Annotated in this window: 59 protein-coding genes, 2 pseudogenes and 1 riboswitch (2 of these 62 running past the window's edge); of the genes and pseudogenes, 13 read left to right on the forward strand and 48 right to left on the reverse strand. The window is 44.1% G+C overall.

The window, feature by feature from the left end; genetic code table 11:
• Window positions 1-104 carry the 5' end (the start) of a low molecular weight protein-tyrosine-phosphatase gene (locus SFC25_RS07430; RefSeq protein ID WP_411214658.1) on the reverse strand. It extends 376 nt beyond the left edge of the window, so only the first 104 of its 480 coding nucleotides appear in the window; it begins with the start codon at window positions 102-104; its stop codon lies off the left edge, out of view.
• Window positions 105-229: 125 nt separating this feature from the next.
• On the opposite strand from SFC25_RS07430, the gene SFC25_RS07435 reads away from it, so the two are divergent.
• Window positions 230-1,255, forward strand: coding sequence for a S66 family peptidase (locus SFC25_RS07435; protein WP_411214659.1), 1,026 nt, complete (start codon window positions 230-232; stop codon window positions 1,253-1,255).
• Between the two features lie 18 nt (window positions 1,256-1,273).
• On the opposite strand, the gene SFC25_RS07440 is transcribed toward SFC25_RS07435, so the two are convergent.
• The 3 genes from SFC25_RS07440 to SFC25_RS07450 form a co-directional block, all read right to left on the reverse strand.
• A complete protein-coding gene (locus tag SFC25_RS07440; protein ID WP_411214660.1) occupies window positions 1,274-2,638 on the reverse strand; it encodes an LLM class flavin-dependent oxidoreductase in 1,365 nt (454 codons plus the stop codon).
• Between the two features lie 79 nt (window positions 2,639-2,717).
• Window positions 2,718-2,819, reverse strand: a riboswitch (SAM riboswitch).
• A 12-nt stretch (window positions 2,820-2,831) separates the two neighbouring features.
• A complete protein-coding gene (locus SFC25_RS07445; RefSeq protein ID WP_411214661.1) occupies window positions 2,832-3,203 on the reverse strand; it encodes a DnaJ family domain-containing protein in 372 nt (123 codons plus the stop codon).
• A 73-nt stretch (window positions 3,204-3,276) separates the two neighbouring features.
• On the reverse strand, window positions 3,277-4,134 hold the full coding sequence (locus tag SFC25_RS07450) for a CAP domain-containing protein (RefSeq protein ID WP_411214662.1): 858 nt from the start codon (window positions 4,132-4,134) through the stop codon (window positions 3,277-3,279).
• Window positions 4,135-4,634: 500 nt separating this feature from the next.
• On the opposite strand from SFC25_RS07450, the gene mreBH reads away from it, so the two are divergent.
• Window positions 4,635-5,642, forward strand: coding sequence for a rod-share determining protein MreBH (gene mreBH, locus SFC25_RS07455; RefSeq protein WP_411214663.1), 1,008 nt, complete (start codon window positions 4,635-4,637; stop codon window positions 5,640-5,642).
• A 102-nt stretch (window positions 5,643-5,744) separates the two neighbouring features.
• On the opposite strand, the gene SFC25_RS07460 is transcribed toward mreBH, so the two are convergent.
• The 3 genes from SFC25_RS07460 to SFC25_RS07470 are packed head-to-tail and all read right to left on the reverse strand — an operon-like array spanning window position 5,745 to window position 6,962.
• Window positions 5,745-6,098, reverse strand: coding sequence for a VOC family protein (locus tag SFC25_RS07460; protein WP_411214664.1), 354 nt, complete (start codon window positions 6,096-6,098; stop codon window positions 5,745-5,747).
• 11 nt (window positions 6,099-6,109) lie between these two features.
• Window positions 6,110-6,742 carry a uracil-DNA glycosylase gene (locus SFC25_RS07465; protein WP_411214665.1) on the reverse strand — a complete coding sequence of 211 codons (633 nt, stop codon included), beginning with the start codon at window positions 6,740-6,742 and terminating at the stop codon, window positions 6,110-6,112.
• A gap of 1 nt (window position 6,743) precedes the next feature.
• On the reverse strand, window positions 6,744-6,962 hold the full coding sequence (locus SFC25_RS07470) for a YdbC family protein (protein ID WP_411214666.1): 219 nt from the start codon (window positions 6,960-6,962) through the stop codon (window positions 6,744-6,746).
• Between the two features lie 88 nt (window positions 6,963-7,050).
• Between SFC25_RS07470 and SFC25_RS07475 the strand changes: the two genes are divergently transcribed.
• Entirely contained in the window at window positions 7,051-7,287 is a 237-nt protein-coding gene (locus tag SFC25_RS07475; RefSeq protein ID WP_411214667.1) for a DUF2164 family protein, read from the forward strand.
• Between the two features lie 13 nt (window positions 7,288-7,300).
• Here the strand turns inward: SFC25_RS07475 and chbG are convergent, their stop codons facing one another.
• The 4 genes from chbG to SFC25_RS07495 form a co-directional block, all read right to left on the reverse strand.
• Window positions 7,301-8,029 carry a chitin disaccharide deacetylase gene (gene chbG / locus SFC25_RS07480; RefSeq protein ID WP_411214668.1) on the reverse strand — a complete coding sequence of 243 codons (729 nt, stop codon included), beginning with the start codon at window positions 8,027-8,029 and terminating at the stop codon, window positions 7,301-7,303.
• A gap of 67 nt (window positions 8,030-8,096) precedes the next feature.
• Window positions 8,097-8,708, reverse strand: a complete 612-nt coding sequence (locus SFC25_RS07485) for a TetR/AcrR family transcriptional regulator (RefSeq protein WP_411214977.1) — start codon at window positions 8,706-8,708, stop codon at window positions 8,097-8,099.
• Window positions 8,674-9,927 carry an MFS transporter gene (locus SFC25_RS07490; RefSeq protein ID WP_411214669.1) on the reverse strand — a complete coding sequence of 418 codons (1,254 nt, stop codon included), beginning with the start codon at window positions 9,925-9,927 and terminating at the stop codon, window positions 8,674-8,676. The genes SFC25_RS07485 and SFC25_RS07490 overlap by 35 nt, the downstream gene beginning before the upstream one ends.
• Window positions 9,928-10,032: 105 nt before the next feature.
• The gene (locus SFC25_RS07495; protein ID WP_411214670.1) at window positions 10,033-10,383 is read right to left on the reverse strand and encodes an IDEAL domain-containing protein; all 351 of its coding nucleotides are present in this window, start codon (window positions 10,381-10,383) and stop codon (window positions 10,033-10,035) included.
• 280 nt (window positions 10,384-10,663) lie between these two features.
• On the opposite strand from SFC25_RS07495, the gene corA reads away from it, so the two are divergent.
• A complete protein-coding gene (corA, locus tag SFC25_RS07500; protein ID WP_411214671.1) occupies window positions 10,664-11,620 on the forward strand; it encodes a magnesium/cobalt transporter CorA in 957 nt (318 codons plus the stop codon).
• 32 nt (window positions 11,621-11,652) lie between these two features.
• Here the strand turns inward: corA and SFC25_RS07505 are convergent, their stop codons facing one another.
• The 6 genes from SFC25_RS07505 to SFC25_RS07530 all read right to left on the reverse strand — a co-directional run bounded on the left by SFC25_RS07505 (window position 11,653) and on the right by SFC25_RS07530 (window position 18,617).
• Entirely contained in the window at window positions 11,653-11,964 is a 312-nt protein-coding gene (locus SFC25_RS07505; RefSeq protein ID WP_411214672.1) for a carboxymuconolactone decarboxylase family protein, read from the reverse strand.
• A 137-nt stretch (window positions 11,965-12,101) separates the two neighbouring features.
• The gene (locus tag SFC25_RS07510) at window positions 12,102-12,638 is read right to left on the reverse strand and encodes a Rossmann-fold NAD(P)-binding domain-containing protein (protein WP_411214673.1); all 537 of its coding nucleotides are present in this window, start codon (window positions 12,636-12,638) and stop codon (window positions 12,102-12,104) included.
• Window positions 12,639-12,687: 49 nt separating this feature from the next.
• The gene (locus SFC25_RS07515; protein WP_411214674.1) at window positions 12,688-14,343 is read right to left on the reverse strand and encodes an SLC13 family permease; all 1,656 of its coding nucleotides are present in this window, start codon (window positions 14,341-14,343) and stop codon (window positions 12,688-12,690) included.
• Window positions 14,344-14,486: 143 nt separating this feature from the next.
• Window positions 14,487-15,740 carry a metal-dependent hydrolase family protein gene (locus SFC25_RS07520; protein ID WP_411214675.1) on the reverse strand — a complete coding sequence of 418 codons (1,254 nt, stop codon included), beginning with the start codon at window positions 15,738-15,740 and terminating at the stop codon, window positions 14,487-14,489.
• A 282-nt stretch (window positions 15,741-16,022) separates the two neighbouring features.
• On the reverse strand, window positions 16,023-17,204 hold the full coding sequence (locus tag SFC25_RS07525) for a M20 metallopeptidase family protein (RefSeq protein WP_411214676.1): 1,182 nt from the start codon (window positions 17,202-17,204) through the stop codon (window positions 16,023-16,025).
• Between the two features lie 219 nt (window positions 17,205-17,423).
• Complete coding sequence (locus SFC25_RS07530) at window positions 17,424-18,617, reverse strand: M20 metallopeptidase family protein (protein ID WP_411214677.1); 1,194 nt, start codon at window positions 18,615-18,617, stop codon at window positions 17,424-17,426.
• Window positions 18,618-18,933: 316 nt separating this feature from the next.
• Between SFC25_RS07530 and SFC25_RS07535 the strand changes: the two genes are divergently transcribed.
• On the forward strand, window positions 18,934-22,434 hold the full coding sequence (locus SFC25_RS07535; RefSeq protein WP_411214678.1) for an alpha-L-rhamnosidase: 3,501 nt from the start codon (window positions 18,934-18,936) through the stop codon (window positions 22,432-22,434).
• A 78-nt stretch (window positions 22,435-22,512) separates the two neighbouring features.
• On the opposite strand, the gene SFC25_RS07540 is transcribed toward SFC25_RS07535, so the two are convergent.
• From SFC25_RS07540 to SFC25_RS07550, 3 genes are all read right to left on the reverse strand, one after another.
• Window positions 22,513-23,043, reverse strand: a complete 531-nt coding sequence (locus tag SFC25_RS07540) for a DUF2812 domain-containing protein (protein ID WP_411214679.1) — start codon at window positions 23,041-23,043, stop codon at window positions 22,513-22,515.
• The gene (locus SFC25_RS07545) at window positions 23,040-23,375 is read right to left on the reverse strand and encodes a PadR family transcriptional regulator (RefSeq protein ID WP_411214680.1); all 336 of its coding nucleotides are present in this window, start codon (window positions 23,373-23,375) and stop codon (window positions 23,040-23,042) included. The genes SFC25_RS07540 and SFC25_RS07545 overlap by 4 nt, the downstream gene beginning before the upstream one ends.
• Before the next feature lie 130 nt (window positions 23,376-23,505).
• A complete protein-coding gene (locus tag SFC25_RS07550; protein WP_411214681.1) occupies window positions 23,506-24,408 on the reverse strand; it encodes an RluA family pseudouridine synthase in 903 nt (300 codons plus the stop codon).
• Between the two features lie 179 nt (window positions 24,409-24,587).
• On the opposite strand from SFC25_RS07550, the gene SFC25_RS07555 reads away from it, so the two are divergent.
• On the forward strand, window positions 24,588-25,538 hold the full coding sequence (locus SFC25_RS07555) for a LysR family transcriptional regulator (protein WP_411214682.1): 951 nt from the start codon (window positions 24,588-24,590) through the stop codon (window positions 25,536-25,538).
• Here SFC25_RS07555 and SFC25_RS07560 read toward each other — a convergent pair.
• Window positions 25,527-26,714, reverse strand: a complete 1,188-nt coding sequence (locus SFC25_RS07560; RefSeq protein WP_411214683.1) for a GGDEF domain-containing protein — start codon at window positions 26,712-26,714, stop codon at window positions 25,527-25,529. The genes SFC25_RS07555 and SFC25_RS07560 overlap by 12 nt on opposite strands.
• A 157-nt stretch (window positions 26,715-26,871) precedes the next feature.
• Between SFC25_RS07560 and SFC25_RS07565 the strand changes: the two genes are divergently transcribed.
• From SFC25_RS07565 to SFC25_RS07580, 4 genes are all read left to right on the forward strand, one after another.
• The gene (locus SFC25_RS07565; protein WP_411214684.1) at window positions 26,872-28,086 is read left to right on the forward strand and encodes a hypothetical protein; all 1,215 of its coding nucleotides are present in this window, start codon (window positions 26,872-26,874) and stop codon (window positions 28,084-28,086) included.
• A gap of 18 nt (window positions 28,087-28,104) precedes the next feature.
• Window positions 28,105-29,457: a M20/M25/M40 family metallo-hydrolase gene (locus SFC25_RS07570; RefSeq protein ID WP_411214685.1), complete on the forward strand. Its 1,353-nt coding sequence runs from the start codon at window positions 28,105-28,107 to the stop codon at window positions 29,455-29,457.
• A 142-nt stretch (window positions 29,458-29,599) separates the two neighbouring features.
• Window positions 29,600-31,492 carry a rhamnogalacturonan lyase gene (locus SFC25_RS07575; RefSeq protein ID WP_486389261.1) on the forward strand — a complete coding sequence of 631 codons (1,893 nt, stop codon included), beginning with the start codon at window positions 29,600-29,602 and terminating at the stop codon, window positions 31,490-31,492.
• 115 nt (window positions 31,493-31,607) lie between these two features.
• A complete protein-coding gene (locus tag SFC25_RS07580; protein ID WP_411214686.1) occupies window positions 31,608-32,087 on the forward strand; it encodes a cupin domain-containing protein in 480 nt (159 codons plus the stop codon).
• Between the two features lie 38 nt (window positions 32,088-32,125).
• On the opposite strand, the gene SFC25_RS07585 is transcribed toward SFC25_RS07580, so the two are convergent.
• The 8 genes and pseudogenes from SFC25_RS07585 to SFC25_RS07620 form a co-directional block, all read right to left on the reverse strand.
• A complete protein-coding gene (locus SFC25_RS07585) occupies window positions 32,126-33,586 on the reverse strand; it encodes an aldehyde dehydrogenase family protein (protein WP_411214687.1) in 1,461 nt (486 codons plus the stop codon).
• Between the two features lie 14 nt (window positions 33,587-33,600).
• A complete protein-coding gene (locus SFC25_RS07590) occupies window positions 33,601-34,458 on the reverse strand; it encodes a methyl-accepting chemotaxis protein (protein WP_411214688.1) in 858 nt (285 codons plus the stop codon).
• 434 nt (window positions 34,459-34,892) lie between these two features.
• Entirely contained in the window at window positions 34,893-35,084 is a 192-nt protein-coding gene (locus SFC25_RS07595; protein ID WP_411214689.1) for a hypothetical protein, read from the reverse strand.
• 34 nt (window positions 35,085-35,118) lie between these two features.
• Window positions 35,119-35,625, reverse strand: a pseudogene (locus tag SFC25_RS07600) (GNAT family N-acetyltransferase); the annotation flags it as partial.
• Window positions 35,618-36,112, reverse strand: coding sequence for a GNAT family N-acetyltransferase (locus SFC25_RS07605; RefSeq protein WP_411214690.1), 495 nt, complete (start codon window positions 36,110-36,112; stop codon window positions 35,618-35,620). The pseudogene SFC25_RS07600 and the gene SFC25_RS07605, both read right to left, overlap by 8 nt.
• 19 nt (window positions 36,113-36,131) lie before the next feature.
• Window positions 36,132-36,602: a GNAT family N-acetyltransferase gene (locus tag SFC25_RS07610; protein WP_411214691.1), complete on the reverse strand. Its 471-nt coding sequence runs from the start codon at window positions 36,600-36,602 to the stop codon at window positions 36,132-36,134.
• A 51-nt stretch (window positions 36,603-36,653) separates the two neighbouring features.
• Window positions 36,654-36,830: a hypothetical protein gene (locus SFC25_RS07615; protein WP_411214692.1), complete on the reverse strand. Its 177-nt coding sequence runs from the start codon at window positions 36,828-36,830 to the stop codon at window positions 36,654-36,656.
• Window positions 36,827-37,018: a hypothetical protein gene (locus SFC25_RS07620; protein WP_411214693.1), complete on the reverse strand. Its 192-nt coding sequence runs from the start codon at window positions 37,016-37,018 to the stop codon at window positions 36,827-36,829. Before SFC25_RS07620 ends, SFC25_RS07615 begins: the two co-directional genes overlap by 4 nt.
• 138 nt (window positions 37,019-37,156) lie before the next feature.
• On the opposite strand from SFC25_RS07620, the gene pabB reads away from it, so the two are divergent.
• The gene (gene pabB / locus SFC25_RS07625; protein ID WP_411214694.1) at window positions 37,157-38,890 is read left to right on the forward strand and encodes an aminodeoxychorismate synthase component I; all 1,734 of its coding nucleotides are present in this window, start codon (window positions 37,157-37,159) and stop codon (window positions 38,888-38,890) included.
• Here pabB and SFC25_RS07630 read toward each other — a convergent pair.
• The 12 genes from SFC25_RS07630 to SFC25_RS07685 all read right to left on the reverse strand — a co-directional run bounded on the left by SFC25_RS07630 (window position 38,887) and on the right by SFC25_RS07685 (window position 50,224).
• On the reverse strand, window positions 38,887-39,633 hold the full coding sequence (locus SFC25_RS07630; RefSeq protein WP_411214695.1) for a class I SAM-dependent methyltransferase: 747 nt from the start codon (window positions 39,631-39,633) through the stop codon (window positions 38,887-38,889). The two genes, pabB and SFC25_RS07630, sit on opposite strands and share 4 nt — an antisense overlap.
• A gap of 146 nt (window positions 39,634-39,779) precedes the next feature.
• Window positions 39,780-40,193: a helix-turn-helix domain-containing protein gene (locus SFC25_RS07635; protein WP_411214696.1), complete on the reverse strand. Its 414-nt coding sequence runs from the start codon at window positions 40,191-40,193 to the stop codon at window positions 39,780-39,782.
• 96 nt (window positions 40,194-40,289) lie between these two features.
• Window positions 40,290-40,730 carry an NUDIX domain-containing protein gene (locus tag SFC25_RS07640; protein ID WP_411214697.1) on the reverse strand — a complete coding sequence of 147 codons (441 nt, stop codon included), beginning with the start codon at window positions 40,728-40,730 and terminating at the stop codon, window positions 40,290-40,292.
• A gap of 68 nt (window positions 40,731-40,798) precedes the next feature.
• Window positions 40,799-43,930, reverse strand: a complete 3,132-nt coding sequence (locus SFC25_RS07645; RefSeq protein WP_411214698.1) for an alpha-mannosidase — start codon at window positions 43,928-43,930, stop codon at window positions 40,799-40,801.
• Between the two features lie 12 nt (window positions 43,931-43,942).
• Window positions 43,943-44,767, reverse strand: a complete 825-nt coding sequence (locus SFC25_RS07650) for a carbohydrate ABC transporter permease (protein ID WP_367542699.1) — start codon at window positions 44,765-44,767, stop codon at window positions 43,943-43,945.
• A gap of 16 nt (window positions 44,768-44,783) precedes the next feature.
• Window positions 44,784-45,641, reverse strand: coding sequence for a carbohydrate ABC transporter permease (locus SFC25_RS07655; RefSeq protein ID WP_411214699.1), 858 nt, complete (start codon window positions 45,639-45,641; stop codon window positions 44,784-44,786).
• A 72-nt stretch (window positions 45,642-45,713) separates the two neighbouring features.
• Entirely contained in the window at window positions 45,714-47,078 is a 1,365-nt protein-coding gene (locus tag SFC25_RS07660; protein ID WP_411214700.1) for an extracellular solute-binding protein, read from the reverse strand.
• Window positions 47,079-47,290: 212 nt separating this feature from the next.
• Window positions 47,291-47,530, reverse strand: coding sequence for a hypothetical protein (locus SFC25_RS07665; RefSeq protein ID WP_411214701.1), 240 nt, complete (start codon window positions 47,528-47,530; stop codon window positions 47,291-47,293).
• A 104-nt stretch (window positions 47,531-47,634) separates the two neighbouring features.
• The gene (locus SFC25_RS07670; RefSeq protein ID WP_411214702.1) at window positions 47,635-48,300 is read right to left on the reverse strand and encodes a type 1 glutamine amidotransferase; all 666 of its coding nucleotides are present in this window, start codon (window positions 48,298-48,300) and stop codon (window positions 47,635-47,637) included.
• A gap of 14 nt (window positions 48,301-48,314) precedes the next feature.
• Window positions 48,315-48,755 carry a GNAT family N-acetyltransferase gene (locus SFC25_RS07675; protein WP_411214703.1) on the reverse strand — a complete coding sequence of 147 codons (441 nt, stop codon included), beginning with the start codon at window positions 48,753-48,755 and terminating at the stop codon, window positions 48,315-48,317.
• 38 nt (window positions 48,756-48,793) lie between these two features.
• Window positions 48,794-49,390 (reverse strand): YdeI/OmpD-associated family protein, encoded by a 597-nt coding sequence (locus tag SFC25_RS07680; RefSeq protein ID WP_411214704.1) that lies wholly within the window; start codon window positions 49,388-49,390, stop codon window positions 48,794-48,796.
• Window positions 49,391-49,468: 78 nt separating this feature from the next.
• Window positions 49,469-50,224 carry an AAA family ATPase gene (locus SFC25_RS07685; RefSeq protein WP_411214705.1) on the reverse strand — a complete coding sequence of 252 codons (756 nt, stop codon included), beginning with the start codon at window positions 50,222-50,224 and terminating at the stop codon, window positions 49,469-49,471.
• Between the two features lie 52 nt (window positions 50,225-50,276).
• Here SFC25_RS07685 and SFC25_RS07690 point away from each other — a divergent pair, with 52 nt between their 5' ends.
• Window positions 50,277-50,675 (forward strand): hypothetical protein, encoded by a 399-nt coding sequence (locus SFC25_RS07690; RefSeq protein WP_411214706.1) that lies wholly within the window; start codon window positions 50,277-50,279, stop codon window positions 50,673-50,675.
• Here the strand turns inward: SFC25_RS07690 and SFC25_RS07695 are convergent.
• Window positions 50,666-51,186, reverse strand: a pseudogene (locus SFC25_RS07695) (GNAT family N-acetyltransferase). The gene SFC25_RS07690 and the pseudogene SFC25_RS07695 sit on opposite strands and share 10 nt — an antisense overlap.
• Window positions 51,161-51,718, reverse strand: coding sequence for a GNAT family N-acetyltransferase (locus SFC25_RS07700; RefSeq protein ID WP_411214707.1), 558 nt, complete (start codon window positions 51,716-51,718; stop codon window positions 51,161-51,163). The pseudogene SFC25_RS07695 and the gene SFC25_RS07700 overlap by 26 nt, the downstream one beginning before the upstream one ends.
• An 88-nt stretch (window positions 51,719-51,806) precedes the next feature.
• Between SFC25_RS07700 and SFC25_RS07705 the strand changes: the two genes are divergently transcribed.
• Window positions 51,807-52,577, forward strand: coding sequence for a class I SAM-dependent methyltransferase (locus SFC25_RS07705; protein ID WP_411214708.1), 771 nt, complete (start codon window positions 51,807-51,809; stop codon window positions 52,575-52,577).
• Between the two features lie 35 nt (window positions 52,578-52,612).
• On the opposite strand, the gene SFC25_RS07710 is transcribed toward SFC25_RS07705, so the two are convergent.
• The 5 genes in view from SFC25_RS07710 to SFC25_RS07730 are tightly spaced (at most 1 nt apart) and all read right to left on the reverse strand, a layout consistent with a single transcriptional unit that may run on beyond the window.
• On the reverse strand, window positions 52,613-53,410 hold the full coding sequence (locus SFC25_RS07710; RefSeq protein WP_411214709.1) for an ABC transporter permease: 798 nt from the start codon (window positions 53,408-53,410) through the stop codon (window positions 52,613-52,615).
• Window positions 53,403-54,266: an ABC transporter permease gene (locus SFC25_RS07715; protein WP_411214710.1), complete on the reverse strand. Its 864-nt coding sequence runs from the start codon at window positions 54,264-54,266 to the stop codon at window positions 53,403-53,405. The genes SFC25_RS07710 and SFC25_RS07715 overlap by 8 nt, the downstream gene beginning before the upstream one ends.
• Complete coding sequence (locus tag SFC25_RS07720) at window positions 54,253-55,335, reverse strand: ABC transporter ATP-binding protein (RefSeq protein WP_411214711.1); 1,083 nt, start codon at window positions 55,333-55,335, stop codon at window positions 54,253-54,255. The genes SFC25_RS07715 and SFC25_RS07720 overlap by 14 nt, the downstream gene beginning before the upstream one ends.
• Before the next feature lies 1 nt (window position 55,336).
• The gene (locus tag SFC25_RS07725; RefSeq protein ID WP_411214712.1) at window positions 55,337-56,404 is read right to left on the reverse strand and encodes an ABC transporter substrate-binding protein; all 1,068 of its coding nucleotides are present in this window, start codon (window positions 56,402-56,404) and stop codon (window positions 55,337-55,339) included.
• Window positions 56,388-57,399, reverse strand: the 3' portion of a protein-coding gene (locus tag SFC25_RS07730; RefSeq protein WP_411214713.1) for a hydantoinase B/oxoprolinase family protein. 962 nt of this gene lie beyond the right edge of the window; the window shows 1,012 of its 1,974 coding nt (coding positions 963-1,974); its start codon lies off the right edge, out of view — the gene reads right to left on this strand; the stop codon is at window positions 56,388-56,390. The genes SFC25_RS07725 and SFC25_RS07730 overlap by 17 nt, the downstream gene beginning before the upstream one ends.

The raw sequence follows: 57,399 nt of genomic DNA on the forward strand, positions 1-57,399 counted from the left end.
ATAAACTCGGATATTCCTGCTTCCGCTATATGCTTGCGGAAAATCGCCTCAGCCATCGGCGAGCGGCAGATGTTGCCTAAAGAAATAAACAACACATTTATCATTCACTCAACTCCTTCGTTTTATAAATGTGAAAATGTGCGAATGTCTGGTATTCCATTCCCCTTGGAACAACGATTCAAACGGCATAGTACGCATGCTATAATATGGAAAAGAAAGGGTGAAACCATTGACGACAACCTATCCAAGCGCTTTGACCCCCAATTCCACCTTTGCAATTACTGCTCCTTCCAGCGGGGTTCCTGCTCCTCTGCATCCAAAAATACATAAAGCTAAAAGTCAACTGGAAAAACTTGGTGCATATGTTGTAATTGGCGAAACAGTCTGGACACAGCAAGCTGCTAGAAGCAGCTCCGCTGAAACTCGAGCAAACGAGTTAATGACTTATTTTACTGATCCTGAAGTTGATGCCATCATGCCTCCATGGGGCGGAGAACTGCTTGTTCAGGTATTGCCTAAGCTGGATTGGGACAAGCTAATCAACAGTCAGCCTACATGGCTTATTGGTTATTCCGACACAAGCACACTTCTTTGCAGCTATACACTCCAGACACATTTTGCCTCTGCGCATGCAACGAATTTCTTTGATTTGAATATGGAATCACTCGATGAAACGACAAAGCAATGGCATAAGATACTATCTGCACCGTCCCGCAAGCACCTTGTTCAGTACTCCTCGCCTATGTATCAATCTTCATGGGATGCGCTATTTGATCAAGATAATCCTGAAGGTTTTGATTTGGACACGAAAACAGAATGGAGATCCACGGCAGGTAAAGCTGTCTCCTTTACTGGCCGCTTAATCGGCAGCTGTCTGAATACATTGACCGTTATCGCTGGTACAAAATATGCACCCATCGAGGAATGGCGGGAATCTTTCGAAGAACACACAATCGTCTACCTGGAATGGTTGGATTGGGGTACAGCAGAAACCTACCGGAATCTTTGGCATCTGAAGGAGCACGGCTGGTTCGATGGAGCCAGTGGTTTGCTATTCGACAGGCCTGCTAGAAGTACTTCTACTGAGGATTTTGATGCCGAACAGATGATTCATGAATTTGCAGATGAAATTGGATTGCCGATTATTTACGATGCTGATATCGGGCACATGCCGCCGCAGTTCACACTCATCAATGGCGGATTGGCAACTGTAACCTATGCAGATGGCAAAGGGACATTAACTTATCTGGAATAAAAAAAGAGGAGCTGGTGCTCAGCTCCTCTTTCCTTGTTTTGCTGGATGTGCCGCTGCGAGATGCGGGTGTCCGTACAATTTCTCCCTGAATGTTCCTTCTGCATAATCCTTTTTGTATAGACCCCGCTCCTGCAAGATAGGTACGACCAATTCGACAAAGTCCTGCAGGTCTTTCGGTGTAATGTAATGTGTCAGGTTGAATCCATCCACTCCGCTTCGCACAAAATAATCCTCGATTTTATCCGCAACCTGCTCAGGACTGCCTATGATGATATCCATTTCCGCCGGTTGACTGAATTTCTCCTGTATTTCTTTGACTGTGAATGGCTTCGCAGCATCCTTTGTCAGATAAGCAGCTCGCGATTGTCCTTGTTCCGTATGCTTGTACGTAAACAGTTCTTCTTCATTTTCATAGGAAGCCAAATCATAGCCAGTCGAGCCGCCATACTGAGCTTTGGCAGCATCAGCACTCCAGTAATGTTTGATTTCATCATATTTTGCACGAGCTTTCTCTTCCGTTTCAGCCACGACAACATGGAGGAAAGTGAACGCCTTGATTTCATCACGGCTTCTGCCATACGCCTCCGTCCTCGCTTTAATATCCTCGATGTAATAGTTAATTTTTTCTGGTGTCGGTCCGCCGACAAAAACACATTCAGCATGTTTTGCTGCAAAATCCCTGCCTTTTTCCGAAGTACCCGCTTGGTATAGCACCGGTGTACGCTGTGGGGACGGCTCACTCACATGCGGCCCTTCCACTGAGAAATATGATCCTTTGTGCTTTATGCGGTGAACCTTCTCCGGATCCACCAAAACTCCCGTTTCCGTATTCGCGACTAAAGCATCTTCTTCCCAGCTATCTTCCAGCAGTTTATAAGAAACCTCAAGGAATTCATCAGCTATTTGATAACGCTCATCATGCTTGACCATCTTTTCCAGTCCAAAATTCTGAGCTGCATTTGGTAAATATGAAGTAACGATATTCCAAGCAACGCGCCCATTCGTCAGATGATCCAGCGTCGAAAACTTACGTGCATTATGAAATGGCTGTTCATAAGAAGTACTGACTGTGACAGCAAAGGACAAATGCTTCGTCACAGCCGCCATGGCTGGAATAGCAAAGGCTGGATCATTAAGCGGTACTTGTACTCCGTCACGCAAAGCCGCTTTCTCGTCACCGCCATATACGTCATAAACACCAAGTACATCCGCAAAGAACACTGCATCGAATTTCCCCTTTTCCAATAGTTGTGCAAGCTCAATCCAATAGTCCAGCGACCTATACTCCCGATGTCTCCTGTTCTCCGGATGCTTCCATAATCCATGGGCGTTATGATTTGCGGCTGTCATATCGAATGCTTGCAGGATAATTTGTTTCGTCATTGTTCTCCACTCCTCTAAATATGTAAAAAAGCCTCTTCCGTATTTACAGAAGAGGCTCCTTATCCAAGGTAAAATGCTCCTCTTATCTGTCAGACTTGTCGTCTGCTGGAATTGGCACAGTACATTACTGCCTGCTGCCGAGGCTTCAAAGGGCCAGTCCCTCCACCTCTCTTGATAAGAAAATACTATTATTTTATGTTAGTTTGTTCTCAATCCGTTCCCGGTATTGGTTAAGTGTACCTGGCGAATTTCTTTTCAGCTTCTGAAGCAAAGCTTCGTATTGAATCTCTTTTTCGCTGATTCGCTTCCTGAAAACTGCCCGCTCTGAATCGTCCGTGCAAACACGCATCAAATCACGCAGTGCTACTATCTCTTTCTGCAGCTCCATTTCTGGAGGAATATAGCCTGCATTCTTCAGGATTTTGTAGCTCATCCGCATATCCTCTGGTACACCGGACAAATCCTCCAGTTCCAAAGGTTTTCCTGCGCCAGGAAGGTTACGGAACTCTCCATTGGCTTCCGCTTTTTTGATCCGCTCTTCAGCAAGCAACGAAATCAAATCCATATAACCCCTCCTAAAATACAAGAAAAGCAGCCGGAATTATCTTCGGCTGCTTTTCATTATACAATAATCTGAATTATTTACCAATGAATTGCTGTGTCCAGTAGTTACCGTTTTCTACATAACCCACACCGATGTTAGTGTAATCAGCGTTAAGGATATTCTCACGGTGTCCTTGGCTGTTCATCCACGCTTCAACGACTTCTTCTGGAGTCTTCTGTCCTTGGGCGATGTTTTCACCTGCTGTTTTGTAGGAGATTCCGAAAGATTTCATCATGTCGAATGGAGAACCGTAAGTTGGGCTGTTGTGATCGAAGTAACCATTGTCTGCCATATCCTGGGATTTAGCGCGTGCTACTTTGCTTAGCTCAGCATCTGCTTTCAATGGTTGAAGACCAGCTTTTTCACGCTCTTTGTTTGTCAAGTCTACTACTTGCTGTTCGAATGCGCTTAGGCCTTCAGTAGCTTGCTTATCTTCAGTCTGCTTGCTGTCAGAAGCAGTTTCTTGTTTTTGTGCTGGAGCTTGTGCCTTTTGTTCAGTTGCTTGCTCATCAGCTTTTTCTTCTTTTTGCGGAGCAGCTTTTTGCTCTTCTTTATTAGAAGCAGGGGCTTTCGCTTCCTCTTTCTGAGGTGCAGCTTGAGCTGGAGTTTGTGCTTGTGCTTGTTCTTGTTGAACTGGCTGTTGCGTATTGTAATTCGCTAGCAAGTTATCAACGTTAATGTGAACGTTATAAGCTGATAGATATTGATTAACCCATTTATTCAAATCTTCGATAGAAGAGAAAGATCCGCTTTTCACTACTTGTGCGACGTGCACTTGAACTTCTTTTTTAGTTGGTTGTGCTGGTGCAGCATTTGCATTTGCTGTTCCTGCCAATGCGCCTCCCGCTAGGATAGCTGTAGATAGTGTTGTTACTAATACTTTCTTGAACATGATGTTGCCCCTTTCGAGATGTATGTTTTCTTGTTGCAGCAACATCATAGCATGGGTTTTTGTGTAATATTGCAGCCTAGAATTTCCAGTAGGCATACAATCGTAATCAGCTTCGTGAAAAGTCAGTTTTTATGCGGAATCTTACCCATTTTGTTGACTATGAAACTAGCAATAAACAGCCGCCTTTCTAGTTATTGGATGTAATTTAGGATTGACACCCTTTTTCACTCCTAGATTTTGTAACAATACCTCAGTTTTTGTAATCAATCTGTAAATTGACTTACGCTTACTTCTTTCATATAATCCTTTTCTCCTAAACTTATTAGTTTAATCTGCCAAATTAGGATAAAGGTATCTCTTTAACACCTCTATACCAGGTGATAGAATAAATTATGTCGAAATTTAGCGGCTTTTTAGCTCTTTGACTTATCTACCCCCACAAAGCTTCTTTCGGGGGAGAATGAATATAGTAGAAATATGTCATTATTGGAGGAAATATAATGTTTGCTAATCCCGAAATCGGAATAGACCTTGGCACTGCAAATATACTTGTGTATACAAAACAAAAGGGTATCGTATTGAACGAGCCTTCTGTAGTAGCGATTGATATGGAAACAAAAAACGTTGTTGCTGTTGGAGCAGAAGCGAAAGAAATGGTCGGTAAAACTCCTCAGAATATCGTACCGATTCGTCCATTGAAAGATGGCGTAATCGCCGATTATGATGTTACAGCGCAATTATTGAAAGAAATCCTGAAAAAAGTAAGCAAAGTGATGGGCTCATCCCTTCGCAAACCAACTATCGTAGTCTGCACCCCTTCTGGCAGTACTTCCGTTGAAAGACGCGCTATACATAATGCGGTTAAATCGTATGGTGCAAAACAAGTCCACTTGATTGAAGAACCAATCGCAGCAGCGATTGGCGCTGACCTGCCAGTTGATGAACCAGTTGCGAATGTGATTGTCGATATCGGCGGCGGTACAAGTGAAGTTGGCATCATCTCATTCGGCGGCGTTGTTTCTTGCCGTTCAGTACGAATCGGCGGAGATTCCATGGATGAAGAAATCATTCAATATATCCGCAAGCAGTACAATATCCTTATCGGAGAAAGAACTGCGGAACAAATCAAAATGGAAATCGGCTATGCTTTGATCGACCATGATGAATTGATGATGGATGTCCGCGGCCGTGATATGGTAACAGGTTTGCCGAAGACTGTAGGAATTTCTTCTAAAGAAGTACAAGTAGCTCTTAGGGAATCATTGGAGCAGATTCTGGAAACCATTCGTATGACATTGGAAGACTGTCCTCCTGAATTAAGCGGAGATATCGTTGACCATGGTGTCATCTTGACTGGCGGAGGTTCATTGCTGAAAGGCATGCAGCAATGGCTCGCTTCTGAAATCAGTGTCCCTGTTCATTTGGCCCCGAATCCATTGGAATCCGTTGCAATCGGTACAGGCCGTGCCCTGCAGATGATCACAAAACTGCAAAAAGCAGCGAAATAAAAAAAACAGGCGTATCAGTCAGCTGATACGCCTGTTTTTTTATAAAAAAGCCGAAAGGACCGCTTAGAAACGAGAGAATAATTGAGAGCCTCCGCTTCTGGTCTAGGATTTAGGCTGCACCAGTCCAATTCCAATTCCGACTGGATCAACCAGATAAGCTAGATAGAAAGAATCAAAGTCCATTTTTTCACGGACGACTGCTGCGCCTTCTGCTTTGGCTGCTTGAATGGCTTTATCCAAATCTTCCACCTCAATTTGAATTCTTGTCCCGTGCGGGAAATCATGCGGCCCCTTACTGATTCCTCCATCAATTGCTCCCGCTGTCTCCACCTCATGATAACCCCAATTCGGCGTCCCAATCTTCCAGCCAAATACATTAGCATAAAAGCTTGCCGCCTTGTCTGGATCTTGACTGTTTAATTCAAACCCGATTACTTTACCATTGACCTTGTCCATTACACCTCTCCTTATCTGTTCAGAAGTTCACGAATTTTATAGGCATGTTCTTCGATTACCGGCCTCAGTCCCGGATTGTAAAAGACAGATGCAGGATGATAAGTAGGGAAGATACGATATATCTTCTCAGAAAGTATGAAAGAATCCTCCTTCATGCTTTTTAAATGCTGAATCGGCTGTTCTATCATTTTCCCCGCAACCTCTGTGATTTTCTCCTTCGAACCGGTTATCCGTTCCCAGCCTATTCTCCCCAGAGTCACGAGAACTTCAGGTTCCGCCTGGGCAATCTCATAATCGAGCACAGGCGCATGCGCAAGGACTTCAGCCTTAGTCGGTGTTCGATTATACTTCTTCGTGACAGTTTCACCGCGTATTTGTTTTGTCTTATATTGATAAGGTCTGCTTCTGACTGCACTTGAAATAAAAACCTCAGTTCTATCCACGGCAGCTCGCTCCAGAAACAGATCCAGCTCCTTGCCTGCCCGTCCGCTGAATGGCATCAAGCTATGTATCTCCGTCTCTCCTGGCGCTTCCCCTATAAAGAAAAGAACCGGATGCTTCGGTCCTCTACCGGGAAGGAAACCCTCACATGGATAAGGAGCCATCCTTTCTTTGGCTAGCTGAACCAGCTTCTCCGGCAGCATGTCAATCCTGCTCCTGCAGCACACGGAGTAAGGCACCAACTTCTTCAGCTGACAATGTGATACCCTTTCCCATCTTCTCATGATCCGGCGCCCAGTCCCGGATATCATACTTCGGATCCCGACCGTTCCAGCTGATCAGATTCAGTTCCTTTTGCCATCCCTTCGGTGATACGGACAGCACTCCAAGTTCTTTCACGATCTCATAAGATAACTCTGCCACATTAATCCCACCTTTTTTCCTTTTCTAAAGTCTAGCAGAACTTTCTGCTATAATGAAACGAAAATGAACTTGCGGAGGGAAAAAACACATGTCCAACCCAATTAAGTTGAATGACACACAGCGAACTGAAATGATAAGTGCCCTGAAAACTTACTTTGACCAAGAAAAAGACGAGCAGCTAGGTGACCTGGCCGCAGGTCTGCTGCTCGACTTTATCATCGAAGAATTAGGTCCTATCTTTTATAATGCAGGTATTGAAGCATCCTATCAATTTATGAATGAAAAGATTGAGGATCTATTTGGAATTCAGGTGCGGGAGCGTTGAGTACTCTCTCAGCTTAAGCTATATATGCGAAAGTTCCCAATTCCACTGATTTGCTTTGTTTGATCCAATCAACCACTTTACTGGATGTGAGTAATTCTACTTCATCCAGTCGCGGATAGTTATAGGAGGAACCTGTATAGATAGCTTTATCCAAATAACCTGGATGTGACATTACTTCTAGTGTATCTGCATCACCGAAAATCTCTAATAAGGAATTTTCATTAGCCAGAGCTTTTTCAAGTGACACCTCAAATTTTTCGGTTGAGGCGTACCCCACTGGCAGCTTCATATTATGACGGACAGGCAAATCATACTTATTGGCAAGTTCCAGGAATACTTCATCGATTTCTTTATAGGTATTGATATGATGATGACTATCCAAATGTGTCGGTGTAAGTCCGAACGAAAGAAACCGTTCAATCTGCGCTTGCCACTCTGCTTCCACTTCTTCCCGGTCAATCGTATAGGAGCCTTGGTAGAATGCAAGATTACGAAAAGAACCATTACTATCGACTATTGTTTTATGAGTCGGTAACAGTGGTTCTCCGCATGTCAGCACTAAATGGATACCGACGCCCAGATTCTGATTCTCCTTAGCTAGCAGAACAGCATGTTCAGCACCAGGCATATTGACCATCATTGTAGCTGAGGTTAATATCCCATTTTGATAACAATCAAGAATGCCGTAGTTTACAGCACGGGAATACCCGAAATCATCCGCATTTATAATTAGCTTCTTCATGAATCCCTCTCCTTTTGAGCAGAATGCAGGTCATACACTACTTCTCTATAAGAGAATGGATTACCTCCTATGACTTGACAGCAGGCAGCAATATCCCACTCAGCATCTCTTTGAATAGTTCCTCTTGCTCCTTCATCTTTTCCCACGGAACTGCTCCGACCATAGCTTGTAAATACATCCCGTCCTGATGAAGAAAGTAAATATTCCCGATCGCTTCACTGTTTAAATCCTGTTTGAATTCCTTCTTACGGATTCCTTGTTCAATAAGTCCCTTAAAATACGCTGTAGCCCAGAGGACTCGATCTTTGAAGAAATTCATTTTTTCTTCATCCCGCCAGTGCATCAGCAAGTACTCATACACAACTGTACCGAAGGAGCTGGAAGCCGTATGGAGCTGTTCGCTAGATTGATCAATATAAGCAGTCAGAACCTGCCAAACAGAGGTATTTGTTGAAAGCATATGTTCCATATAACTCTCAAACCCTTTATCCTTCTCAGCCAATATAGCCTGAAACATCGTTTCCGTATTCGGGTAGTACGTGTAAACTGCCCCTCTGCTCCAGCCGGATGCCTGGACAATATCAGTCATTGTTGTATGCTGATATCCCTTTCGGATGAATACCTTTTCAGCCGTTTCCAGCACTTCAAGCCTTTTCTTCTCTTTGTATGCATCTGTCACTTTCGGCAAGTGCATCTCCTCCTTCTATCTTCCTGAAACTGAACCAAGCAGACATACCAAGCATCAGCAGCAAACTGCCTGTCAGTATAAATCCAAGAATAGGACCAAGAATCGTCATGATAATACCTCCTGCTGCCATACCGAGAACTGCACCTGCTCCCATAAAGCTGTTGATTGCACCGTAAACTTTTCCTGTGTCCGTGACCTGTGTCTGCAGTTGAACAGCTGTATGAAATGGCATGCTAATTGTACTAAACCCGAAGCCGATGGCAAAAAACAACAGTGGTACAAGAAACGCATAAATCGTCTCTGGTAAATAACTTGCTCCTCCAAGCAGCAGGACAACCATACCTATCCCAAGTGTACCGGATATAAGCGCAGGAGCAAGCGCAAGCCGCAATTTCTTTGAGCCAAACAGATAGGCCGCAAGGAACATCCCTGCACCGCTGGCAGCGATAGAATAACCAAAAACGGCAGATGGCTGCTCAAGCAGCATACGCAGTAGCACCATCACCTGACTGTCGGCAAATTGCAAAACTAGCATAGCAGCACTAATGAGCAGAAGAGCAGCATACAGGTGATGGGACTGACGTATAATTCTGATGCCATCTTTCATTTCCTCTATTAGGTCCAATTTTATCCTCTCAGGATGAAATCTCGTTATCCTGATAGTACTTAATAATACCGCAGCAACCAAAAACGTAACGATATCTATCAACAAGATATGCTTGACTTCCATGATAACCAATAGAGAACCTCCAAGAACAGGACCTGCTATCTTACTGATTGTACCGAGCACTTCACTTACAGCGATAGCAATCGGCATCTGATTATCCGGTACAAGCTGCTTTACCAAGCCATTCTCAGCTGGAGCAAAAATAGCAGCAAGGCAGCCAATGGTAAAGAATATGAAATAAATCTGCCAGATAGAGGATACCGTGAACAATAAACCAACTGCAGCAGCCCGAAGCAAACCAGTCACGATCATCACAAACTTCCTGTTCCAGCGATCCGCTATGACTCCCGCTAGAGGGCCAAAAACGATTCCTGGAATTGCTTGACTAAGCACCAAACCTGATAGCTGGATAGGTGTTGCTTGAAACGTTAAGGAAACTAAAGTAAACATGGCCAGCACATGAAGCCAATCACCTAAACCTGAAACAAATTGTGCTGCCTGAACCGTGATATACCGTTTATTATTCCATAATGACTTTTCCATTTCTCTTCCTCCTTATAATAACGACACCTTTGTCATTATTATAAACGACATCAGTGTCATTTAAAAGAAGAAAATAAAAAACCGAGCAGTATCTGCTCGGTTCAATTAATTCGGGATATATTGTGTAGTAGACTCAGATTCCATTTCGTCCAGTATCTTCAATTCTTCTGTCAGCTGCAGGAACCAATCCTTATCGCCAGAAATAAGAGATAAATCAATAAGGTTCAAAAGATGCGCCCGGCTCGGCTCAACCGCCGGCGGAAAATACTTGATCTTGCTTTGGAATGTTTCGATCGTTTTGCCGATCGTATTTTTATGATCACTTTCTGTTACGTATACTTTCACCGTATTCAGTTTTGCATTGACTGCTTCCACGAAGCCGGTAAATAATTCATCATTTATCGAATGTCCTGTTACCCAGTCACCAACAGTTACAAAGCTTTGATTATCAGACATATCGTTGTCCTCCTTCAGCTTAACCGGCTGGTTAAGCAATGGTGATTGTTGTAGGTTGTTGAATACTATAAAAGATTCATACCAAAAGCGCAATACTTTTGCATATAATTTTTTAAAATATTCAGACAAATGACCTTTCAGCATCTTAACATTAGTTACTATGCTTGGCTGTATATTCATTTTATACCCCATAGCCCTTTTCTTTAATCCAACTGCTTGTCGTTTTCTCTCTGCCTCACAATACGTTATAATGTGGCTATATATTGCAGGAGGTTGTACCATGATACGCAGCATAGCGATAACACGTGACAAAAAAATAAAAAAAGATCTGCCGTATCAGGAACTTAACAGTCCTGAAATTATCTGGTATTGGGTCGATTTCAGCGTACCGACAGAGGCTGAATCCGATAAACTCGCAGAGATATTCCACTTCCACCCATTGGCGATTGAGGACTGTTTTCATTTCCTTCAGCGGCCAAAGCTCGATGAATACGACGGGTACCATTTCCTCGTTCTTCATGAACTGAATCATGAGTCGTTCGTGTCAGATGAATTGGATATCTTTCTTTCTGAACGATACGTAGTCACTTTTCATCTTGAAGAATCAATGGCAGCAGATCATGTGTGGGAACGCGTGATGCAGGAAGATGCATCCGAGCATTCCCCGTCGAAAATTGTCTATCATCTGATTGATAAGTTAGTCGACGATTATTTCCCTCCGTTGTATAAAATGGAGGATCGCCTTAATGAAATCGAGGATGAGGAAAGCCACAAATCACCGCAAACCGTAATAAATGAGGTATTTGATATCCGCAGTGATTTGCTAAGGGCCAGACGTACAATTGCACCAATGCGGGATTTGATTTACCGGCTGCTCAGCATCCAGAAATTCGACTTTGTCCAAACTCAAAAGGCCTACTTTAATGATATTTATGACCATTTGCTGAAGCTTACAGAAATTGTTGATTCCAACAGGGAGCTCACATCGGATATGCGGGACAGCTACGAGTCCATCAATAGCAATCGAATGAATGCTATCATGATGACCCTGACCATTGTCTCGACTATCTTTATTCCATTAACCTTCATCGCCGGTGTATATGGGATGAACTTCTCCTATATGCCTGAGCTGCAATGGAAATATGGTTATCCGGTGGCAATGCTGCTGATGGCTATCATTGCTGTAGTAATGCTTTGGCGCTTCAAACGTAAAGGCTGGTTCAATATTTTTAAATGACAAAAAGCGTGCAGATTTATCTGCACGCTTTTTCATTGGTCGTCCACTACCTCTTTTAATAATGACATAGCTTTCAGCGAAGGCGGGAACCCATTCAACAATGCACAATGTTGGATTGCCTCCATCATTTCTTGGACAGAAATGCCGGACAGAAGAGCAGCTTCGAATTGCTGCCGAAGTGCACGCTCGTCTCCGTTTGTTACGAAAACAGCTATGCTGAGCAATGCCAGGAATCTACCATTAAGTCCGGTATATCCAATCTCTCCACCCTCAACAGCAAGGTTCTCTTCTTCCTTCATCAGCTTAGCCACCAACGCCCAACCTTGATCTTTTGCTTCCTTCATCGGGAACCCTCCGCTTAATCCTTGGGCAAAACTAGATCTATTTTCCTAGTCGCACATTTCTATTATCGGTAGAATCCACAAGTTATGAACAATTCAGAGGAAAAAAATTCACATTTTTAACAAAGAAAGCATAAAGATTATGGCCTGGCGCTCCATGGTTCTACTGTCCCGACTATATAAGTATGCTGCCGCAGTCTGACTGCTTCTATGACACCATCTGCTATTTCTTTATTTGTAAGCCACCTGGAAGTGCTTCCTGAGAGCTGGAAACCTAGAATGATTTCATGATAGTCGATCATATCAGAATAGTGCGGTGTGAAATTCTGCTGCGGATCATTCGCACTGCTTCCTTTAATATGAAAAAACTTTACCTGCTTAGACAAATCTCCATAAAGGCTGCACAGTGCCTGTATGGCATTATTTCCGCTGCGATGAATCCAGCTGACAATAACGTCCGGCACAGGAAGATCTTTAAGCTGTATTTGAAAGCTTTCAAGCTCATGATAATCTGCCTGGATCGTTCGGAGCCGTTCTGGATTGACCGCATCTTTTGATAAACGCTGAAGTTTTTCTGCTGATCGAGCAACTACTATCACCTCATGCCCTTCCGAATTCCAGGAGAGAACAGCTCCTTGCAGCATGCCAGTTCCTCCAATCACTAGATAACGTGTCATGGTAATCTCCTTTAGCCAGGAATCTATAAATGCAAGTCTTCTGAAACAATCATTTCCAGGATTCTGGATACATATTTAAATCAAGTCCCCATAACGGGCCCACAAGAGCAAATACTCCGAGTATAAGCAGGATTAGTGTAAATATATTTAGCGCAAATCCAGTTTTAACCATCTCAGCTATTGTTATTTTACCAGTTGCAAAGATAATAGCATTCGGCGGCGTTCCAACCGGCAGCATGAAAGCACAGTTAGCAGCCATTGCAGCAGGTACCATGATAGCATATGGATGAACGTTCAATGCCAAAGCCAAAGATGCCATTACAGGCAGGATCATTGTGGCCGTTGCTGTATTGGATGTAATCTCGGTCAAGAACAATACCAATGTCGTCGATATAATGATGATCACAAAAATATTCAACCCTTCCAAGACTGTAAGCTGATCGCCGATCCATTGGGAAAGCCCTGAGCTGGTGAAGCCAGCTGCGATTGCCAGTCCCCCACCAAACAACAGCAGAACTCCCCATGGCAAATCTTTCGAAACATCCCACTCAAGAATTCTTTGACCCTTTTTATTCATACTTGGGATCAAGAACAAAATTACACCCGCCAAGACTGCGATAGTTGTATCACTTATACCTGGGATGGCGAGTATCTCCAATACAGCATCCTCCTGCCACAGAAACGTTCGGCTAACCCACATGAATGCAGCAAATGTGAAGACGGCAAGTACGGCTTTTTCTTCGAAAGACATCTTACCTAAATCCTCTTTTTGTTTCAGGATCAGTTCTCTACCACCCGGCAATTCCTTCATCTTGATTCGGAAAACGAACTTCGTCAAATAAAACCAAGCAGAAAATAAAAGCACGATAACAATCGGCACAGCAATCAGCATCCAGCCGCCAAAGGAGATTTCTACGCCGAACAAACTGCTTGCCATCGCTGCTAAGATAATATTAGGAGGAGTCCCGATCAACGTACCAAGTCCGCCTATCGTGCCTGCATAACCAATTGCAAATACAAGGGATTTCTCGAATTTCCTATTGTCATCCACAATATCCTGCTTGCTGGCTTTGGCAGCTTGACTAGCTTGATAGATGATAGCTGTACCAATTGGAAGCATCATCATAACTGCCGCCGTATTGGATACCCACATCGAAAGAAAACCTGTTGCGATCATGAACCCAAGCACGATTCGTGAAGTACTGGTTCCGACAACACTGATGATATTCAATGCAATCCGTTTATGCAGATTCCATTTCTCCATTGCCATGGCAATCAGGAATCCACCAAGAAAAAGGAATACAATCGGATCTCCATAACTGGAAGCAGCAGTGTCTCCATCTAAACCTTGTGTGATTGGCAAAAGGATAAGCGGCAGCAAAGAAGTAGCTGGTATTGGTATTGCTTCGGTAATCCACCATGTCGCTACCCATAATGTAGTCGCTAACACCATCCGCCCTTCATAGCTTAATCCGTCGGGGTAATAAAACAAAATTACAGAGAGAAACAATAGAGGGCCTAAAAATAATCCAATTAACTGAGGGCGTTTGTACGGTCGAGGTGCTTCACTAGAAGTGCCTGGTGTGTCAGAGGGCTGCTTTGACGCTGTATTCCCTGAGGTTGGTACGGCAAACAGCAGCAGTCGCTTGGTTCTGTCATGTGCATTCCATAATCCATTCCATACCGACAGCATATTAGATTTCATCCAATCGCCTCCTTTTAATTTAAGCGCTTACATAATGTGGTAAGCTAATAAAGGAAATTACATGTTAAGCCTATTAAACTTCAGGTTGTTCTGTCAAATATTTGTACAAAAAAACAGCGGGCTTTCCGCCCGCTGCCTGTCGTTTAACTTGGTATTCCTGACTCCACGGAAAGCTGTTTCTTCAGCTCCCCGCCCTGGATTACGGTCTTTATATTATTCGTAGCGGCCAGAGAAGCAATATTTTCCAAAGGATTTTCTTGGACGATAATCAAGTCTGCCAATTTTCCTTCAGCTATTGTCCCGACTTTCTCTTCCCAGCCTAAGCATTCTGCTGCTACTTTCGTTGATGCAAGTATTGCTTCCATAGGACTCATGCCGATGTCACACATCAGTGCCAGCTCACGCAGATTCGTTCCATGGGCCATAACACCAGCATCGGTTCCCATTGCAATTTTGACACCTGCTTCATATGCTCTTGCCACGCTGCGCTGATGGATTTCCATTACTTCCTTCGCCTTGTCCACTGCATAAGCTGGCATGCTTTCGTTCGCTTCACTTGCTTCTACGACACTGACAGGTGCCAGCAGCGTTGGAACGAGGTATGTACCATATTCAAGCATAAGCTCGATTGCTTCATCATCGAGGAAGATACCATGTTCAATAGAATGAATTCCAGCCCGGACAGCTTGTTTCACACCTTCTGCTCCCTGTGCGTGCGCCATTACTTTACGACCCTTTCGATAAGTCGCTTCTTCTACGATAATACGCAGCTCCTCCATGGAAAACTGCGTGAATTCCGGATGATCTGTCGGACTCATAACACCACCGGTTGCATGTACTTTAATAATATCCGCACCTGCCCGCAGCATCTCCCGAACCTTCTGACGCACTTGCTCCGGTCCATCGCAAACACCGGATGGGAATCCTGGATAAGCTTTATTAGTCAGATCCATGTCGGACACCATCCAATTGTCACCGTGCCCGCCTGTGATTGTCAGCGGATTAACGCTGATCTGCATACGCGGCCCGCTGATCAGGCCATTTTCGATGGCTTGTTTTACACCTAGATCAGCATATCCAGCATCTCTTACCGTCGTGATTCCCGCATCAAGTGTTCGCTTCATATACGTTAATGCTTCATAGAAACGCATGGAGAAAGGTGTGATAAGCGATTCTCGTACATCTTTGATTTCCATCATCATATGCACATGCGTATCGATCAAGCCAGGCAGGATATAGCCTCCTTGTGCATCGATGACTTCTTTGGCATCGATACCTATGAAATCAGAAGCGGGTCCTATTGCAGCTATACGATCTCCCTTGATAGCAATTACTGCATCCTCTATCACCTCTTTAGTTCCATCGATTACGACACCATTGCGAATAAGCTTATCCATTTTACAGCCTCCTTAGATTGTTTGTTCTATATTACTGGTTATGTTGAGTGATCTGATTTGACGAAGAGAGACAGCTATCAAACAGCACCATTTAAAAATCATTTCGTTTCCTTGATTCTGCCGACATTACTGCTTCCCTCTTAAATAATAAAGAATAACACGGTCATAAATGGGCCTTCTTTATGATATGCGCTTGAATGACACAGCATCTTTGCCCGGGAAATAATCGCAGCTACTGCCCTAAAGCAATGATGGCCACGCTGCGCACTCACGTGTTTTCGGCTATTCAAGCACCAGTTCTTCAGCAATAGCGAGGAACATATTCGCTCCATCAGCCAACGCCGCTTCGTCGATCAGGAATTTTGGATGATGATGCGGAGCTGGCGTCTGATTATCTGGAGAACAAGCCCCTACGAATACGAAGCAGCCAGGAACCTTGTTTGAAAAAGCTGAGAAATCTTCTCCTCCCATGATTGCTTCTCCTTCTGCATACGCTCCTTCACCAAGTTTGCGACGGATAGCTTCCACAGCAATAGCAGTGGCTTCTGCATCATTAACAACGGAGTCATATCCGTACGTATAGTCCAGTTCGTACTGGCAGCCATTCGCTTCAGATACCCCTTTGATGATCTGTTCGATTGCCTCTACAGCCCGTTTACGAACATCCTGACTGAAGGAACGAACAGACGCGCCAATTTTCACTTGTTCCGGAATGACATTGACAGCATCACCAGCTTGTAATGTTGTCACAGACACAACCAACTCATCCTTTGGACTTGTGATACGGGAAACAACTGTCTGCAGGCTGGTGATGATCTGTGCACTAGTCACAACCGGATCAATGGTGTTTTCAGGCTGAGAAGAGTGGCCTCCTTTTCCTTTGATTGTGACGTGGAACATGTCCGAATTGGATGTAGTTGCACCAGGCGTAATTGTCAGCTGACCTAATGGCGTAAGAGAGGATAAATGCAAACCGAACACATAATCCACACCTTCAGTCACGCCGGCTGCAACCATCTCTCTGGCACCTCCTGGCAGCATTTCTTCTGCATGCTGGAAAAAGAAGCGAATCTCCCCATGGAGCTTATCTTGCTTTGCGCTTAACGCTTTCGCGACGCCAAGCAAGATGGCGGTATGACCATCATGTCCGCAAGCATGCATGACACCATTGTTTTTAGATGCATAAGGAAGACCTGTTTCTTCCTGAATCGGTAAAGCATCCATATCAGCCCTGAAGCCAATCGTTTTACCAGGATGTGCTCCCTTCAATACTGCCAATACACTTGTTTCTGTAGGTCTTGTCACTTCCAGATGAGGGAAGGTGCTTAATGTTTCAAAAAGGAAAGCAGATGTCTTATACTCCTGAAAAGACAGCTCTGGATGCTGATGCAAATACCTTCTCCAGCTGATAATCTCTTCTATCTGTTCATTGGATAATTCTATTTCCGTTTGTTTCGTTAGCAAACGATCTCCCCCTAATAATTATAATAATTAAATATTTCAGATAATTTATATGCTACCTATCATAGCACTCTTGTGTTTCGTATTAAAGACCTAAGATGAATATCAATTCAATATTTCTAATATAAACACGCGCCAGGACCAGCTATAAAATATTTTTATATTTGGAAAAGGTAATACTAGATAAGAAGCTACAAAAAAGAGGAGTACAATGACTCCTCTTTAAAAAACAAGTTCCTCTGCAATTCCAAGGAAATATTCCACACCATCCTGCATTGCTTTTTCTTCAATTCGAAATTGCGGATGATGATGAGGTGGTGGAGCTGGATTGTCATCTTCCTTGGCACCGACAAACACAAAACATCCAGGAACGGCATTGGCAAAAGCGGCAAAGTCTTCGCCCCCCAAGATTGCACTGCCATGAAGCACTGCGTCCTCTCCAAGTTTTCGCTTGAGTGCACGCTCCGCTATTGTGGTAGCCTTCTCTTCATTTATGACAGAATCGTATCCGTACGTAACTTCCAGCTCATAAGCAGCACCATTAGCTTCTGTTATACCTTTCACCATACGCTCAATAGCATCTATCGCATTCTTCCGCACCTCCTGCTTGAGTGAGCGCAGCGATGCTCCGATATGCACCTCATTCGGTATGACATTTACTGCATCCCCTGCTTGCAAGGTCGTAAGAGAAACGACTAGCTCTTCTTTTGGACTAGTCATCCGTGAAACAACTGATTGCAAATTGGTGATGATCTGGGCACTGATAACAATCGGATCCACTGTCTTATCAGGCTGAGAAGAATGTCCGCCTTTTCCTTTTACAGTCAAATGGAACTGATCTGAATTGGATGTAGCTGGTCCATAAATCACCCCCACCTTTCCGCGCGGCAATTGGGATGCGACATGCAGTCCAAACACCATATCCACTCCATCGGTAACGCCTGCTTCCACCATTTCCTTCGCTCCGCCAGGGAACAGCTCTTCAGCATGCTGGAAGAAGAAACGGATTTCACCGCTTAATTCTTGCTGCTTGCTGCTAAGTATTTCTGCTGCAGTAAGCAAGATTGCGGTATGCGCATCATGACCGCATGCGTGCATCACTCCGTCTACCTTGGAAGCGAAGGGCAGATTTGTTTCCTCCTGTATTGGTAAAGCGTCCATGTCTGCACGAAAACCTATCACTTTTCCAGGTCTTGCCCCCTTCAGCTTAGCCATGACACTTGTCTTTGTTGGTCTGCTCAGTTCCAGATTCCCGAAATCTGCCAATGTATCATAAACAAACTGAGATGTGCGCTCCTCCTGAAAAGAAAGCTCCGGATTCGCATGTAAATGCCTTCTCCATTCCACTAGATGCTGTTTTTGTACGTCAGTAGCTTCCAATATGACTTCCTTTAATTCCACTTTGATCTCCTCCATGCTTAATACTTTATATAAATGAATTATTCAATTGTATGAATAATAGGGAAAAGCTACAAGAGACAAACGATCGAGTACTGATGCCCAGGATTATTACCAATATTTTCTCTATAAAACCTTATGAATATCCCCCCTAACTAAGAAATGTCCCCTCTGATTAGGAGTAATTATACGGTAGAATTTAAACATGTAAGCGCTATCAATTGGTGTGTATGATGCACTTTTCCTCTCATGCACAAAAAGGAATGCTTACAGCGTTTTCATCAACCATATAAAGGAGGAATCGTATGCAGACCCGTTTTTTTCGTCGTGTTGTGTGGGTTACCTCACTGCTCCTGATCCTAACATCGTTTCTGCCCTTTGTGTCCAGTACTGCCGATGCCAGAAAGCAGAAGTTATTGATCTTTTAACAGATTTCAGTGCAACACCGCTTGGATTGGACAATCCAAACCCTACCTTCAGCTGGCAAATGAAAGCTGATCATCAGGGAGCAAAACAAAAAGCTTACCAGCTTGTTGTAAAGGATCCAGAAGGAAAAACGGTATGGAATACAAAGAAACAGAATAGTGATGAGTCGGTTGCGATCCAATATGATGGGAAGGAACTAAAGCCTGCTTCTCGTTATGAATGGTCAGTATCCGTGTGGAACGAACACGGCAAAAAGTCAACAGCCGACAGCTGGTTTGAAACTGGACTATTGAACACAGATATCTCTGCTTGGAACGGTGCTGAATGGATTGGTACCGAAGCAGCAGATATGGTGCTTCAAGCACATTATTTTAATGTGTATAAAGTACATTACAGCTTACAGCTTGATAAGAAGACAAATACAGATAAAGCCAGCTTTATCCTCGGTGCCAATGATCCGAGACTAATGGATAAAAATAAAAACATGTACAATCTTGAAAATGATGTGAACGAAAGCTATGTAGAATTCGAGCTGGATGTTTCAGAAGTAAAGAATGATTCCGGAAATGCCAAGCTGCTAATCTATCGGGCAGGCTATGAACCAAAAGATGATCCAGATAAAGCCATTACAGAACTTGTCATCTCCCGGGATCTAATCAATCAAACAAATAAGTATCAAAAACATGATGTATCAATCTGGGGCAATTCAGGTGTTTTCCATATCTTCATCGATGGTGAAAATCGAATCACTCCACCCAATGGTTTTAATGTGAACCCTGTCGGCTCAGGCGGTAATTATATCGCTTTTCCTATGCTATCTGAAATCGGATTTTCAATAGATAAGAAACAGCAGGCAAGCTTCTCAGAATTGAAAGTAACAAACTACCGCAAGCCATCCAACACTCTTTTTGAAGAGGATACAGAAGCAAAAACCTATAAGGGGATATTTGCCGAATCGAAAGGCGTAACCGTTAAAAACGGTGCTTATAATGTTTCTGGAGGCAATAAAGGCGTCTTTGCTGCTGCAGACCCAAGCAGTAACTCTACACCGCTACTTAGAACCGAATTCAAAACAGATAAGAAAAAAATTCACGATGCAAGGCTGTATGCAACGGCCCGTGGGATATATGAACTCTATCTGAATGGAGAGCGCGTCGGGGAAGATTACTTCAATCCAGGTTTGACACAATACAACAAAACACATATGTATCAAACCTACGATGTGACAGATCAGCTTAAGTCCGGCAAAGCCAATGCATTCGGAGCCATGCTTGGGGAAGGATGGTGGAGCGGCGCTAGCACCTTCACAACCGACAACTGGAACTATTTCGGGGATCGCAATTCCCTTTTGGCAAAGCTCGTCATTACTTATGAAGATGGAACGACCGATACAATCACGACTAACCCTGACTGGGAGTACACGACAGATGGTCCGCTCGTTTACGGAAGCTTCTTCCAAGGCGAAGTGTATGATGCAAATAAAGAAATGAAGAATTGGAGTAAGGCTGGCTTCAAGACGAAGGATTGGAAACAGGCCGTCGAAGTGCCGCTTGATGAAACAACAACGGCAGGAAACCTGGATTACAGTGATATGCAGATTACAGGACAAGTCGGAGAAAACGCCCAGATTGTCGAGACATTGACAGCACAAAGCATGGAAGAAGTCCGGCCAGGCGTTTTTGTCTATGATATGGGGCAGAACATGGTTGGGGTCCCGCAAATCAAGCTGAAGAAACAGAAAGCTGATGAAGAGATCACCCTTCGCTATGCCGAGATGCTTTATCCAGACACTGAAGACTCTGGTGAGAATACAGGGATGCTCATGCTGGAAAATTTGCGTGCAGCATTGGTTCAAGATACGTATGTAACGAAAAAGGGCAACCAGACAATCCAGCCGCGTTTCACTTTCCATGGTTATCGCTATATTGAGATTACCGGTGTAGAAAAACCGCCTGCACTCAAAGATGTCAAAGGATTGGTGATCAGCTCCATTCACGATATTGACTCAAGCTACGAGACTTCCAATTCAACTGTGAATAAGCTGTGGGAAAATATTACATGGAGCATGCGAGGCAACTTCCTTTCCATCCCGACAGACACACCGGCTCGTAATGAACGGATAGGATGGAATGGCGATATTTCTGTCTTCTCGGAAACAGCTACCTATATGGACAACGTGAACCAGTTCCTGCGCCGGCATAATCTAGCCAACCGTGATCTGCAGCGTGCTGACGGACGTTATTCGGATGTAACACCAATTGGACCTGGGTTTGGCGGCATCCTTTGGGGAAGTGCCGGACTGACTGTTCCATGGCAGTCCTACCAGCAATATGGAGATGAAACTGTTCTGCAGGAACACTATGCAAGCATGAAACAATACGTTGATTATTTGGATACAAAAGTGAATGCGGCGACAGGATTGATAAATGAAGGTCCTTTAGGGGACTGGCTGAGCCCAGAAAACAGCAAGACAGAAAATGTATTCCTATGGTCCGCGTATCATGTGTATGATTTGGAGCTTATGGCGAAGACAGCAGAGATTCTTGGTAATAGTGAAGATGCTGCACATTACTGGAAGCGCTATGAAGAGCGCAAACAATTCTTCAATGAAAAGTTCATTGATCCAGAAACGAAAAAGACATTGAAATCTGATGGTACCGTTTCCGATAGCCAAGCTTCATATGCTGTACCTTTGGCTCTTAACGTATGGAATGAAACGAATGCGAAAGCTGCTGCTGATTATTTAGTAGCGGCGGTCCAGAGGAAGAATACGGATGACTTGGGTAAGGAGCGTCCAGAGTACTCTCTAATGACAGGTTTTATTGGAACAGCAGCAATCAGCCAAGCACTTTCCGACCATGGTCATGATGACATCGCTTATCGCCTGCTGCAGCAGACATCTTATCCATCCTGGCTGTATTCGGTAGAAAATGGTGCAACAACAATTTGGGAGCGTCTCAACTCTTATACAGAAGAGGACGGTTTTGGCGGCAATAACAGCATGAATTCCTTCAACCACTATTCGTTTGGTGCCGTTGGAGCGTGGATGTATAAAGAGTCATTAGGAATCAAACGAAACCCAGATCACCCAGGCTTCAAGCACTTCCTGCTCGAACCGACACCTGATCCGGATCAGGTAATGACATGGGCGAAGGGACATATTGATTCTATGTACGGCCGTATCGAAAGCAGCTGGAAAGTTGAAGACAAAGCATTCAGCTACGATGCTGTCATTCCTTCAAATACGACAGCAACAATCACCATCCCGGCAAAAGATACAAAATCGGTTCGAATTAATGGAAAACCGATCCATAAGGCAACTGGTATCACCTTCAAGGAACATAAAAATGGAGAAGCTTCCTTTGAAGCGGAGTCAGGCAGCTATACATTCAAATCCATTTTGCCATAACTACCGTAAGGCTCCCACAATGGGAGCCTTCTTTTTATACTATCGTCTTAGCTGATGTACGTATACGACTATGATGCATCAATCCTCGCCCTTTTTCATCAGCTTAAGCATTCGGAAACTAAAGGACACTGTCATTGCGATACTGCAGACAGCTACAATGAGTAATAATAAACTAATAACAGAAATTGTCCTGCTGTTGGTTTCCTGGCTTATCCAAAAGCTGACTAAAGTCATAATAGTGGTAATCAAAGCCATCTTAGGAATAAACGAAGACGCGCGTTTCAACTTATCCTGCTTCGTATCTGCATCTGTATAGATTGGAGCTGCATCGATAGGAGCTTCAAATATATACATTCCATAAGAACTGCACACAAGTGTCCAGCCTACGTGTTCGAACATCTCCAAATACTCCTGTTCTTCGGTTCCATCCAATGTGCGGTAATCAATCATGTATTGCACCTGCTTCGGCTCTCCCCGTACCAGTCTGTACCCCATAAACGCAAAGTCCTGCAGATGCCACCCCTTGGCTGCCTGCTTGCTAAGCTTCTGCATATCCTTCTTTTCGGAAAAAGCCAGTCCCCCTGAAGATACATATTTCTTTTGTCTCATTGTCCCGTCCTCCCCTTCGTTTGTAATACAATCGTCGCAAGATCGACCATCCTGCGGCGTCTTTCCATCTCCTCTTCCAGCTTGGAAATACCATTCTTGGTTGCAACATAGGTTTTCCGGCGTGGCTCGCTGTCAGGTTCAGCTTCAATTAAGCTAGCATCAAGCAATTTCTTGATTATGGTATACAGCGTGGCAGGCCCTATTCTAAATGTCCCTTCCGTTTCTTGTTCTACATACTGCATAATGGCATATCCATGTCTTGGCTCCACTAATGCGACGAGAATATAGAAAACCGGATCCGTCAGTTCATCCAGCGATTTCCCTTTTGCCATAGTTTTCCTCCCTTATATCCATATATGATATATCACTTATGGATATACTAATGCATATGGAAGCAAGTGGCAATAGATATAAAAATAATTTATAGAAAAAAAGCAGAGCATTTCTGCTCTGCTTTTCCAATTATCTTGATTTAGATGTAAATAGCTTCGGAATATCTGACACAAACTTAAGCGGCATGCCATTGACAGGATGTTTGAAATTCAGCTTGCGTGCATGCAGGCATAGGCGCTTGATGGAGCGGTCTTCCGCTCCGTACTTTTTGTCTCCAGCAATCGGATGCCCTATGTCTTGCATATGGACGCGGATCTGGTTTTTACGTCCTGTTTCCAGACTGATCTCCATCAACGTAAAATCCTTGTTCCCTTGAAGTACTTGATAGTGCGTGACTGCCTTCAGACCGTCATTTTCATATTTACTGGAATACATCTTATGTGTACTTGTTTCTTTCAGCCATGAGGTAATGGTTCCTTCTGATTTGGAGACGTCTCCTTCAACAAGTGCAACATAAGCTCGTTCCTTTGTTGTTTGCCAGGATTCCTGCATGATCTTTTTAATTTTCTCTGATCTTGCGAACACCATCACACCGGATGTATCTCGGTCAAGCCGGTGGACAACAAATATCTTATTATCACTATGCTGTGCTTTTACATAATCAGATAGCTGTCGGTAAGCCGTATTTTCTTTTTCATTATTAGAGGCGATTGACAATAGGCCGGACGCCTTCTCGATAACAATGATGGTGTCATCTTCATACATGATTGTGATGCCCTGCAATGGTGGTGCTTCTGTTACCAAATCTGTTCGGATGGTCACTTCCTGACCTGGTCGCAGTTTATCATTGAATTGTGTAGAAACTCGTCCATTGATAGAGACCTGACCGCGTGCCAAAATCGACTTCACTGAATTACGGCTCTTCCCTACAACCTTCAAAAGGAAAGGCAATAGTTCTGTTTCTTCTGTTACGTTATATACTTTCGGCTTCGCTGGCTGGAACCCGCGAGAGCGAGGACGTTTTTTTTTCATAATTGGATCCTTTCTATGCCATTCGTTATGGCGTCATTCGTGCATCCTTTCATCTTAATTGTTCTCGATTGGAAACACAAGCACTGCTCTTGAAGATAAAGGAATTTTATACAGATTTATATACATTTTTCCTAAAAAAATATAAGATGGACTGTATAGAATAGCAGGAGTGAAGGACAATGAACATTGACGGATTGGAGTCGTTTCTTGCAGTTGTCTCCAATAAAAGTATATCCAAAGCATCAAAAGCCTTACATATTACACAGCCTACTTTAAGTACAAGAATACGGAAACTGGAGGAAGAACTTGATTTCGTCTTATTGAACCGCAGCTGGGACGGAATCGAACTCACCGAAGAAGGATATTTTTTCCTTCCATATGCGATTGAGCTTCTTGGGGAACTGCAGGATGCTTCGTTTGCGCTGACAGGTGATAACAAGATCAGTTATCAGTTGCTGAGCAGTATTACGTCGGGCAAAGATGAATTGCGGATTGGAATCAACACTTGGCTTGCACCGGTATTCAACCACATTATCATCCCCTACATGCAGGAACAATTCCCGCATATACCATTTAAATTCATTACAAGACCGACGAATGTCTTGAAGAAGCTTCTGGAATATGGCAGCATTCAGTTTTCCATCCATTATGAAAACAAAGCAAAAACCCCGTTCCTCTGTGAGCCGCTGCTCCAGGACGAATTAGTATTCCTCTGTCACATGGATGATATACCAATATTAGACAGCAAGCTCGCAAATGCCAACAAGCTCGACAAGAAATTGATTGTTTTTGAGCACGCCGCACTGACTAACAATCTGGATAAGATCGGCTCTCTTTTAAAGTTAGTGCAAGCCCATGACTATCAAATGGTGGATGATGTGCAAAACATGCTTGCTTTCGTAGAAAGTGGATTTGGATTTACAGTACTGCCGCGATCAATTTTATATCACATAAGTGAGCAGAGAATGTCCAATATTGTCATCCTTCCGATAAACGATTTGGATTATACAGCTTCCGTATCACTTGAATATCGGGAAGATAGCCAATTCCCAGAGACGATCAGCGGATTGACAACGGAACTGAAGCGATTCGTCCAAGTCATGTATAAAGAAGAAGAGCTAAGCGAATGATTCGCTTAGCTCTTCTCTTTTTATAATTGTGTTCCGTCCTGAACGTTTCGCTTCGTAAAGGGCTTCATCTGCTTGACCAATAAAGTAGGACAGCTGTCTATCATTGGATATAGCCCCACTATAGATACCAATACTTACAGTCACTCTCTCTGCTACCGGTGAAAAGGCGTGGTCAATTCGAAGCTCCTGTACTGCTTGCCTTATTGCTTCAGCAAGCTCGTCCAATTTCTCGGACGGCTGATCAAAAACAGCAAGCACGAATTCCTCTCCGCCATACCTCGCCCATCCTTCTGTTGGAATCACTGTAGTCTGATAGACACTTTGCGCCACCAGACGCAGCACCTCATCTCCTCGCAAATGCCCATAATGATCGTTATAGCTTTTAAAGGCATCCACATCCAGCAGAAATAAAGAAAGCTGCCGCTCTGAATCATCCACCAGCGCAGTGTTGATATAATCCTGGAAGCCCCGCCTATTCGGAACACCAGTAAGCTCATCAAGCATTGCTTGTTTCTTCAGCTGCTCGTTCATCACTTCATTTTGAGTAATCTGCGCTTCCAATTCTTCATTCATCTCGGTCAATAAGAGCTTATTGTAGAAATTTATAGCGAACCCTTTATACAGCAGCTGTGACGCCAGCCAGCAAAAGAAGATGAATACGGTAAGGTTCGTATAATGACCTGAAAGCATATCAGCTGACTGCTGGTAAAAAGGTAAGCCGGCATAAAGAAAAATAACACTCGGAAAAGCAAACAAGAGATAATGCTTTCCATTTGCCAAAAACAATGTCGATACACACATATAATTGACCACAAATGCCATGACATGACCGTAATGCAGCTGATCCAGCAAGGTGACCATCGTCCCCCATGTCAGAAAAAAAAGTACAAAGAAATGTACCATAAACATTCTGTAGCCAGTCGGAATCTTCTTTTTCCCCATTATGTATATACAAAGCAAGTAGATTGCTGCCGCACTGAATAGTCCAAGATACAGCCCTACATATAAATCAATTCCTCCTGGAAGCTGCCTCACAATCAAGATAGCTTCAAAGATCAATATGATGATAGCGAACAGCTTCGTCCTTTTCCAGTTCTCTTCTAAGACAACTTCCTTCAGCTTCTGTTTGTTTTCCTTAGGGACAGACGGCAGTGTAAAGGCATGTAAAATACCCATCCTTCTCCTCGTTTCTCCATTGAATGAGCTTATTATACAAAAAATAAGACTTTTAGCCTAGCAGATTTTTCACTTTAAATGATTAGTATGTTGACAATTTTCTGAATTTGGTTTAGTTTTTATTAATATTCTTACATAAAATTGGAGGAGGATGCACATGTGGAGTGAGATCAGCAGCAACCCTGTCATGATTACCCTTTTATTGATCGCTGTTTTAGGTTTAGGAGAACTTATCTCCATCTGGACGAAAGCACGCATCCCGATGCTGCTGGCAGCTTTGCTGCTTTATGTTGGTCTCCTGTGGACAGGAATCATCCCAAATGGATTGATGTCCGATTCCGTTATTACAGCATTCGGTTCCCTCATAGTTGCACCATTCATTGTCCACCTTGGCACACTTGTTCCTTTCTCCTTGATCAAAGGACAGCTGAAGCCGATCCTGATTGCCCTCATTGGTTCTCTTACTGCAGTAGGACTTGTTTTGGCAGTTGTTCCATTGTTCTTTGATTATGAAACTGCAGTAGCCGGCGCAGGTCCGGTTGTTGGCGGAATTGTAGCATATCTTGTTACAAGCGAGAAATTGACTGAGTTAGGATTATCCAGCCTTGTGATCATCCCAGCATTGGTGTTGAGCATTCACAAGCTATTCGGTATTCCGCTTGCTTCCTTCTTCTTGAAAAGACATGCAATTATCGTGAAACAGCAAGTACAAGCTCGTCTGCACAGCGGAGCAGCTTTGGAAAAAGAGGAAGTGCCAGAAGCACGACCGAATAAAGTAGTCAAAGCACAGAATGAACGAAAATTACTTTTGCCGGAAAAATATCAGACATCACTTATTTTCATCCTCCAGCTTTATTTGGGCAGTGGTATTGCTGTCATCCTTGATGCTGTCACTGGCGTCAACTACACTATTTTCTGCCTGATCATTGGGGTAATCGGGGCCTATGTCGGCTTCTATCCTGCAAAAACGATGGAAAAAGCGAATGCTACCGGCATTGCCATGATTGCTGTCATCTTCATTGTTATTTCTTCGATGGATGATGTGACGCCAGCTGCTTTGGCTAGCTATATTCCCGAAATCCTATTGATTTGTGTGCTTGGTACAGCAGGTGTAACATTAGGGGGACTTTTAGCTTCCAAACTGCTCGGTGTCGGCAAGTATCTTGGTATGCCTGTTGCCCTGACTGCATTATTCGGATTCCCTGCAGACTACATCCTTTGTGAGGAAATCAGCCGGGAAGTCGGCGAAACGGAAGAAGAACGGGAAGCTATCATGAATGAAATTGTGACGCCGATGCTTATGGGCGGATTCACCACGGTGACGACTTGTTCGATTTTGATTGCCACTGTTTTAATCGGAACGTTGAACTAAGAAGTAAAGGAGAATTAGATGAACCCTTCTGCATTAAAAGATTATATACAAACAAATAAACAAGACTTCCTGGACCAGCTGTTCACTTTATTGCGTCAGCGGAGCATCAGTACTCAGAATGACGGAATCGAGGAATGCGCTGAACTATTGAAAGGAATGATGGAGGAGCTCGGAATCTCTGCAAAGATCATTCCGACAGCCGGTCATCCTGTCGTCTACGGAGAATTGATCAAGGATCCGGATGCTTTTACCTTACTAATTTATGGGCATTATGACGTGCAGCCACCTGAGCCCTATGAAGCTTGGCAATCTCAGCCGTTCGAACCGGAAATCCGCAACGGTAAAATCTATGCCCGTGGTGTTGGCGATAATAAAGGACAGCTGATGGCACAGCTGTTCGGGGTAAAAAGCTACCAAGAAACAATTGGGGATCTTCCCATCAACATCAAATTCGTCTTCGAAGGCGAAGAAGAAAAAGGCAGTACAAACCTTGCAGCATTTGTGGAAAATCATAAGGAATTGCTGCAAGCGGATCTTGTCTACACATCAGATGGTCCATCCCATAACAGCTCTTCTCCGCTCGTTCTGCTTGGGGTACGTGGGATGCTGTCCATTCAATTCGATGCAAAAGGAGCAGATCGCGATAACCATTCAGGCAACACTGGAAATATCGTTCCCAACCCTGCATGGAAACTGATTGAACTGATGCATACCATGCGTGATGCTGACGGTCACGTCAAGATCGAGGGTTTCTACGATGCAATCCGCCCGTTTACTGCCTATGAGGAGCAGCTGCTCACTAAGCTTCCTTACGACAAAAAATCCTTAGGTGAGAAAATCGGCTATCCGGAACTGGCCATGGACGGCCCATCCTATTACCAAAAGATGACTGGCGAGCCTACTTTCAATATCTTCGGAATGGAAAGCGGCTATACAGGAGAAGGAACGAAAACGATCATCCCTTCCACCGCTCGACTCAAAATGGACATCCGACTCGTTGTGGATCAGGATCCGGATGATATCTTTGACAAAATCCAAAAGCATGTACAAACTTATGCACCTGACGTAGAGGTTACATACTTGGGCAGCATGCAGCCATCTCGTACAAGAGCAGAGCTGCCAATTGTTCAAAAAGTCATCAGCGCCGTTGAGAAAGCCTACCAAACTGACCCGCTCATCCAGCCAAGTATGGGCGGCTCCCTTCCGGATTATGTGTGGACGGGAATACTAGGCTTACCTTCTATCATTGTTCCTTATGCGAATTTTGATCAGCATAACCATTCGCCGAACGAGAATCTTGATGTGGATTATTTCCTAAACGGCATCAATTGTACAGCTCATGTGATCCATACATTAGGAGCTGCTAAATAACTATTTAACGAATGAAGCCATGCCTGCCTAGGCATGGCTTTTAAAATATTTACAACCGTATTTGAGAATGTCCTGCCTTGTCTAATAAGAATTAACCTATCTCCTGCATTAAAATGAAAGCGCTTCAATAAAAAGGAGAGGAATGGTTATATTGAAAAGATGTCTGTTATTGCTGCTCGTCCTGCTTCTGACATTCGCAATCCCCTTCTCTGCCGATGCCAAGAAACTGCCTAAAAGGCAAATGGAATATTTGGAACGAGGCGCTGTTGCCGTCCAGACAGAAGATGGTATTTTCTTAAGCTGGAGATTCCTCGGGAACGATACGAAAAAAACCTCTTTCCATATTTATCGGGACGGTAAGAAAATTACCCGGAAACCCGTGAAACACAGCACGAACTTCCTCGACAAAGATGGTACAGCGGAAAGCGTCTATCGTGTAGAAGCAATCGGAAAAGGCGCAGATCAGGATAACATTAGAGTGTGGCAAGACAATCAGCTGCATATCCCCCTCCAAAAGCCAGCGGATGGCAAAACACCAGATGGGAAGTCCTATACTTACAATGCCAATGATGCCAGCGTCGGAGATCTGGATGGCGACGGAGAATGGGAAATCATTTTGAAATGGGATCCATCCAATGCACAGGATAATTCCCGCTCTGGCTACACTGGCAATGTCTTCATCGATGCCTATGAAATGGATGGAACACATAAATGGCGAATTGACCTTGGCAAAAACATACGTGCAGGTGCCCATTATACACAAATGCTCGTCTATGATTTTGATGGGAACGGAAAATCCGAGCTTGTCGTCAAAACAGCTGACGGAACAAAAGACTCAAAAGGCAAAGTCATCGGTGATCCACACGCCGATCATCGCAATGCATCAGGCTATATCCTCCAAGGACCTGAATATTTGACTGTGTTTGAAGGCAATACAGGGAAGATCGAGCAAACAGTAGATTATGAGCCAGCCCGAGGTAATATTTGCGATTGGGGTGACTGTTACGGGAACCGAGGTGATCGCTTCCTTGCCGGAGTCGCTTATCTGGATGGAAAAACACCGAGTATCATTGAAGCAAGAGGCTATTATGAAAAGACAGTAATCGCAGCATATACCTATAAAGACGGCAAACTGAAAAAGCAGTGGATGTTCAATAGCGAAACTCCTGGAAACGAAGCTTATGCAAAACAGGGTAATCATAATTTGAGTATCGGAGACGTGGATGAAGACGGCAAGGACGAAATTATCTATGGTGCCATGGCACTGGACGATGATGGCACTGGTCTTTATTCGACTGGTCTTGGTCACGGAGATGCAATGCACCTTAGCGATTTAGATCCAAGCCGGCCAGGGCTTGAAGTATTCCAAGTCCATGAATCGTATCCAAATGAGGCAGGATTGGAATTCCGTGATGCTCGGACAGGGGAACTAATCTGGGGCGTTCCGACAAATATAGATGTAGGACGCGGACTTGCATCTGACATTGACCCCCGTTATCCTGGAGCCGAAATGTGGGCAATTGACGGTGCATGGAACAGCCCGACAGGCGGACTTTACACTGCTTCTGGTGAGAAAATTTCTACGAATATCCCCCCTGCCAACTTTGCTATCTGGTGGGATGGCGACCTGACTCGTGAAATTCTTGATCACACTTTCGATGAAAGCATCCAGACTGGTACTGGCTTGATCGGAAAATGGAATCCGGAAACAGAAAAATTGGACACATTACTGGATGCAGAAGGCACTTACTCCAACAATGGAACCAAGGGGAACCCTGCTTTGCAGGCTGATTTGATCGGAGACTGGCGTGAAGAAGCCATCTGGCGTACAAAAGACAGCAGTGCTCTTGTCCTTTATACAACAACAGATTTAACCGAAGAAAAACTTCCTACTTTAATGCATGACCCTGTTTACCGCTTAGGCGTGGCTTGGCAGAATGTTGCCTATAACCAGCCGCCGCACACAAGTTATTTCTTGGGAAATGATATGAAACAGCCAGAGATGCCGAGAATTGAAGTAACAAAAGCTAAATGATTGCTGTTTAGAGTACAGGAAACCTCCTGTACTCTTTCATTTGCCTCCTCTGATAAGAACACGGAGTAGGCAACAGCATAGGATAAGATATAAATGCAGCGAAGGAGAAGAAAAAATGTATTATAGAAATCAGTCCCACTATTACGGGTACCCAAGTCCAAACGATTGGCGCAATTATCAGTGGCAGCAGCCAATACATGATCACGGAAATTCACCATATGTTGTCGACATCGAACAAGCTACAGAGCATAATCGCTTCTTCCGGACAGCTATCTGGACTGGAAAACATCTTCAAGTGACATTGATGAGTATCAGACCAGGAGAAGATATCGGCTTGGAGAGGCATCCGAATGTTGATCAATTCCTACGCATTGAATCTGGTCATGGGCTAGTTCAAATGGGTCCTAGGAAGGACTACTTAAACTATCAGCAATATGTTCAAGATGATTTTGCCATCTTTGTCCCTGCAGGAACCTGGCACAACGTTATAAATACCGGTCAAGCCCCTTTGAAGCTGTACTCAATTTACGCTCCGCCTGAGCATCCTTACGGCACAATCCACCGAACCAAACAGGAAGCCATGGCCGCAGAATAGCATAAAAAAAAAAACCCACAGCTGTGGGTCTTTTTTTATTAGCTATACGGATATTGTCTGCGATCGTGCTGAATGCTGATCCATTTTGTCGTTGTGAATGCATCAAGGCTCCACTCGCCATTCAGGCGGCCAAGACCGGAATTCTTCACGCCGCCAAATGCGACTGTAGGTTCATCATTGATCGTACCATCGTTGATATGGATCATACCAGTATCCATTTGCTTCGCAAGCTCAGCACCGCGCTCCACGTCTCTTGTGTGGATAGCGCCGCTCAAGCCATAATCGCTGTTATTTGCAAAAGCAAGTACTTCTTCATCGTTCTTCACTTTCAGGATGCTAACAACTGGTGCAAACAGTTCTTCGTTTGCTAGTGTCATATCTGGTGTTACATCGCCGAAAACGACTGGCTCGACAATGTTGCCTTCCACTTTACCTTTGATTAACGGCGTCGCACCTTCTTCGATGCCTTTTTCAATCAACGCTACAGTCGTTTTCACTTGCTGCTCGTTGATAAGCGGTCCAATGATTGTGCTTGGATCTTTCGGGTCACCGCAAGTAAGTGTAGAAACCTTCGCCAAATACTTTTCAACGAATTCATCATACACATCTTCATGTACAATCAGACGGTTGGCAGACATACAAATTTGGCCTTGGTGCGTGAAACGGCTGAATACAGCTGCACTGACTGCAAGTTCCATATCCGCATCCTCTAAAACAACCAATGCACTGTTACCGCCAAGCTCCAAATGCGCCTCTTTCAGATTTTTTCCGGCTACCATTCCGATATGTTTACCTACTTTAGTAGAGCCTGTGAAAGAGACGGCACGCGGAATCGGATGCTCTACAAAATTATCACCAATTTCACTGATTTCTGTCACAATGACATTCAGCAAGCCCTTCGGAAGCCCAGCTTCCTCGAAAAGCTTCGCAATCATTGTACCACCAGTGATTGCTGTATGCTCATGCGGCTTTAATACAACACCATTGCCAGCTGCCAATGCAGTCGCAACAGATTTCATGGATAGGAAGAATGGGAAGTTGAAAGGACTGATAACACCCACAACTCCAACCGGCACACGATACACACGGTTTTCCTTGCCATCAATCGGAGACGGCAGAATTTGACCGTTCATGCGGAATGGGAAGGTAGATGCTTCCTTGATGATATTGGTAACGAGACCGATCTCGAATTCAGCCTTCAGTCTTGTACCGCCGATTTCCTCGATGATTGTCTCAACAAATGCTTCATGGTTAGCTTCAAGATACGCTACAGCCTTTTCAAAGACCGCACGTTGTGCTACTGGGTTTGTTTTTGCCCATTCTTTTTGAACACGAGCAGATGCTTCATACGCCTCATTCAAATCATCCAAGCTGGCAGCTTGATAAGAAGCGATAAGCTCACCATTATATGGATTGCGGTTTTCCATCTTCACGCTGCTCTGGCCTTCACGCCATTCCCCGTTAATATACTGACTATTTAAATGTTTGAAATTCTCCATGTCGGTCACCTCTATTAGTCTTTGATTGAGATATTCTCTTTTGCTAGATTTGCTAGAGTTTGTACATTAGCATTAATTTCTTCCATCGTTGCTGTCAGTTCTTCAATGGCAGCTGACTGTGTATCTGATTCTGCATTTGCTTCTTGAATGGAATTGCCCAGCTTACTGATTACTGTCTTTATTTTTTCGGTAATCTGGTGAATCTCGGTAACTTGTTCTTTAGATCCTGTTGCCATCTTTCGAATTTCATCAGCAACCACACTGAACCCACGTCCCTGTTCACCAGCACGCGCAGCTTCGATAGCGGCATTCAGACCCAGCAAATTACTCTGATCTGCAATCCCCTTAACGACATTGGATACTTCCTCGATCGTATCCACGCTTTCCGTTACCTCCGAAGCTTTTTTAGATATGTAATTCATGCCTTCTGCCAAACCAGAGATTGATTGCGCCATGTCCTGGATGGTGGCAGTCACGTCGCCAATAACGTCAGAAAGATTAGAAGCAATCGTAGACAATTGATTCGCACTTTCAATACTCAATCCGACTCCTATTCCGCCGATTACATTACCTGCTTCATCATGCAGCGGGATAGCCCTGGCTATGACGCTTACACCGAAAAGCTCCTCCGGTACGACAGCATATTGATTCTTATTCTGGCGGATAGCAGCAGTTACGATATCCCCGTCCATTAATGGGTCCCCAGGTGTAACATTCAATGAAAAGGTCTTGGCTGGGAAATTGATAATCAATTTCTCAGTGTTGTAGATACCAATTGTTACATCTTCATTGATTAGATCCTGCAAGAACGGACCTACCTTTACAAAGGCGTCCAACATCGGATGCAATGCCTCTTCTGTTTGCATACTCATCAAATCAAGCCCCTACTCATAAAATTTCACTCCATTACTATATATCGGCATATTTCCATATTTGTAAAGCGAATTGGTAAAAATGGTATATAAATTCACTTAAAAACTAAGGTATTATTGACTATTCATTCGACAAATACACGAAGAAAATTAGTGTGATATAGATTTTATGACCTATCTAATAGGAGGATTCATGAGCATAGGGATCTGTGTTAATACGAGGAGACAATAAAGAGTGAATATATGAGCTTTGCGGGAAAAGGTGTGTTGGCTTTTGTTTTGAGAGATTTTTTGAGGACTCAATTGGTCTGCTATCAGATGATACCGATACCCCCCCTTTCCGCTGGATACTATTAGCATACAGAACAAGCGGAAGGCCTGATCAATTTATACAAAAAAGCCAGCTGAATGAGCTTCCCCATCAGCTAGCTTCTTTATCTTCTTTTCATTCCTCTTTTACGAGCTTTTATGATTCGCCAATATCCGATTTGGAAAAGCACTACTCCTATCACAATGATTACTATACCAGTAATAACCGCCAGCATATCATCGACTCGCCAGAACAAAATCAATAGAATACCGATAATCTCAAGCAATACTCCAGCAATAAGCAGCCATTTGTTCATCTATTTACCCTCTCCTTTATACGAGGTCCCGAGGGTTAATGATAGCAAGAGTTTGATGATCCTGCCACTTTCCGTTGATTTTAACGTTCTGTTTGGCGATACCTTCCTTTTGGAATCCTGCTTTTAATAACACTTTGATAGAACCTATATTATGCGGCATAACACCTGCCTCTAGCCGATGAAACTTCAATTCATCAAAAGCAATTTCAACAACCTGGCGGACTGCCTCTGTCATATACCCTTTTCCGTTTTGTACCTTATCGAGAAAATAGCCGATCCAGCAGCTTTGAAGATTCCAGCGCACAACCTCCGACAGCATGATAATACCGATAATGTTTTCATTCAATACAATGACAAAATAATAGCCTGTATCCTTACCAGCAGAAGCAATAGCCCTATCAATCCGCTCCCGCTGCCCTTCCAGTGTATAAAATTGCTCCTCCCGCTTACCTGTATAAAGCTGAAAGAATTCTTTATTTCGCAGTTCCAGAGATAAAAGATCCGCCGCATCCTGTTCTTTGAGCAATCTTACTTCAATCACTGCTGCTACTCCTTTCTAATACCGCATCCCAATTTTCCCCTGCTTCGCTGAATCCTAATGTCCGATAGAGCGAGTATGCACGATAATTCTGTTTGGTCACTACCAAGTACATTGTTTTGTAGCCTTTCCGTATCAATGCCTGCTCACTAGCCTGTATTAAATTAGTCGCAATGCCTTTTCCCTGCCAGCCTGGAGCTGTGACTGCATAAGCAAGCAGAGGTACAGAACGGAATAATGTTACCAACGTAACACCGACTATCCTCTTTGAAGTTTGAGAGAAATAAGAACAAGCAGGCAGGAATTGACCATACCTTCCATCAATTACTGCCTGTATTTCATTAAGATAATCATTTTTGCTGCTATACTCCGCATCTATTGTATTCCTGAAGCCCTCGAGGAACAGAGCAGCTAATGCTTGGTTTTTATTCTCATCAATGGGATGTACACCAGTCAGCACCTTCTCGGCAGACATGAGGTCTTTCCTCATAATCACTCTCCGCATATCTTTATATCCGCTTTTCGTAATAAATCAACGTAGCCCGATCATTCAGCTTTTGTATCTTACCAGTACGTTGATATCCCATTTTCTCATACAAAAGACAGTTACCTGTTTCTTCCCGCAAGGTAGCTACTCGCCAAATTCTTACATCCGAATGCATGTCTTCTGTCAGCTTTAAAACCTGCTGCGCAATTCCATTCCCTTGGTGGTCAGGATGAATGAATATGGGACTGATCCAATACACATCGGGTTCTTTCGAATATAGACAGATGGCGCCCATAAATTGTCCTTCTGTCATTATCTTATAAAACCCTCCATCTGGTCGGTTAATGCGATCAATAGTACGTGACAACGGCTCGTTGGCAGGGTTTGAGTCCATGTCCTGGTATTTTTCAAGCAACGGCTGAAAAGCCGCAATCTGGCATTCATGAATTTGTTCAGCATCTGCTAATCTAGCTTTATGTAAAGTGATATGCATTCTCTACCTCCTACTAAAAAGAAGTGCACAGCTAGAACACGTTTATCAATTTTATGGTTTGGATTGCTTTAGAATTGCTACTGTCTTAAGTCCCATCAAGAAAGCCCATATACTGAATACGATCAGCACTCCCCATTCCAGCCATTTTATATGACTCAGATCCATGCTAGTGATAAATACGATAAAAGTGATCATAATAATAGCATCTGTATAGGTAAAGCGTTTCATCTTTTTACCTCCTCTTTCCTCCGTCCGAAGCGAAGCACATAAGCAGTCAATGAAAGTACAATAGCCGCACAAATTAGCAGATCCGGTATTAAGAGTACATATCCGTCCAGATGGGGACGGATACCAATCAAATAAATGCACGCAAACACCCAGAAACCTAATTCCTTTAACACTTGGATCGTCCGCAACTTGCAACTCCTCCTAAAAGATTGTACCTTCTAATACGGTAATAATATGGAAATAGTTTCAATACTTACTCTATTTCAATAAGCTATTCTGCTAATGCACCGTATGAGATACTAGTAAAGCAAGAAAGGAGAAGTTTCATGTACGCTTATTTCAATTTTGCTGATGCAGCTGGCAAGACACAGCATCGGCGTTTCACAGAGCAGCATGCGTTGCTTACTGCACATTCACTAAATGAAGTGATCCCCTGCCTCGAGCAGGTGCAAGCATATACAGCCCAAGGTTATTACGCAGCAGGCTATCTTTCCTATGAAGCCGCTGGAGCATTTGATTCAAGCTATATTACGGTCGAAGGTTCAAAACTTCCTCTCCTTCAATTTGGTATCTACAAGCGTTTCACGGAAGAACAGCCAAAGCCAACAGCAGCAGCTCCAGACAAGCTCAACTGGCAGCCAGCAATCTCAAAAACAGCCTACGAGCAAGCCATCCAAACGATTAAAAACGAAATCGCAGCTGGAAATACATATCAAACGAATTACACCATGCGTCTGCGCACAAGGTTTGCTGATGATCCTGCTGCCCTTTTCAGCCAAATGCAGCGAGCACAGCGCGCCGATTATACTGCCTATTTGGAGTGGGAAGATGCTGCGATTCTATCCGCTTCTCCTGAATTATTTTTCCGCTGGGATGAAGGGCGTATCATCACAAAGCCGATGAAAGGTACAATCAAACGCGGACTGACATACACAGAGGACCTCAAACAGCAGGAAATCCTAGCTACCTCTGTCAAAGACCGCGCTGAGAATGTCATGATAGTCGATCTGCTGCGCAATGATATCAGCCGAGTCGCAAAGCTTGGTACTGTTCACGTTCCAGCTTTATATACAATTGAAAAGTACCCGACAGTCTACCAGATGACCTCGACTGTGGAAGCAGAAACAATCCCAGGAATAACGATTATTGACATTATGCGTGCCCTCTTCCCGTGCGGTTCAATCACGGGCGCCCCGAAAGCGAGCACGATGAAAGTCATTTCGAACCTCGAACCTGAACCGCGAGAGATTTACTGTGGTGCCATTGGCTATATTGAGCCCGGTGGTGAAGCTGTTTTCAATGTGCCCATCCGTACTGCAATTGTCGATAAATCAGAAAAACAAGCTACCTATAGTGTCGGCGGCGGTATCACTTGGGATTCGACTGCTGAGGGGGAGTATGAGGAAGCCATCGCCAAATCCTCTGTTCTGCAGGAGCAGCTCCCAGATTTCAAGCTGCTGGAAACGATCGCGTATTCAAATGGTGATTTTCTATTGGAGGATAAACATATTCACCGCCTACTGCAGTCTGCCGAATATTTCAGCATCCCGATTGAAGAAAACGCTGTTCGAAAGCTCTTGCATCAACACCAAATCGAGCACCCAGTAGAATCTCACCGGATACGTCTAGTAGCTGATAAAACCGGACAGCTTGAGCTTTTCTATAGCAGCATGCCAGCATTGATTGAAAAAAAACAGAAATTTGCCTTGGCTGCCGCACCAATTGATAAAACAAATCGATATTATTATCACAAGACAACCTATCGCAAAATATACGAAGATTACAAGGCAAAGAATACAGACGTCTTTGATACGCTGCTATGGAATGAAGCCGGCGAGCTGACCGAATTCACGATTGGCAATCTTGTCATGGAGAAGGATCACACACTGTTGACGCCTCCTGTTGCAAGCGGCCTGCTGCCGGGAACATTACGAGAAGAATTATTGGAGAAAGGTACGATTCAAGAAGCTGTCTTGACGAAAGCCGATCTCCAAACTGCATCCCGCATCTGGCTGATCAATAGCGTCCGTGGCTGGGTAGAAATGGAGCCCCTCCGTTAAGGATGGGCTGTTTTTCTTGCCTTCAAAATGATGAAGGAGGGCCGGCGTAATTCATGCTCTATCCGCGGCAGCTGAGCGATTGCTGCTTCACTTGGCATTGGCTCTGTTATTTCTTCCAGACTGAAACCATTGCGGATAAGGCCATTGCATAATGCAGAAATGGACCGGTGGTAATAAACCACTCCATCCACATACCATTTCACATCGCGTCTTCCTTGTTCCTGGTAATTGTCCACTGCAAAATGAATTCGATTCCCGTCTTCATCCGTAATCCATTTATCGCCTTCTTTTCTGGCAGTCACGATTGGATGCTCAGTCGAGAACAATAGAATACCGTCTTCCTTCAAAGCGGCATGGATAGACCGGATGACTGCATCGTAGTCTGCAACATAATGCATGACAAGCGAACTGACAGCAATATCATAGCTTTGCTTTTCGAACACAGCATCTTCTAATGCTGTTTGAATATATTCAACGACCGGGTGATTATTTCTGTTTTCCGCTTCCTGCAGCATCCTACTGGATGGATCCAAAGCAGTTACACCCGCTGCTCCCTGCTCTGCACAATACCTCGCCAAATCTCCCATACCACAGCCGATATCCAGCACATGCTTGCTCTTCAAATCAGGCAGCATGCGTCTTATCTCTGGCTGTTCCAATAGTTCATTGTAATTAATCGGATCTTCCCGCAGAGCTTTGTAATTCTCAAAAAATAGCTCATTATCATAAATATTTTGCTTCATAATAACGCCTCCTAATCTATAATCGAATACAATTTCATTTTGGCATCATATAAAAAAAAGACTAGACTTATATTTCAGAATTTTGTATCATTTAGATTGAGGCTTACCTTCTTTAAGGTATAAAAAAGACCCTATATGTGTCCCCTTTAATTTTTATCCTTCAGCTTTTCCAACTCTTTTTTCATTTGTTTCTTCAGCTGTTTGAACAGCTTTTCCCGTTCTTTCTTCACTGCCTTTTTAACTGCACGCGATACTAGTTTCTCCAGTTCCTCCGCAGTTACGTTCATTTTTTCCGTGTCTGACTTTTTCTCTTTTATTTTGGCATGCCCCGTCAGTTGCTGGATGGCATCGGCAAAAGTCATTTTTTCTCCAAGTAACTTTCTTAACTCTTCTAATGTAGCCATATCCTGTTCTGTATATATCCGCTGTCCTTTTTCGTTCCGCTGAAACGGATAATGAGCACTTTCCAATGCAATTGCCCATCTTCGAAGCGTCGAGGTTGTCACATCCAATGAAGCAGCCAAATCCTTCGCCGTATACTGCGTTTCTTGTTCAGACAAATCCATTCCCCCTTGCTTTATGTATAACTGGAAACACTTTCCTAAAGTATACTATAGGTATGTTAGAATCCAAAGCACATAAAGACTGATCACGTTTTAATCAAGTAATCCGAAGTATTGCCGAACAGCCCAGGCTTGGTGCTGATGAAATAAGCCGTTCGCTGCTTCTTCAGGAGTCAGCCAAACTAATTCATGGTCCTCTTCCACTGGTTCTTGTTCTTTCATTCCCAGTAAACAGCTATAGAAACTCCCTAGATTTTGTATATAGTGACTACCATCTCTGGACTGGAAGTATTGTATCGCTTCACATAAAAATGCTGGCTTGTTGATTGCATATCCTGTTTCCTCCAGGATTTCTCTCTCCAAACATTCCAATTCGGTTTCTTCATTCTCTATACCTCCTCCAGGTAACAGCAGCAACTGGTCGTTTCTTTTCCGAACGACACCTATTTGTCCAAAGGAACCCTGCAGTATTCCATAAACAGCCTGTCTCTTCACATATTTTTTTCCTTGTACCTTAATACCGAACACGTGCATATGTATCCCCCCTTACATTTGTACACGCAAGTATACAGTAAAAAAGAAAAGCCCATAAGGGACTTTTCTCAAGATTTGGATATGCGTATTGTCTTTATTTCATATGGAGTAAAAGATAATTCTATATTTCCTTCCTGGGAAACTTGATCCATGTCCCTTTCCCTTAAATCACATTCCTTCCAGAAAGTGAACTTGAACTCCGGCTGTATCGTCACCTGCTGTGTGCCGCCGGTGTATTCATGCAGACGAATGATGATATCGTCATTATCTTCCGCTTTTTTGATAGCATCCAGCTGCACATGCGAATTATCGATAGAGAATAGTTTTGCATCGTCTTTGTCATTGTCTCCGCTGTATACTTGGAAAGGTTGATTCAGCTTCCATGCTTCCTGTACAGTATTCGCCTCTACCCACCCCTTCTCATGAGGATACAGAGAATACGTAAAATGATGTCGCCCTTGATCTTGTTCGATATCCGGTGCAATTGCAGATTTAATCAATGACAACCGAATTGTATGATCTTTGATATCGTGTCCGTACTTGCAATCATTAAGCAAACTGACACCATAATTCTGCTCCGAGAAATCGACCCATTGATGTGCGACAGATTCGAACCTGGCTATATCCCAGGAAGTGTTCCAATGTGTCGGACGTTTGACGTTGCCGTATTGGATATCATACGTTGCATCTGTTGCTCGGATACGGACAGGAAAGGCTGTTTTTAATAACTGCTGACGCTCATGCCAATCCACTTCTGTTTTGAAATCGATGACTTTCCGATTACGATAGAAGATAATGTCTTGATGAATAGTCGAACTGCCGTACTGCCAGCTTGCTTCTATCACAAGCTGTAATGGTCCTGCTTCTTTTAGAGTGAAATCTAGCAGGTTAGTAACTTCTTTCTTTTTCTCCTGATAAAATAAATCAATATCCCAAGCATCATAATCCAGCGGCTTATCCTCGAACACCTGAAACACGTTTCCATTCTCCGACTCAGCTAGTACATGACGCTTCGCTTTTCTATCGTATAGCGACTGAAGCTGACCATATTCGTTAAAGCTAGCTTCATAAAATGGTGTCACAAGCTCCCGGTTCTTCAGCTCGAACCATTCATCTTCCGCTTCTGAAACTACTTTCTCAGTCTTTAAATGAATCTGTTTACTTCCCGTTCCCGGAACAGCCGGCACATCGACGAGCCAACCGTCTTTGTGTTTTTGCGCTGTCAAAGGGCTGCCGTTTTCATCCTCCCAAACACCTTCCTCATCGGTCTCTATTTTAACGAGACCATCCAGTTCCCATGATGATGAATTGACAATACTCCATGTATTCTTTTTATCTGTAATCAAACTGTCTGCGGCATCCTTTTGCAATGCTTGCAGCTTTGCATATCCATCCTCGTATTCTTTCTCACTATCTTCATACACTTCCCGAATCGAAGATCCCGGAATAATATCGTGGAATTGATTCCGTAATACTGTCCGCCATACCTCTTCCAATGTTGTGGAAGGATACTTCAGAAAGTCACCTGAATGGATCGCTTTCCACACATGGAGGAATTCCGTTTCACGCAGCTTAAGCTCCATCCTGCGGTTCATTTTCTTATTGTATGCCTGACTCGTATACGTACCGCGGTGATATTCCAAGTAAAGTTCCCCATCCCAAACTGGCATGAACTCTGATGTATTCTGAGTCTGTTCATGCAATGCTTTAAAATAACTCTTAACATCGCCTGTTTTGACGTTAGGCAGCCCCGGCATACGATCCAATCTTCTTCGCATTTCGAGCATGGTTCTGTTCACACCGCCTCCGCCATCGCCGTATCCATAGGAAAGAAGCAGTTCCTTCGTGAGTGCTTTATTTTTATAGTTATCCCACGTACCCGTTACGGTATCTGGCAGGATTTGACCATTATAGGTAGCGAACCACGTATTTTCCCGAGGCGAAGGATCCGGTGTGGTGATGAATTGCGTGAGTACTTCACTGCCATCCAATCCACGCCATGTAAATGTATCATTCGGCATCCGATTGAATTGGTTCCAGCTGATCTTGGACGTTAGGAATGTATCGATTCCCGCCTTGCTGAGAATCTGGGGCAATGCCCAAGAATAGCCAAACACATCTGGCAGCCAGAGATAGTTCACATCTTTTCCGAATTCCTCCTGGATGAACTTGGCTCCCTGCAGGATCTGACGCACCAAGGATTCACCAGAAGGCAAGTTACAATCGGCTTCCAGCCACATGGCGCCATCCACTTCCCACTGGCCGTCATCTATTCTTTCTTTTATCTGAGCATACAGTTCAGGGAAGTCCTGCTTTACGTAGCTATAGAGCTGCGGCTGCGTTTGCAGGAATTTATAGTCCGGATATTTATCCATCAGACGCAAAACAGTGGAGAAAGAACGACCCGCTTTTTCCCTCGTATGTTTCAACCGCCACAGCCAAGCTACATCGATATGCGTGTGACCGATACATCGAATTGTGATGGGGGACTCGCTGTCCATGGCGTCCAATTCTTTTTGGAGAAAGTCGTTTGTTTCATAGATTGAATCATAGAATGTATCGCTACCTGGAGAGCTCCAGTCTATCAATCGAATAGCCTGGTCCAACAGCGACAAAAGCTGAACCCGCTCGGCAGCATTTTCGTCTAGTACACGTATCGTCTCCAAAATAGCAAAACTGGTGTAATACAGATCATCTGCCTTTTCATCGAAGACTGCCAGTTCAGCTCGCTTTATTTGATGCTCCTGCTCAATCCTTTTTCCGCCGCCTTCCAAGCCGGACCAGAGACGAAATGCCAAAAGAATAGAATCACCATGCCAATCATCCTTGAAGAAAAGTTCCTGGTGATTGGAGTCTACCGCTTGATACATCACTTTGTTCACATAGCATTGTGACTCAAAGCCTGAATTTCCCCCGCCGCCCGTCTTGCCGAAATCAAATACACCAACTACCTGCTTTCCTGACCACTCCTCAGGAAGGTCGATCTCCTTGGCCAGCCAAAGGTAGCGATCCCGGCCCTTCCAATGGTCCCCAACGTACAGCTTCTCTGTGAAATCATCCAAACATGGAACTTCAGGTGCCACCTTCTTTTCTTGATCTTCCAATGCTAGAAAATGCTGCAAATCATGCCGGTCCCGATAGCGGTATTTCTCCAATTCTTCTATTCTTCTTTCCAGCTGTCGTTCTTTCAAACTCAACATACTTACACTCCTTTAGCCCTTGGATGCTCCGCCGAGGCTGAAGCCCTTGGACATATATTTTTGAGCAAAGATATAAAGAATGATAGATGGCATCGTGTACAGCATGGAGAACGCTGCTAATTTGCCATACTCGATAATGCCGTAGTTTCCGAAAAACTGATACAGTGTCACAGATGCAGGAAGCTTTTCCTGTGTCTGCAGCAAAATATAAGGTACAAAGAAGTTTCCCCAGCTGCCTGTAAAGGTGAATATCGCAATTGTGAAGATTCCTGGCAGCATTAGCGGTCCAACCACTTTACGCATACTTGTCAGCACGGAAGCACCATCCACCCACGCTGATTCCTCCAGTTCAATCGGCACCGCATCCATAAAATTTTTCATCATCCAGATAGCATAAGGCAGCCCGGATGCAGCAAGGAAAATCGTCGTGAAAATAATGGAGTCCTGGATGTTCAGAAAGAGGAACAGCTGATAGACAGGAACCATGACAGCCGTGATCGGCAAAGACGTCATGAACAAAATGGTAAGCAGGAAAGATCGCTTATATCGCAGCCGATAGCGGGAAAGCGGATAAGCAGCCAAGCCAGCAACAATCACAACGATCGTTGCCTGCCCAAGCGATATGAACAGCCCTATCGCAAACGATCGGATATTACTCGGATCCGATAGAATAGCGGTGAAATTGTCCAGCGTCCATTTCTCCGGCAGCTTGATTGCTTGGGTTGCCTGCTGATCGAAGGAAGCGAATACGAGCCATAGAAAAGGCAGCAAGAAGCAGATAGCCAAGAAGATCAGAGCCAGATAATGGATTACTAATTCCTTTTTCGATATCTTCATTCTGCATCCCTCCCCCTTATAGTTTTACTTTCATAAAACGCATGTACAGCAAACTTGCAATCGTACCGATAACGAGCAGGACAAGGGAAATGGCAGTACCATAACCGAATTGATAATTTACGAAGGCTTGGTTGTACATGAATATCGGAAGAATCTGCGTGGCGTTTCCTGGTCCTCCACCTGTCATCGTATAGATAAGCGTGAAGACACCCAGCGTCTGCAATGTGACGAGCATCATATTCGTGACAATCGAGCCTTTGACAATCGGCAGTGTCACACGGAAGAATATTTGCCAGCGGGAAGCTCCGTCTATCACCGCAGCTTCTTGGACAGACTTTGGCACATCATCCAATGCCGCCTGAAAAACCATCATAGAAAAGGCAGTACCATGCCAAATATTTGCGATGATGACACTTACCATCGGGAAGGTGAATAACCAGGTTATTGGTTCAAAGCCTATCCCTTGCAGGATCGCATTGAAGGTTCCTGCATCACTTAGGAATGCCACCCAGCAAAAAGCTACGACAATTTCAGGTGTCACCCAGCCCGCAATTACGATTACGCCGATGAATCGGCGGAAACCGCGTCGCTTCTCCTTCATCAGCAACGCAATGATCAATCCTAGAACAACCTGTCCGATAACGGCAGAGAAAAGTAAAAAGATAAGCGTTCGAAACACGCTGATGCGGAATTCAGGATCTTGGAACATATTAGCGAAATTTTGGAACCCGATAAATTGAATGTTGGCTGCATCAGTTCCTGTCAGTGAGAGATTTGTAAAAGCAAATCCGAAAGTCAGCAGCATCGGTGTTATAAAAAATAACAATAAAAGAATCCATGATGGAGACAAAAAAAGTATCGCTTTCCTATGCATACATAGTCGTCACCTTTCTCCCGCCCAGTCAGGGGGAGCTGGATATCCCGGCCCCCTTGATGGGATGGTTTCTTATTCAGCTGCCTTCGTATTTTCTTTGCCGACCACTCTCTCTACTCCAGCTTTATATTGCTGCACAGCATCTTCCGGAGTCAGCTTGCCTGTTGCCACCGCTTCGACCACTGTCTGCAGCTGGGTGGAAACTGCTGGATATTTATCATTTGCCGGTCTGAATTGCGCATTCTCGAGATATGCCTGTGCTTCTTTGGCGTAAGGACGATTTACGTACTCTTCTACCTCGACAGCATCTGTACGGGTATTCAGGTTTCCATCTGTCAACGAACGATTGATGCTGTTATCCTTTTCCATCAGGAATTGGATGAATTCCCATGCTTCTTCCTTCATATCTGCTTTTGATGGAATTGCCCAAGCCCAGCCGCCACTCATCGTAATTGTCCCTGGCTCCTGGCCATTTTGCGTCGGCATCGGTGCAAAACCGATTTTCTCCTCCACATTTTCTATCGGAGCCGCTCCGTTCTCTGCCCAGTTCCGGGCATTCCAGCTGCCATCCAGAGCTATCGCCAGCTTCTTTTGAGGGAATAGCTGCTGGAAAGCTACGTTTCCGGATTGACCGCTCATGACGACAGAGAAATCAGGGCCAACTTTTTCTGTGTTGTATACCTGTTCAATAAAGCGGAACGAATCTAGCAAACCGGGACTATCCACTACCCATTTTTTATCTGTATCGTCATAAAGCGTGTCACCTGTGCCATATAACAGCATCTCCAGCGTCTGCATGGAAACTGCCTCGCCATTGGCTTTACCGACTTGCATAAATAGCGGTGTCACTCCGTCTGTCTTCTCTTTGATTGTTATCGCCGCTTCTAGTACTTCATCCCAATTTTTCGGCTCCCAAGGTACAGGAAGACCAGCTTCCTGGAACAGCTCTTTGCTGTACCAAAGTCCACGTGAGTCGGAAGTCGACGGCACCCCATACACCTTGCCATCTTCCGCTGTTACACCGGACTTTAAGTTTTCTATGATGTTATTCCATTCCTCCCAATCAGCGATACGATCATCCAAAGGATCAAGATACCCGGCATTTGCATCGGAATTAAGCATGAATGTATCCTCCGATACAACATCCGGTGCTGTTTCCTCTGACTTCATCTGCAGCGCAACCTTTGAGAAATAATCTCCTTCACTCGCTGTAATAGGTGCTATCTTCACATCAATATCCGGATGTTCTTTTTCAAATTCATCCACTACCCCTGAGTCAAAGAATTTCTTCAAGGAATCTACTGATCCGGGCGATCGATAAACGACAGTCAATTCTTTCTTCCCATCTGCTGAATCTGTATTGCTGGAGCATGCTGCCATCGTGACTAGAATGAAAATAAGCATCAACAAACTTATACCTTTAGCACTCTTCCACATCTACAACTCCTCCTCCTGATTCCTATCTAACCATTAAAATGAAAGCGCATACATATTGTTCCAAATGAAAAGTCAGGGGCTAACCTGACGCTTATAACGGATTATATGCCTCGCTTCCTGCCTTATTCATAAGAAATTCAATGGTGACCCTATCACATAGAAAATTAGGACTACAACAAAAAAGCTGTCAGCAATAATTTACTGACAGCTTTTTACTTATACAAAGAACTTAAATGAGATGCCTTATAAGAAATGAAATAGCCAGGAAGATCCTTTTGTATTTCGATAGATAACAAACTGCCTTCTCTGTTGAAATTTTCTTCCGCCTTTACTGCATCAGATTGAAGCTCATCACGTTCCAAATCCAGCCATTCGCCGTAGCCTTCTGCCCAGCTCTCTATTCTCTGTTTCCAAGCCGCTGAAATCGGAAAATCATCCAGATCTAAATTCATTTTACAATCTGCACACCAGACTGGATCTGTACTGTAAAATCATCGGCCTCCAGAAGGATATTCGATGTTTTTTTACAGCTGCATCCCATTCAGACAGCATCTCTTTATCTGACTAGGTGATCAAGCAATTGGAATAGTACTTCCACATTTTCTGCTGGAAGCTTTGATGACTTCATTACATCCGCACTCTGGACGAACGCTCCATCATCTATATACGCTTTATCATGCAGAATCAATTTTTCCATGCTTTCTTTAGTCGTTTCAAAGTGGAATTGCAAACCAATAACGTTACCTTGATACATAAAGCCTTGGTTTTCGCACACTTCATTCCCGAATAGTCTTGTGGCATCATCAGGTAAGGTGAATTGTTCTCCATGCCAATGGAAGACGGCCATTTTGTCGGGAATGAAAGGAAAATGTGACGTAATAGTCTGAATCGGAAACCATCCAACTTCTTTTTGTTCCCCTTGAAAAACGGTCGCTCCTAATGCCTTCGCAATTTGCTGAGCACCAAGACAAATACCGAAAATCGGCTTTTGCTGATCAATCAACTCAAGTATCAGTGTACGCTCCCCCACTATCCAGCTATCAGCATCATTGGCACTCATCGGTCCGCCAAGAATGATAAGCATGCTAATATCTTTTGCATCAGGAAGAACGGGATTTTCATAGAGATGCTGAACACGAAAGCTATGTCCGCGTGATTCTCCCCAACCCTTAATGGCAGCAAGGTCTTCAAACGGAACATGCTGCAAAACATCGATAATCATCTTCAACATCCCCTCTACAAGCTTAACTCATAATGATAGAACTGCTCATCCCGCACATATCCTTTCCGTTCATAAAGACGCTGTGCTTTCTCATTGTCAGGTGCTGTACTAAGGGCGATACTACCCGCGTCAGTTTCCGTTGCGAAAGCTTCCGCTGCATCAAGTAATTTTTCTCCAACCCCTTGTTTTCTGGCCCCTTCCGCTACATAAAGGTCATTCAGAATCCAAGCACGCTTCATCCCGATAGATGAAAAAGTAGGGTAAAGCTGCGTAAAGCCGACGCATTCATCTCCATCCTTTGCGATAAAAATGACAGAATCCCCTTTCTCCAGTCTTTCTGTTATGTACGCTTTTGCTCCGCTCAAATCATGAGCTTGCTTGTAGAACTGGCGGTATTGATCGAAAAGAATTGCTGTTTCTTGTACGTCTTCCATGGATGCTCTGATGATAGTCATCCGTCCACCTCTTCTTTGGAATTTTATACTTTCAAATGCTACTTATCATTCAAACCCTTCCCATCGAGTATCTGCTGCTTATATTTCTCAATTCTTGCCTCTCGCGTTTTGGCTTGTTTAGCCTGTGAAAAATAAAATATATATGCTCTTTGCCGCCCCGGAGTTAATGCTTCAAAGGCAGTTTTCAAAGCAGGTATTTCCTCAAATTTTCTGTTCAATTCTACAGGAATGATGTATGCTGCATGCTCTTTCAAATCCACTTTCAACCCGGCTTTTTCAACTGCAACAGCCTCAAGAATATAAGATTTGATGATAACTTCCTTGTCAGCTATTTCCTGATTATTGGTGAACCGGATTTGGCGTGCAGCCTGCACATTCTCTGTCTGCTGAATGAGAAAACCATGAGGCTCTTTTAACAATGCACCTTTATGAAATAAAAGCGCGCAATAGTCTTTAAATCCATGAATCAGAACAATATTTTTTCCGTTAAGCGTGTAGCAAGGATGCTTCCACTTGAAGTCTTCGGTCAGCTCACAATCAAGGATTATATTTCTTAGGCTTATAAATTCATCTTTCCATTGTTTAGCTTTTATTAAGAATTCATCAACCTTCGGATTTTTTTCTGTAAATGCCATGCAGGACTCACCTCACCGGATTTCAATCAAGATTCTATTATAAATAATTATGCTCCATTTACTCTGTAACTGCACTAACTATCTACGGAACAAATGATGCAGAAGTCTGCCTCTATCCTCGAAAAACTGCTTCATTATGCTATAGTGCTGTGTCTGTTCAAGCTGGATCTCTTCTATTCCTTCTGAATCAAGCTGGAGTATCTTCGCATCCGGATACGCCATCAGCAGCGGAGCATGCGTCGAGATAATAAATTGTGAGCCCTCTTCTACCAGCTCATCGATTCTAGCAAGCATGGAAAGCTGGCGTATTGGAGATAAAGCTGCCTCTGGCTCATCGAGTATGTATAATCCATTTTCGCCAAAGCGCTCCATGAAAGCTGCGAAAAACGCCTCTCCATGGGACTGCTCGTGAAGGGATTTTCCACCATAGGAATCAATGATTTTTCGTCCAAAACCCTCCCGATCCATATCCTCAATGTTCGTAGCCACATTATAGAAGGTCTCTGCTCGAAAGAAGTACCCATCCCGTGGACGATTTCCTCCGCGGACGATGCGGATATGTTCATGCAGATCGGAATGTGATGCATAGCTTGAGAAGGAGAAATTCTTTGAACCACCTTCCGGGTTAAAACCGAGCGCTACAGCTATTGCCTCGAGTAGAGTTGATTTGCCCATCCCATTCTCTCCGATGATATAGGTTACATTCGGATGAAAAGAAAGTTTGCCTAATTTTTGAATGACAGGCAGTGAAAATGGGAATTGTTTAGGAAGCGCTGAAGATTCTTGCTTCAAGCTCATTTGTCTCACATATTGATTCGTATCGTTTAATTTCACCTTATCATTCCTATCTTCAAGAATGCCTCACCAATTGAAAGGAGTAAATATCATGCAAGAATATATTCTGATTATAATACTCCTCGTCTTATTTTTATCGGTGATCCTAGCAACCCGCTATCTGAATAAACCTGTCAAAATTCTGTTCACCGTCTACTATCTAGCACTCGGAGCCCTCTTTGTCATTGTCAAAGAGCGCATTAACAATGCTTCTGACACAACGGCAGCACCTAACGTCAATTGGATCGTAAATAATGAATGGGTCGCGGATATTCGTCATTTACTATTTGTGCCGATGGTTGGATTACTGATATATCTGCTGTATAAAGGCTATACAGATCCAAAAGGACCCTGGAAACGCTCTAATATCCTGGGCGTCACGATCCCACTAGCCGCCTTGCTTGCAGCTCTTTATTTTCTATTTTCTTACACATATGGTTATCATTTTTGAGCATATTCGTGCTCAAGAATGCCGTAGAGGAAGGAATCCCGCCACCCTGATTTCATGCGGATGTGTTCACGGTTAATTCCTTCCTTTTGCATGCCGATTTTCTCCAGCACGGATGCAGAAGCCAAGTTATTTGGATCACAGGTAGCATAGATACGATGTAATTTGAATGTACGGAAAGCTATGGACAAGACAGCTTTGGCAGCTTCCGTAGCGAAACCTTTATTCCACAAATCCGGATGGATATATCCGAGTACACCTTCTAGGTTCTGAGTGCTTTTGATAACCAGCTCCGCAGAACCGATCAGATTCTCCTCAAAATGATTGCATAGACAAATCGCATCCGTGGCTCTGTCTCAGCATCCTGCAAAACTCCCGCTACAAATTGTTTCGATTCAGCTTCAGAGTTTGGTCCCCAAGGCTGATAACGACAAACCTGTTCCAATGAGGCATACGCATGGACCGCCGGCCAGTCCTCCTCTGTAAGCTCACGTAGCTGTATTCTCATATGCATCTCCTCTCCATTCCATCAACCAGCAGTCCCGATAACTGCCTTCATGCCACTCATGCTTGGGCAATACTTTTACTTTTTGAAATCCACCTTTCTCATAACAGCGTATTGCACGTTCATTCCAAGCTTGCGGGTCCATCACTATCATTTCTGCTTGTTTCTCCTTTTTCAGGAGTTGAACCATCGTTTGGACAAGTAATGTCCCGATTCCTTTATTCCAGTAAGCTGTTTCTCCGATAAATTGATCCATTCCGTATATTTGTTGCTTGCCTAGATACCCGAATTCTGTCTTTTCATCCACGTCCAACTCATAATATTGCACATAGCCGATAGGCTTTTCTTTATAAGAGAAGATACATTTTTGTGCTGGGTCTAATGGATTGAAGAAGACTTTACGTGCTTTCTCTTTATCAAATGCATTATCGCGCCCTTCGTAATAAAAAAGGATTTCCGGATTTGATAACCATTTGGCTAACAGAGAAATATCAATTATGTGCAATGGTCTAATAGCTAGAGAGTTTCGCAGAATATGCAAACCTTTCACCCTTTCTGGATTCGCAGCAGGAGATAAAGTTACGGATATGGAAATTATATACCATTAAATAAATAGGTGGGGATGAATTATGGATTTCCATGCACAAACTAATAAATATTCCTACACATCCAGACAAGCTGCTCCAGACTGGATCAACTTGATAAAAAAAATATTGGAAAACAAGCAGATAAATCTTGCTCTAGATATTGGCTGTGGAGGCGGAATTTATACAAAGGCCTTGCGTGAAATAGGTATACCATTCGTAACAGGTGTAGATTCTTCAGAAGTCATGCTCGAAGCTGCTGCTGAGAATAGCCGCGGCCAGGAAGGGATTCATTTCCACAAAGGGAATGCTCAGGAAACCGATTTGAAGTCATCGTGCTCCGATCTTATTCTGGAACGCGCCTTGATTCATCACTTACAAGAGCTCCAGCATTGTTTCTCGGAAGCATTTCGGTTACTGCGTCCTGGCGGCATCTTTCTTATTCAGGATCGTACACCGGAGGACTGCCTGCTGCCAGGAAGTCCTGCGCATATCAGAGGGTACTTCTTCTCCCTTTTTCCAAGACTCGCAGAATTGGAGATCAATAGAAGACATACATCAGCCCAAGTTATAAGAGATCTGAAAGATTCCGGCTTTCACAGCATAGAGAAACATACATTATGGGAAGTTCGCCATGTCCATGAAACGAAAGAAAATTTACTGGCAGATTTGCGTGCCAGACTGGGAAGAAGCATCCTGCATGCGCTGGATGATGCTGAACTGGAGGAGTTGGTTTTATATATAGATCACTGTATCACAGAGGGGAGGGATATTGTGGAAATGGACAGGTGGACGATTTGGAAGGCTGTAAAATAAAAGAAGCTAAGCAGTAAGTGCTTAGCTTCTAATGTTTACATTACTTTAGACAAACCAATGGTCTTCTCAATGATAACAAGCGCAATAACCGATAACGCAATGAAGATGACGGCAATAGCGTTAACACTAGGATCAAAGGTTTGGTCGATATATCCGAAGGTCCGGACCGGAATCGTTATTGTCTCTGGTGTGCTTACAAACAAACTGACAGAGATTTCACCGAATGATGTGACTGCTGCAAAAACAGCACCAGCAATAATCCCCGGTTTAATCAATGGCAGGGTGACACGATAAAACGTCTGCCAAGGTGTCGAGCCAAGGTTCATCGAAGCAAGCTCCAGTCTGCTGTCCAAATTTGTAATACTGACAGAGACAGTCCGTACAACATACGGGAAGCAAATGACGATGTGACCGATGATAAGACCTAATGTAGAACCGAATAATCCTAAAGAGGAAAACAAATACAATAACGCGACGCCAAGCACAACTTGCGGAATCATCAAAGGCGACATGATGAAGGACTGGATCAGCCCTTTACCTGGAAAAGATAATCGTGCCAATGCATAAGATGACATCGTCCCGAGCAATACAGTCAGCGGTGTCACGATGACCATGACAAGTGTGCTGGACCAAAGTGATTGCATCCATTGCTCACTTCGGAATACTTCTGCAAACCACCGTACCGAGAAATCGGTTGGCGGAAACTGCGGATACTCCGTCGGACTGAAAGCTGACAAAATAATCACTAGTACCGGGATCGTCAGGAATAGATAAACGGCAATGCCGGCAATCCAGATCAGACTATCCAGCCACCTTGTACCTTTCTTACCCATTCACACGCACCTCCCATTTTTTTAGGATGAACCCGAGTATCGCAATAACAAGGAATACAAGCACCATCAGTGTAAAGGCCATAGCAGCTGCCAGCGGCAGATTATAAACCTGCATGATCTGCTGATAAATCGAAAGCGGCAATAATGGCTGCATCCTTCCGCCCACTAATAGCGGTGTAATATAGCTTCCGGCTGACAGTGAAAAGACGATCATCGCGCCGCTGATCATTCCCGGAATCGTAAGCGGCAAAGTAACGCGGAAGAAAGTCGCAATCCGGTTTGAACCAAGAATCATGGAAGCCGAGCGCAGATTGCCTTTGATATCCGACATGGACGTCGCAATCGGCAGAACTGCGAATGGAAGCATAACTTGTACATAAGCAATAATGACTGCATTCATATTCCAAAGCATATCCAATGGTTCATCGATGATAGACGTCTTCATCAAGACATCATTAACGAGTCCGTTTTGTGCCAGCAAGATGATCCATGCGAAAGTACGGATAACTACACTTGTAAGCAGCGGCGACACGAGCAAGATATAGAAAAATGCCCGCCAGCGTCTTGGAGATCGAACAAGCAAATAGGCAGCAGGATAAGCAAGAATCAAGCAAATCACTGTAGTAACGACTGCCACAAATAAAGTCTGCCAAATTGTTTTCAAATAAACCGGTGTTGTCAGTACCTCTACATAATGACTGAACGTGTACCCATCGATAACCTCAAAGAAATTATCGACTTGCTGAAAACTCAGGATCAGTAATTGAATCAGCGGAAGCAGCAAAAAGATTCCCAGAAAAATAAGAGTAGGAGCTAATAAAACGCCATAAAACTTCTTTTGTCTAGTTGCTTTCATGATCAAGAACCTCTAAATAAATGATATCTTCTTTGTTCCATGAAAGCATTAGCTCCTCACCTGGAGCCGGCAAAACCGGAAACAGGGGATCTGGTGCATGAACAGCCAGTTCAATACCGCCTGCTTCTGTTCTGATGCGAATGGCATTTCCTATATAGCTGCTTTCTTTTACGATTGCTCTAACGCGATTAGCACTTTCTGCTCCAGCAGCATGCTGCTCAACAAAAATCCGCTCAGGCCGAAGCATGAAACGAACACGCTCCGGCTGTGTTCCACTTTCATGACGCTCAGCCTCCAGCTTGAATCCGGCTGTCGTTTCATAGACTGTACCTTCTCTAAGCTCTGCATCAAATATGTTCACCTGACCGATGAATTCTGCGACAAAGCGGTTTGCAGGACGTCGGTATACCTCAAGCGGTTCGCCTACCTGTTGCAGGACACCATCTCCAAGGATACCAATCCGGTCTGACAGGCTGAGTGCCTCCTCCTGATCATGTGTTACCAGTACGGTCGTAATACCGACACTTTTTTGAATGCGGCGCAGCTCGAACTGCATCTCTTTTCGCAGCTTGGCATCCAGATTGCTTAGTGGCTCATCCAGCAGTAGCACACTTGGTTCAATCGCAAGTGCACGGGCAATTGCCACCCGCTGCTGCTGTCCGCCGCTAAGTTGGTGCGGCATACGCGTTGCATAGGAATCCAGCTGGACAAGTGCAAGCGATTCGTCTACTTTTTTCTTGATGTCTTTCTTGGACATTTTCTTGTTTTTAAGACCATACGCCACATTATCCCGAACAGACAAATGCGGGAAAAGAGCATAGTTTTGGAAAACCATCCCGAGGTTCCGCTTATACGGCGGTATGTTTGTTACATCCTCATCTCCGATATACACGACACCAGTCGTTTGACCAAGGAATCCCGCAATGATATTCAAAAGCGTCGATTTTCCGCAGCCGCTTGGACCAAGCAAGGAGAAGAATTCCCCTTGCTTGATTTCCAGTTCTACGTCCTTCAATGCCAAGTGATTGCCATAGTCCAGGCTGATTCCTTCGAGTTTTATTCCACTCATGTTATTCCCCCAACTCTCGTGACCATCTATTTGTCCATTCGGAAACTTTGCCCGTGGATACTTCATAATCGACCCACTTCAACGAAGCAAATTGCTCTTCTCCGACTTTGACTTTATCCCTGATTGCGTCACTGTATTGTGTATTTTCATTCGCCATACCATAGTAAGATTTCTCTGAGAACATGCTATGCACTTCAGGACTGCTCAAATAGTCCAGCAGCTTATAGGCATTCTCTTCATGTGGTGCATTTTTCATCATTGCCCAGCTTGCAACAGCTGCGACAGCTCCGTCTTCTGGATAAACAAAATCGATATCCATTCCAGCATCCTGCAACGCGAAGATCCGTCCATCCCAGAATGGAATAATGCTGATTTCTCCTCTGTCCAGCAGTGTTTGAATCGTTCCTGGATTATCCGGGTATGCCACTGCATTCTGATTGATCTTCTTTAATTCTTCAAATGTCTTATCGATATCTTCTGGATTGCCTTCTTCTCCACCGAGTGCTTGCGTAACACCAGAGAAGAACTGTAATCCTGCTGAATAAGAAGGCGACGACAGCCCAAGCTGCCCTTGGTATTCCTCATTCGCTAAGTCGAGCCAGTTTTCTGGTACATTCTCTACTGCATCCGGAGCATAGGCGATACCAAGCTGTCCCATACTGAAGGCTGCCGCGTATTCCTTGCCGTCTTTTTCGAATCGCTGCTGAACGGAATCATACAGCTCTGCGACATGCGGCGCTTTCTCTTCATCCAGTGGCTCTAGCAAATCAGCAGACATAGCGCGCTGAATTGTATCAGGCTGCAGAATCAGCAGATCATATGGTACGTTGGAGCCGTCTGCTGCCCGCATTTTCATATACCATTCGGCATCTGTGCCAGCAATAACATTAACTTTGATGCCTGTTTCTTTTTCGAAGCTATCAAGGGCTTCTCCGATATTTGCTTCCCAATCACCACCATATACACCAATGGTGACGGACTTTTCTTCCTCGCCGCTGCTGCACGAAACCAATACAAGCAATAAAATGAGTGCTACGCTGGCAGCAGCGTATTTACCTAACCGTTTCATTCGCTTCCTCCCCCGTAATTTGGCGTAAGACATCCAAAACGTCCTGTTTTGTGAGCGGCTGATTCTGCATCTCAAAATGACGATGCACTTGTCGTTTCATATCATTTCGCAGATTAGCAGGATAGCTGCGCAGCGCTGCAGCTAGTGCTGCACTCGCTTCTGCTGTCCAAACACTTTCATATGCAGTACGGAAAGCACCAAAATCCCATGCCTCATTTTCAGCTGCTTCCATTTTCGAACGCGCTTCATTCGTCTCCGTTTCATCCACGCCACTATCGCCAAAAATGACGCCGTAAACTTCTGCTGCTCGATCTGCAGAAAGCAATCCATCGGCCACTTCTGCTGCCACTTTATCGATTGGACGGAGATAGCCAGGGCCAAATCCGCCTCCACCTGGGGACGTGATAGAAATGATATCTCCCTTGGCTGGTCGAAGTACATCGATCTTCGGCAGCTTCTCTGCTTCGTTCTCAGGGTTTCGAACAACATAGCCTTGCTGTCCAGCTTGACCGCCAGCTAATCCCCAAGGCTGGAAGCGGAATCTTTCCATTCCCCTTGCAGTAACCATTGAGTCAGATTCCAGGATTCGGAAAGCCAGTGTAATGGCATGTCCGCCGCGATATTGCCCTGCTCCGCCTGTGTTCTGTTCATATTCATATCGTTCGACGAGGACAGGGATATGCTGTTCCAGACTTTCAATCGGTGTATTTTTCAAGAAGCCTGAAGAGTGGTCAATTCCATCGATCCCATCCTGCTCCTGCTGTGCTCCGCCTCCGCCGCCCATCGGTTCAACAACAGCCATATTCCTAGTTCCATCAGGCTGCGGAACAGATAGGACGACGATAGCTGACTGTCCGGCACCTGCTGCTGGAACAAGCTCAGGCAAGGCCTGGGCAATCGCGCCTAGCACCACATTGTACATCCGCATCGTAATCGAGTGACGGATGCCGACAGCTGCAGGATAAGCAGGGTTCACAAGTGTACCCTTCGGCGCG

Origin of the sequence: Terribacillus saccharophilus, from assembly GCF_046592595.1 — a bacterium.
Taxonomy (GTDB): Bacteria; Bacillota; Bacilli; order Bacillales; family Amphibacillaceae; genus Terribacillus; species Terribacillus saccharophilus_C.

What these genes read in the sequence shown, in the direction of transcription:
- SFC25_RS07440 (WP_411214660.1), bottom strand. Translation starts at nt 2,638, where the DNA reads ATGACGAAACAAATTATCCTGCAAGCATTCGATATGACAGCCGCAAAT.
- SFC25_RS07445 (WP_411214661.1), bottom strand. Translation starts at nt 3,203, where the DNA reads ATGGATTTGATTTCGTTGCTTGCTGAAGAGCGGATCAAAAAAGCGGAA.
- SFC25_RS07450 (WP_411214662.1), bottom strand. Translation starts at nt 4,134, where the DNA reads ATGTTCAAGAAAGTATTAGTAACAACACTATCTACAGCTATCCTAGCG.
- mreBH (WP_411214663.1), top strand. Translation starts at nt 4,635, where the DNA reads ATGTTTGCTAATCCCGAAATCGGAATAGACCTTGGCACTGCAAATATA.
- SFC25_RS07460 (WP_411214664.1), bottom strand. Translation starts at nt 6,098, where the DNA reads ATGGACAAGGTCAATGGTAAAGTAATCGGGTTTGAATTAAACAGTCAA.
- SFC25_RS07465 (WP_411214665.1), bottom strand. Translation starts at nt 6,742, where the DNA reads ATGCTGCCGGAGAAGCTGGTTCAGCTAGCCAAAGAAAGGATGGCTCCT.
- SFC25_RS07475 (WP_411214667.1), top strand. Translation starts at nt 7,051, where the DNA reads ATGTCCAACCCAATTAAGTTGAATGACACACAGCGAACTGAAATGATA.
- chbG (WP_411214668.1), bottom strand. Translation starts at nt 8,029, where the DNA reads ATGAAGAAGCTAATTATAAATGCGGATGATTTCGGGTATTCCCGTGCT.
- SFC25_RS07490 (WP_411214669.1), bottom strand. Translation starts at nt 9,927, where the DNA reads ATGGAAAAGTCATTATGGAATAATAAACGGTATATCACGGTTCAGGCA.
- SFC25_RS07495 (WP_411214670.1), bottom strand. Translation starts at nt 10,383, where the DNA reads ATGTCTGATAATCAAAGCTTTGTAACTGTTGGTGACTGGGTAACAGGA.
- corA (WP_411214671.1), top strand. Translation starts at nt 10,664, where the DNA reads ATGATACGCAGCATAGCGATAACACGTGACAAAAAAATAAAAAAAGAT.
- SFC25_RS07505 (WP_411214672.1), bottom strand. Translation starts at nt 11,964, where the DNA reads ATGAAGGAAGCAAAAGATCAAGGTTGGGCGTTGGTGGCTAAGCTGATG.
- SFC25_RS07510 (WP_411214673.1), bottom strand. Translation starts at nt 12,638, where the DNA reads ATGACACGTTATCTAGTGATTGGAGGAACTGGCATGCTGCAAGGAGCT.
- SFC25_RS07515 (WP_411214674.1), bottom strand. Translation starts at nt 14,343, where the DNA reads ATGAAATCTAATATGCTGTCGGTATGGAATGGATTATGGAATGCACAT.
- SFC25_RS07520 (WP_411214675.1), bottom strand. Translation starts at nt 15,740, where the DNA reads ATGGATAAGCTTATTCGCAATGGTGTCGTAATCGATGGAACTAAAGAG.
- SFC25_RS07530 (WP_411214677.1), bottom strand. Translation starts at nt 18,617, where the DNA reads ATGGAGGAGATCAAAGTGGAATTAAAGGAAGTCATATTGGAAGCTACT.
- SFC25_RS07540 (WP_411214679.1), bottom strand. Translation starts at nt 23,043, where the DNA reads ATGAGACAAAAGAAATATGTATCTTCAGGGGGACTGGCTTTTTCCGAA.
- SFC25_RS07545 (WP_411214680.1), bottom strand. Translation starts at nt 23,375, where the DNA reads ATGGCAAAAGGGAAATCGCTGGATGAACTGACGGATCCGGTTTTCTAT.
- SFC25_RS07550 (WP_411214681.1), bottom strand. Translation starts at nt 24,408, where the DNA reads ATGAAAAAAAAACGTCCTCGCTCTCGCGGGTTCCAGCCAGCGAAGCCG.
- SFC25_RS07555 (WP_411214682.1), top strand. Translation starts at nt 24,588, where the DNA reads ATGAACATTGACGGATTGGAGTCGTTTCTTGCAGTTGTCTCCAATAAA.
- SFC25_RS07560 (WP_411214683.1), bottom strand. Translation starts at nt 26,714, where the DNA reads ATGGGTATTTTACATGCCTTTACACTGCCGTCTGTCCCTAAGGAAAAC.
- SFC25_RS07565 (WP_411214684.1), top strand. Translation starts at nt 26,872, where the DNA reads ATGTGGAGTGAGATCAGCAGCAACCCTGTCATGATTACCCTTTTATTG.
- SFC25_RS07570 (WP_411214685.1), top strand. Translation starts at nt 28,105, where the DNA reads ATGAACCCTTCTGCATTAAAAGATTATATACAAACAAATAAACAAGAC.
- SFC25_RS07575 (WP_486389261.1), top strand. Translation starts at nt 29,600, where the DNA reads ATGGTTATATTGAAAAGATGTCTGTTATTGCTGCTCGTCCTGCTTCTG.
- SFC25_RS07580 (WP_411214686.1), top strand. Translation starts at nt 31,608, where the DNA reads ATGTATTATAGAAATCAGTCCCACTATTACGGGTACCCAAGTCCAAAC.
- SFC25_RS07585 (WP_411214687.1), bottom strand. Translation starts at nt 33,586, where the DNA reads ATGGAGAATTTCAAACATTTAAATAGTCAGTATATTAACGGGGAATGG.
- SFC25_RS07590 (WP_411214688.1), bottom strand. Translation starts at nt 34,458, where the DNA reads ATGAGTATGCAAACAGAAGAGGCATTGCATCCGATGTTGGACGCCTTT.
- SFC25_RS07595 (WP_411214689.1), bottom strand. Translation starts at nt 35,084, where the DNA reads ATGAACAAATGGCTGCTTATTGCTGGAGTATTGCTTGAGATTATCGGT.
- SFC25_RS07605 (WP_411214690.1), bottom strand. Translation starts at nt 36,112, where the DNA reads ATGAGGAAAGACCTCATGTCTGCCGAGAAGGTGCTGACTGGTGTACAT.
- SFC25_RS07610 (WP_411214691.1), bottom strand. Translation starts at nt 36,602, where the DNA reads ATGCATATCACTTTACATAAAGCTAGATTAGCAGATGCTGAACAAATT.
- SFC25_RS07615 (WP_411214692.1), bottom strand. Translation starts at nt 36,830, where the DNA reads ATGAAACGCTTTACCTATACAGATGCTATTATTATGATCACTTTTATC.
- pabB (WP_411214694.1), top strand. Translation starts at nt 37,157, where the DNA reads ATGTACGCTTATTTCAATTTTGCTGATGCAGCTGGCAAGACACAGCAT.
- SFC25_RS07630 (WP_411214695.1), bottom strand. Translation starts at nt 39,633, where the DNA reads ATGAAGCAAAATATTTATGATAATGAGCTATTTTTTGAGAATTACAAA.
- SFC25_RS07640 (WP_411214697.1), bottom strand. Translation starts at nt 40,730, where the DNA reads ATGCACGTGTTCGGTATTAAGGTACAAGGAAAAAAATATGTGAAGAGA.
- SFC25_RS07645 (WP_411214698.1), bottom strand. Translation starts at nt 43,930, where the DNA reads ATGTTGAGTTTGAAAGAACGACAGCTGGAAAGAAGAATAGAAGAATTG.
- SFC25_RS07650 (WP_367542699.1), bottom strand. Translation starts at nt 44,767, where the DNA reads ATGAAGATATCGAAAAAGGAATTAGTAATCCATTATCTGGCTCTGATC.
- SFC25_RS07655 (WP_411214699.1), bottom strand. Translation starts at nt 45,641, where the DNA reads ATGCATAGGAAAGCGATACTTTTTTTGTCTCCATCATGGATTCTTTTA.
- SFC25_RS07660 (WP_411214700.1), bottom strand. Translation starts at nt 47,078, where the DNA reads ATGTGGAAGAGTGCTAAAGGTATAAGTTTGTTGATGCTTATTTTCATT.
- SFC25_RS07665 (WP_411214701.1), bottom strand. Translation starts at nt 47,530, where the DNA reads ATGAATTTAGATCTGGATGATTTTCCGATTTCAGCGGCTTGGAAACAG.
- SFC25_RS07670 (WP_411214702.1), bottom strand. Translation starts at nt 48,300, where the DNA reads ATGATTATCGATGTTTTGCAGCATGTTCCGTTTGAAGACCTTGCTGCC.
- SFC25_RS07675 (WP_411214703.1), bottom strand. Translation starts at nt 48,755, where the DNA reads ATGACTATCATCAGAGCATCCATGGAAGACGTACAAGAAACAGCAATT.
- SFC25_RS07680 (WP_411214704.1), bottom strand. Translation starts at nt 49,390, where the DNA reads ATGGCATTTACAGAAAAAAATCCGAAGGTTGATGAATTCTTAATAAAA.
- SFC25_RS07690 (WP_411214706.1), top strand. Translation starts at nt 50,277, where the DNA reads ATGCAAGAATATATTCTGATTATAATACTCCTCGTCTTATTTTTATCG.
- SFC25_RS07705 (WP_411214708.1), top strand. Translation starts at nt 51,807, where the DNA reads ATGGATTTCCATGCACAAACTAATAAATATTCCTACACATCCAGACAA.
- SFC25_RS07710 (WP_411214709.1), bottom strand. Translation starts at nt 53,410, where the DNA reads ATGGGTAAGAAAGGTACAAGGTGGCTGGATAGTCTGATCTGGATTGCC.
- SFC25_RS07715 (WP_411214710.1), bottom strand. Translation starts at nt 54,266, where the DNA reads ATGAAAGCAACTAGACAAAAGAAGTTTTATGGCGTTTTATTAGCTCCT.
- SFC25_RS07720 (WP_411214711.1), bottom strand. Translation starts at nt 55,335, where the DNA reads ATGAGTGGAATAAAACTCGAAGGAATCAGCCTGGACTATGGCAATCAC.
- SFC25_RS07725 (WP_411214712.1), bottom strand. Translation starts at nt 56,404, where the DNA reads ATGAAACGGTTAGGTAAATACGCTGCTGCCAGCGTAGCACTCATTTTA.